Origin of the sequence: Terriglobus albidus (assembly GCF_008000815.1) — a bacterium.
GTDB lineage: Bacteria > Acidobacteriota > Terriglobia > Terriglobales > Acidobacteriaceae > Terriglobus > Terriglobus albidus_A.
Map to the genome: position 1 here is coordinate 1,035,756 of NZ_CP042806.1, position 57,671 is coordinate 1,093,426.

The 57,671-nt window shown below is 56.9% G+C and carries 45 protein-coding genes and 1 tRNA gene (2 of these 46 cut by a window edge); 28 read left to right on the forward strand and 18 right to left on the reverse strand.

Annotation, left to right across the window (positions count from 1 at the left end; genetic code table 11):
* Window positions 1-1,237, forward strand: the 3' portion of a protein-coding gene (locus FTW19_RS04270; protein ID WP_147646488.1) for an LVIVD repeat-containing protein. 782 nt of this gene lie to the left of the window's left edge; only the last 1,237 of its 2,019 coding nucleotides appear in the window; its start codon lies beyond the left edge, outside the window; the stop codon is at window positions 1,235-1,237.
* Window positions 1,238-1,598: 361 nt separating this feature from the next.
* Here the strand turns inward: FTW19_RS04270 and FTW19_RS04275 are convergent, their stop codons facing one another.
* Window positions 1,599-2,699 (reverse strand): glycosyltransferase, encoded by a 1,101-nt coding sequence (locus FTW19_RS04275; RefSeq protein WP_187143272.1) that lies wholly within the window; start codon window positions 2,697-2,699, stop codon window positions 1,599-1,601.
* A 106-nt stretch (window positions 2,700-2,805) separates the two neighbouring features.
* Here FTW19_RS04275 and FTW19_RS04280 point away from each other — a divergent pair, with 106 nt between their 5' ends.
* The 3 genes from FTW19_RS04280 (at window position 2,806) to FTW19_RS04290 (ending at window position 10,806) form a co-directional block, all read left to right on the forward strand.
* On the forward strand, window positions 2,806-3,780 hold the full coding sequence (locus tag FTW19_RS04280; RefSeq protein ID WP_147646490.1) for a glycosyltransferase: 975 nt from the start codon (window positions 2,806-2,808) through the stop codon (window positions 3,778-3,780).
* A gap of 831 nt (window positions 3,781-4,611) precedes the next feature.
* The gene (locus FTW19_RS04285; RefSeq protein WP_147646491.1) at window positions 4,612-9,012 is read left to right on the forward strand and encodes an RHS repeat domain-containing protein; all 4,401 of its coding nucleotides are present in this window, start codon (window positions 4,612-4,614) and stop codon (window positions 9,010-9,012) included.
* Window positions 9,013-9,702: 690 nt separating this feature from the next.
* Window positions 9,703-10,806, forward strand: a complete 1,104-nt coding sequence (locus tag FTW19_RS04290; protein WP_281292451.1) for a glycosyltransferase family 4 protein — start codon at window positions 9,703-9,705, stop codon at window positions 10,804-10,806.
* A gap of 764 nt (window positions 10,807-11,570) precedes the next feature.
* On the opposite strand, the gene FTW19_RS04295 is transcribed toward FTW19_RS04290, so the two are convergent.
* The 3 genes from FTW19_RS04295 to FTW19_RS04305 form a co-directional block, all read right to left on the reverse strand.
* On the reverse strand, window positions 11,571-12,161 hold the full coding sequence (locus FTW19_RS04295) for a class I SAM-dependent methyltransferase (protein ID WP_147646493.1): 591 nt from the start codon (window positions 12,159-12,161) through the stop codon (window positions 11,571-11,573).
* Between the two features lie 375 nt (window positions 12,162-12,536).
* A complete protein-coding gene (locus tag FTW19_RS04300; RefSeq protein WP_147646494.1) occupies window positions 12,537-13,340 on the reverse strand; it encodes a family 1 encapsulin nanocompartment shell protein in 804 nt (267 codons plus the stop codon).
* A complete protein-coding gene (locus tag FTW19_RS04305; RefSeq protein ID WP_147646495.1) occupies window positions 13,333-14,418 on the reverse strand; it encodes a Dyp-type peroxidase in 1,086 nt (361 codons plus the stop codon). Before FTW19_RS04305 ends, FTW19_RS04300 begins: the two co-directional genes overlap by 8 nt.
* Before the next feature lie 494 nt (window positions 14,419-14,912).
* Here FTW19_RS04305 and FTW19_RS04310 point away from each other — a divergent pair, with 494 nt between their 5' ends.
* Both FTW19_RS04310 and FTW19_RS04315 read left to right on the forward strand, forming a co-directional pair.
* Window positions 14,913-16,172, forward strand: a complete 1,260-nt coding sequence (locus FTW19_RS04310) for a dipeptidase (RefSeq protein ID WP_246153561.1) — start codon at window positions 14,913-14,915, stop codon at window positions 16,170-16,172.
* 222 nt (window positions 16,173-16,394) lie between these two features.
* A complete protein-coding gene (locus tag FTW19_RS04315) occupies window positions 16,395-17,066 on the forward strand; it encodes a class I SAM-dependent methyltransferase (RefSeq protein WP_147646496.1) in 672 nt (223 codons plus the stop codon).
* 111 nt (window positions 17,067-17,177) lie between these two features.
* Here FTW19_RS04315 and FTW19_RS04320 read toward each other — a convergent pair whose 3' ends face one another.
* Window positions 17,178-17,627 carry an ester cyclase gene (locus tag FTW19_RS04320; RefSeq protein ID WP_147646497.1) on the reverse strand — a complete coding sequence of 150 codons (450 nt, stop codon included), beginning with the start codon at window positions 17,625-17,627 and terminating at the stop codon, window positions 17,178-17,180.
* Window positions 17,628-17,805: 178 nt separating this feature from the next.
* On the opposite strand from FTW19_RS04320, the gene FTW19_RS04325 reads away from it, so the two are divergent.
* Entirely contained in the window at window positions 17,806-18,579 is a 774-nt protein-coding gene (locus tag FTW19_RS04325; RefSeq protein ID WP_147646498.1) for a 2OG-Fe(II) oxygenase, read from the forward strand.
* 250 nt (window positions 18,580-18,829) lie between these two features.
* Window positions 18,830-19,483 carry a DNA oxidative demethylase AlkB gene (gene alkB, locus FTW19_RS04330; protein ID WP_147646499.1) on the forward strand — a complete coding sequence of 218 codons (654 nt, stop codon included), beginning with the start codon at window positions 18,830-18,832 and terminating at the stop codon, window positions 19,481-19,483.
* Between the two features lie 652 nt (window positions 19,484-20,135).
* On the opposite strand, the gene FTW19_RS04335 is transcribed toward alkB, so the two are convergent.
* Window positions 20,136-21,224, reverse strand: a complete 1,089-nt coding sequence (locus FTW19_RS04335) for an IS110 family transposase (RefSeq protein ID WP_246153518.1) — start codon at window positions 21,222-21,224, stop codon at window positions 20,136-20,138.
* 405 nt (window positions 21,225-21,629) lie between these two features.
* Here FTW19_RS04335 and FTW19_RS04340 point away from each other — a divergent pair, with 405 nt between their 5' ends.
* The 10 genes from FTW19_RS04340 to FTW19_RS04385 all read left to right on the forward strand — a co-directional run bounded on the left by FTW19_RS04340 (window position 21,630) and on the right by FTW19_RS04385 (window position 32,119).
* Window positions 21,630-22,685: a S1C family serine protease gene (locus tag FTW19_RS04340; protein WP_147646500.1), complete on the forward strand. Its 1,056-nt coding sequence runs from the start codon at window positions 21,630-21,632 to the stop codon at window positions 22,683-22,685.
* Between the two features lie 26 nt (window positions 22,686-22,711).
* Entirely contained in the window at window positions 22,712-22,981 is a 270-nt protein-coding gene (locus tag FTW19_RS04345; RefSeq protein ID WP_147646501.1) for an EsaB/YukD family protein, read from the forward strand.
* Between the two features lie 5 nt (window positions 22,982-22,986).
* Window positions 22,987-24,207, forward strand: coding sequence for a HesA/MoeB/ThiF family protein (locus tag FTW19_RS04350; protein ID WP_147646502.1), 1,221 nt, complete (start codon window positions 22,987-22,989; stop codon window positions 24,205-24,207).
* The gene (locus tag FTW19_RS04355) at window positions 24,204-25,094 is read left to right on the forward strand and encodes a Mov34/MPN/PAD-1 family protein (RefSeq protein WP_147646503.1); all 891 of its coding nucleotides are present in this window, start codon (window positions 24,204-24,206) and stop codon (window positions 25,092-25,094) included. Before FTW19_RS04350 ends, FTW19_RS04355 begins: the two co-directional genes overlap by 4 nt.
* Window positions 25,091-26,143, forward strand: coding sequence for an FHA domain-containing protein (locus FTW19_RS04360; protein ID WP_147646504.1), 1,053 nt, complete (start codon window positions 25,091-25,093; stop codon window positions 26,141-26,143). The genes FTW19_RS04355 and FTW19_RS04360 overlap by 4 nt, the downstream gene beginning before the upstream one ends.
* The gene (locus tag FTW19_RS04365; protein ID WP_147646505.1) at window positions 26,140-26,724 is read left to right on the forward strand and encodes an NINE protein; all 585 of its coding nucleotides are present in this window, start codon (window positions 26,140-26,142) and stop codon (window positions 26,722-26,724) included. The genes FTW19_RS04360 and FTW19_RS04365 overlap by 4 nt, the downstream gene beginning before the upstream one ends.
* Window positions 26,725-26,759: 35 nt before the next feature.
* Window positions 26,760-27,401: a DUF4339 domain-containing protein gene (locus FTW19_RS04370; protein ID WP_147646506.1), complete on the forward strand. Its 642-nt coding sequence runs from the start codon at window positions 26,760-26,762 to the stop codon at window positions 27,399-27,401.
* Between the two features lie 171 nt (window positions 27,402-27,572).
* Complete coding sequence (locus FTW19_RS04375; protein ID WP_147646507.1) at window positions 27,573-28,136, forward strand: ubiquitin-conjugating enzyme E2; 564 nt, start codon at window positions 27,573-27,575, stop codon at window positions 28,134-28,136.
* 358 nt (window positions 28,137-28,494) lie between these two features.
* Window positions 28,495-29,565, forward strand: coding sequence for an AAA family ATPase (locus FTW19_RS04380; protein WP_222705530.1), 1,071 nt, complete (start codon window positions 28,495-28,497; stop codon window positions 29,563-29,565).
* Entirely contained in the window at window positions 29,522-32,119 is a 2,598-nt protein-coding gene (locus FTW19_RS04385; RefSeq protein ID WP_147646508.1) for a S8 family peptidase, read from the forward strand. The genes FTW19_RS04380 and FTW19_RS04385 overlap by 44 nt, the downstream gene beginning before the upstream one ends.
* 53 nt (window positions 32,120-32,172) lie before the next feature.
* On the opposite strand, the gene FTW19_RS04390 is transcribed toward FTW19_RS04385, so the two are convergent.
* A complete protein-coding gene (locus FTW19_RS04390) occupies window positions 32,173-33,084 on the reverse strand; it encodes a hypothetical protein (protein ID WP_147646509.1) in 912 nt (303 codons plus the stop codon).
* A 46-nt stretch (window positions 33,085-33,130) separates the two neighbouring features.
* Window positions 33,131-34,393, reverse strand: a complete 1,263-nt coding sequence (locus FTW19_RS04395; protein WP_187143275.1) for a M20/M25/M40 family metallo-hydrolase — start codon at window positions 34,391-34,393, stop codon at window positions 33,131-33,133.
* A gap of 478 nt (window positions 34,394-34,871) precedes the next feature.
* On the opposite strand from FTW19_RS04395, the gene FTW19_RS04400 reads away from it, so the two are divergent.
* Window positions 34,872-35,339 (forward strand): ester cyclase, encoded by a 468-nt coding sequence (locus FTW19_RS04400; protein WP_147646511.1) that lies wholly within the window; start codon window positions 34,872-34,874, stop codon window positions 35,337-35,339.
* Window positions 35,340-35,471: 132 nt separating this feature from the next.
* On the opposite strand, the gene FTW19_RS04405 is transcribed toward FTW19_RS04400, so the two are convergent.
* The 7 genes from FTW19_RS04405 to FTW19_RS04435 all read right to left on the reverse strand — a co-directional run bounded on the left by FTW19_RS04405 (window position 35,472) and on the right by FTW19_RS04435 (window position 40,445).
* Window positions 35,472-35,548 (reverse strand) — tRNA-Pro (locus tag FTW19_RS04405).
* Window positions 35,549-36,230: 682 nt separating this feature from the next.
* On the reverse strand, window positions 36,231-36,764 hold the full coding sequence (locus tag FTW19_RS04410; RefSeq protein WP_147646512.1) for a DUF4112 domain-containing protein: 534 nt from the start codon (window positions 36,762-36,764) through the stop codon (window positions 36,231-36,233).
* Complete coding sequence (locus tag FTW19_RS04415) at window positions 36,761-37,642, reverse strand: outer membrane lipoprotein-sorting protein (RefSeq protein ID WP_147646513.1); 882 nt, start codon at window positions 37,640-37,642, stop codon at window positions 36,761-36,763. Before FTW19_RS04415 ends, FTW19_RS04410 begins: the two co-directional genes overlap by 4 nt.
* Before the next feature lie 183 nt (window positions 37,643-37,825).
* Window positions 37,826-39,262, reverse strand: coding sequence for an Asp-tRNA(Asn)/Glu-tRNA(Gln) amidotransferase subunit GatA (gene gatA / locus FTW19_RS04420; RefSeq protein WP_147646514.1), 1,437 nt, complete (start codon window positions 39,260-39,262; stop codon window positions 37,826-37,828).
* Window positions 39,263-39,583 (reverse strand): Asp-tRNA(Asn)/Glu-tRNA(Gln) amidotransferase subunit GatC, encoded by a 321-nt coding sequence (gene gatC / locus FTW19_RS04425; protein WP_147646515.1) that lies wholly within the window; start codon window positions 39,581-39,583, stop codon window positions 39,263-39,265. It abuts the gene before it with no gap.
* Window positions 39,583-39,885, reverse strand: a complete 303-nt coding sequence (locus FTW19_RS04430) for a DUF721 domain-containing protein (RefSeq protein ID WP_147646516.1) — start codon at window positions 39,883-39,885, stop codon at window positions 39,583-39,585. The genes gatC and FTW19_RS04430 overlap by 1 nt, the downstream gene beginning before the upstream one ends.
* A gap of 2 nt (window positions 39,886-39,887) precedes the next feature.
* Complete coding sequence (locus FTW19_RS04435) at window positions 39,888-40,445, reverse strand: D-glycero-alpha-D-manno-heptose-1,7-bisphosphate 7-phosphatase (protein WP_147646517.1); 558 nt, start codon at window positions 40,443-40,445, stop codon at window positions 39,888-39,890.
* A gap of 34 nt (window positions 40,446-40,479) precedes the next feature.
* Here FTW19_RS04435 and FTW19_RS04440 point away from each other — a divergent pair, with 34 nt between their 5' ends.
* Window positions 40,480-40,689: a hypothetical protein gene (locus FTW19_RS04440; protein WP_147646518.1), complete on the forward strand. Its 210-nt coding sequence runs from the start codon at window positions 40,480-40,482 to the stop codon at window positions 40,687-40,689.
* Between the two features lie 391 nt (window positions 40,690-41,080).
* On the opposite strand, the gene bamD is transcribed toward FTW19_RS04440, so the two are convergent.
* Together bamD and rpe are read right to left on the reverse strand one after the other, a co-directional pair.
* On the reverse strand, window positions 41,081-42,823 hold the full coding sequence (gene bamD / locus FTW19_RS04445) for an outer membrane protein assembly factor BamD (RefSeq protein WP_147646519.1): 1,743 nt from the start codon (window positions 42,821-42,823) through the stop codon (window positions 41,081-41,083).
* Between the two features lie 134 nt (window positions 42,824-42,957).
* Window positions 42,958-43,656, reverse strand: coding sequence for a ribulose-phosphate 3-epimerase (gene rpe, locus FTW19_RS04450; RefSeq protein ID WP_147646520.1), 699 nt, complete (start codon window positions 43,654-43,656; stop codon window positions 42,958-42,960).
* 227 nt (window positions 43,657-43,883) lie between these two features.
* Here rpe and FTW19_RS04455 point away from each other — a divergent pair, with 227 nt between their 5' ends.
* Together FTW19_RS04455 and FTW19_RS04460 are read left to right on the forward strand one after the other, a co-directional pair.
* Window positions 43,884-44,834, forward strand: a complete 951-nt coding sequence (locus FTW19_RS04455) for a catalase family peroxidase (protein WP_147646521.1) — start codon at window positions 43,884-43,886, stop codon at window positions 44,832-44,834.
* Between the two features lie 191 nt (window positions 44,835-45,025).
* Window positions 45,026-47,176 carry a putative bifunctional diguanylate cyclase/phosphodiesterase gene (locus FTW19_RS04460; RefSeq protein ID WP_147646522.1) on the forward strand — a complete coding sequence of 717 codons (2,151 nt, stop codon included), beginning with the start codon at window positions 45,026-45,028 and terminating at the stop codon, window positions 47,174-47,176.
* A gap of 537 nt (window positions 47,177-47,713) precedes the next feature.
* On the opposite strand, the gene FTW19_RS04465 is transcribed toward FTW19_RS04460, so the two are convergent.
* The gene (locus tag FTW19_RS04465) at window positions 47,714-48,955 is read right to left on the reverse strand and encodes an excinuclease ABC subunit C (protein ID WP_147646523.1); all 1,242 of its coding nucleotides are present in this window, start codon (window positions 48,953-48,955) and stop codon (window positions 47,714-47,716) included.
* A gap of 64 nt (window positions 48,956-49,019) precedes the next feature.
* On the opposite strand from FTW19_RS04465, the gene FTW19_RS04470 reads away from it, so the two are divergent.
* The 6 genes from FTW19_RS04470 to rpoC form a co-directional block, all read left to right on the forward strand.
* Window positions 49,020-49,613, forward strand: a complete 594-nt coding sequence (locus FTW19_RS04470; RefSeq protein ID WP_147646524.1) for a Uma2 family endonuclease — start codon at window positions 49,020-49,022, stop codon at window positions 49,611-49,613.
* 438 nt (window positions 49,614-50,051) lie between these two features.
* Window positions 50,052-50,762 (forward strand): 50S ribosomal protein L1, encoded by a 711-nt coding sequence (gene rplA, locus FTW19_RS04475; protein ID WP_147646525.1) that lies wholly within the window; start codon window positions 50,052-50,054, stop codon window positions 50,760-50,762.
* A 68-nt stretch (window positions 50,763-50,830) separates the two neighbouring features.
* Entirely contained in the window at window positions 50,831-51,442 is a 612-nt protein-coding gene (gene rplJ / locus FTW19_RS04480; RefSeq protein WP_147646526.1) for a 50S ribosomal protein L10, read from the forward strand.
* Between the two features lie 139 nt (window positions 51,443-51,581).
* On the forward strand, window positions 51,582-51,959 hold the full coding sequence (gene rplL, locus FTW19_RS04485) for a 50S ribosomal protein L7/L12 (RefSeq protein ID WP_147646527.1): 378 nt from the start codon (window positions 51,582-51,584) through the stop codon (window positions 51,957-51,959).
* Between the two features lie 727 nt (window positions 51,960-52,686).
* On the forward strand, window positions 52,687-57,153 hold the full coding sequence (rpoB, locus tag FTW19_RS04490; protein WP_147646528.1) for a DNA-directed RNA polymerase subunit beta: 4,467 nt from the start codon (window positions 52,687-52,689) through the stop codon (window positions 57,151-57,153).
* A 147-nt stretch (window positions 57,154-57,300) separates the two neighbouring features.
* Window positions 57,301-57,671, forward strand: the 5' end (the start) of a protein-coding gene (rpoC, locus tag FTW19_RS04495; protein WP_147646529.1) for a DNA-directed RNA polymerase subunit beta'. The gene runs 3,820 nt beyond the window's last position; only the first 371 of its 4,191 coding nucleotides appear in the window; it begins with the start codon at window positions 57,301-57,303; the stop codon falls past the right edge of the window.

Sequence of the window (57,671 nt, forward strand, 5' to 3'; positions counted from 1 at the left end):
CCGTGGATCGCACACGCATACGCTGGTGGTCGATCCGAAGGATAAGGACAACGTCTACGTCTATGTCTCCGGCTCCGCTGGCGTTCGTCCTTCGGAAGAGCTCTCCGGCTGCTCCGGTGGCGATCCAGATAAGGATCCGACGACAGCGGTCTTCACCATCGTCGTCATCAAGGTTCCGCTGGCGCATCCGGAGCTTGCGAAGATCATCAACAGCCCGCGCATCTTCTCTGATCCGCAGAGCGGTAAGGTCGATGCTCTGTGGCACGGCGGCAACCATGGCGACGGCACGCAGACCACCTCGGCGACGCGCGGCTGCCATGACATCACTGTCTATTCCTGGCTTGGCCTTGCGGGCGGCGCCTGCTCCGGCAACGGCATCCTGATCGATATCAAGGACCCCGCCAACCCCAAGCGCATCGATGCCGTTACCGATCCCAACTATGCCTTCTGGCACTCGGCCAACTTCTCGAACGATGGCAAGACAGTGCTCTTTACCGATGAGTGGGGTGGCGGGGGACAGCCACGCTGCCGCGCTACCGATCCGATGGCGTGGGGCGCCGATGCCATCTTCACTATTACTCCGGATAAGAAGCTGAAGCTTGCCTCGTACTACAAGATGCCCGCTGCGCAGACCGACAAGGAGAACTGCGTCGCCCACAACGGCTCTATGATTCCGGTTCCTGGACGCAACATCGAGGTCCAGTCCTGGTATCAGGGCGGCATCTCGATCGTGGACTACACCGATCCCACGCATCCGTTCGAGATCGGCTACTTCGATCGCGGTCCGGTCGACGACAGCCGTCCGGCGATGGGCGGCCAGTGGTCAACCTACTACTACAACGGCTATATCTACGGCTCTGAGATCGCTCGCGGCACCGATGTCCTTCAGCTGCTTCCAACCAAATACCTGACGCAGAATGAAATCGATGCAGCAGCGCAGATCAATCTGCCCGAACTGAATGTGCAGGACCAGCCCCACATCGACTACCCGATGACCTTTGTTACGGCGAAGGCCTACCTCGATCAGCTTGCACGCGGAACCAGCCTGCCTGCTGAAAAGATCAAGGCGATGGCCTCCGACATCGACGCGAAGAATGCGAAGAAGCTGGCAGCCGACGCCAAGGCAGCGGAGAAGGCTGCGGCGACTGCGAAGACATCGGCAGATGCTGACCGCCTGCATGGATTGGCAAAGATCCTCGCGGGTGGTGGGTCGGCGGCTGTCAAAGCGGGAATGTAGTTGTTTGGGAGATACAAGCGAAAGGGCGAGCCGAAAGGCTCGCCCTTTGTGTTACCTGGATGTACCCAAACCATAGTGGGATTCAAACCGTCTTTTGTTTGTCATCCCGTAGGTGTGAGAGCGATTTTCTATATCGCTGATTTAATTGCCACTAACAGTCACAATTTTGGCTGTGTAGGAACTGTGTAGGCAAATTGTGGGCCTTTTCAACTATAAGGCGCAGCTTCGGAAACGCTAACGCGTTCGGCCTGTGGCCTTGCGTGTTCCAAACGAAAGCCACTTGCAGTAATGAAATAGTTTGCCTGGCGGACGGAGGTAGAAGGCGGAAGCGAGAAGCCGGCATCTTCTTTCCTATTGCTAGCTAGTGCCTGTGTGCCAGCGCGATATTGTGTAATAAAACAGCGGCCTCGAGTGCGCCGCTGGGCGGAGTCGGACGACTGCGCGGAATCGAGCGAGCCAAAAGCGTTTCCATTTTGGCGGCCAATTCCGCAGCGCTCGCGCCTTCATATGTCTCGATATAGTCACAAGTCTTGGCATAGCTATTCGCGCGAGCGAATTGATCGTCGAAGCCACGGGAAGCCGGAATACAAATCGATGGCGTAGCAAGATAGAAGAGTTCTGCCAAAGTGTTGTACCCTGCCTGTGTGATCACAAGGTTCGCTGTTGCAAATATATCGAGTGAGTCGGATGAAAATGATCTGATGTAGACACCGGGAATATCTCGTAGGTGTCTCCATTGATCAAATAACGGACCAGCCATGAGAACACACGTCAAACTAGATTCCACTTCAGAGAGACGCCTAAAAGCGTCCAGTGCAAGATTATAGAATGCCAGGACGCTAGAATGTCCGCCCCCCCCACCGGTTATAACGACAATCTTCCCTGCGAGGGTACTCTCCGGAAGAGCCATGGGCTGTGGATCTATCGGAAGCTCACGAACAATAGGCCCAACGTAGGCGGTCTTCCGCTGAAAAGGCTCTGGAAGAGTGAATTCGTCTTCTGAGTGGGGAACAATAAGTATCTTGGATGCATGAAGAACCTGGGCCACGCGAGGGTCTTGGGCATAGCGATCAAAATCCTTCACTCTCCTTATACATATTGCCATCGGAATGTCCGCCTGCTGAGTTGCTTCAGCGAACTCCAGACTTGGGAATGAATCGAACACAACTAAGTCTGGCTTGTGTGTGGCCAATATAAGCTCCGACAAGGACAAGAGGAAAGAGCGAGCAGTGTCCTCAGAATTCCATAAGGAATTCTTCGATCTGGTCGAAAAGGCTGGAATCGCAATTGCGTCAAAACCGCGAGATTCAAGAAATGAATGGGTTAATCCTTGAACGATAAAAGGAGTGTAAACATGCTCGCCAAAACTATGTAGACGGTCCGCTATATTTGCGAGGCGATTCATGTGGCCAAGGCCTACCCGGTTAGGAGCTTGAAAGAGGATGGTTAATTTCTCTGGCATGGATCTACGGCTCACACTAGAACTAGATACGGCGATGTCGGTACCCATATTCACGATATGAATGTAGCATGACGTAGCGAGCATCCGATCATGGGGAAGAATGCTGATGTATAAACCTCGAATATTCTACTTTTCCTACCGGCATAATTCTCCGACTGGCGGACAGAAGCACACCTACCGCCATGTTGACATCCTCTCTCGAAATGGCTTTAGCGCATTCGTCTTTCATCCCGGGCCTGAATTCCGATTGACTTGGTTTCAAAACGAAACCCCAGTGATTACCGAAAGTGAATTCTACAGCCTTGTCGACCCCGATAGAGATGTAGTAGTGCTACCCGAAGACCTCGGGACGGCGATCACTTGTTACCCCGGGCGTAAAGTGATCTTCAATAAAAATCTATTTCTTGGCTTTCGCGCCCTAGGATTGCCCGACGTGCCTATGTATCCTTACAGCGCCCCAGACGTTGTTGCAGCTTTCGTGGTATCAGAGCACAACTTCTCTCACATCCAGTTTGCCTTTCCACGGCTCCACGTTGAACGAGTTTACTTGGAGGTTAACACTGACATCTTTCGCTTCAATCCTCTTTCCCAAAAAAAGCCGCGTATTGCTTTCGTGGCAAAAGATATCGACGGGCTCCTGACGTGCTATCACATGACCAAAGCCCGAACAATGGCTGGCTTGAACAGTGGAGCCGCCTTCGAATGGATAGAGATACGAGAAAAGACTGAAACAGAGACGGCCGCAATTCTTAAAGAGGCGCTCATATTCCTCTTTCTCAGTTGTTCAGAAGGGATGGGTCGAATGCCATTGGAAGCTATGGCCTCCGGTTGTTTATTAGCATCATACGGGTGCGGGCCACTACACGAGACCGTGCCACCTTATGCTGCGTTTTCACCCGGGGATATTGTTCCACTTGTCACCCACATCGAGAAGATAATGTCCAGCTATGGTACTTCCCTAGACGTATGGCAAAACGCAGTAATGCAAGGATTAAAAGTGGTCCAAGATTACCGTCCAGAACGACAAGAACGAGCCCTACTCCAGAGTTGGCATCGGATACTGAATACACTTGGGCGCTAACAGGAGACCTGCCGACCGGACGGGTGCACAACTCGAAGGAACGTCGCCCAATATTTCCGTTGGAATAGAATTGCCGCATGCGCTTATTCGAGTCAAGTACATCGCCATCTTCCTCATGGTTGACAATAGTGGAGTGCATCAGTCTCGCCTCATTGGTGCTACTGTCAGTCGCTCCATTTCTCGAGTCGATCGACAAATGGTTCGTTCGAAGGACCGGAACTCCAGGCGAGGCCGTAATTGAAGAGGCAAGGGTAGTCGAGAATCTACCTCGCAGAATATGGGAAGTTCGAATGACCATTTTCCCGGAAGACAGCGCATACGCAACGTTCAAAAGCGACATGCGCTGGTCAGAAGATATGTTTGCCCCACAGAAGCTGTTTCAGGGGGCTCGACTTTCTGTCCGCTTTCGTCGCGCGCCTCGTCCATTGGTTGTCCCTCGTCCGAGATGAGCAACTCAATCATTCGGATCGTTGCAGCCTGATAGCGCCAAGAGAGCCGACGTCCAGAATAAGATCGCCTGATCTGCTACATCTCATTCTCTTCTATCGACGGCTGAACCAGTCTCTACTCAATCTAAAAATATTTATTGCCCACTCTGGTGGTGTGATGTATCGTTCGCATTGAAATCTTGGATTGATTTCTTCATGCATGTGCGGCAAGACTTAATATGCTGCACAGCAGAAGCAGCTCCAACTCTGGCATTCCTATTCTCCCGAACACCTTATTGTCTAAGTGGCGTACTCTCTACGCCACTTTCGCATTGCTGTGCTTTCAAGAACCTAACTTTGGGTTTAACGGCATATCAACTCTGTACCGGGAGAGTAAGGAATCATGAATCGGAGAGAATTTGGGAAGCTCAGCATCGTTGGAACAGCATCACTCACCTCAATCGTATCGGCGGCGAGCTCTGCGGACGGGAAAAAGACGTCTCTACCGCATAGGGCTCAATCGTTTGGTCGCACTGGCGTGCATCCTAATGGACAATACTGGGGTCAAAACGAAGAAAAAATAGACCTACTCTCCGGGAATCTGTCGTTTTCCGTTCCACTAGTGCGTATCGAGAGTCGAGGAGCTAATGCGTTATTGCGGTGTTCTTACAACTCGCAAAACGATGGTCAATCTTTAGATACTGGATTTGGTGCGGGTTGGACGCTCCGAATCGGGTCTATTTCCCGAACGACTTCAGGTGATGGCGAGATAAGCTATGTTTACAAAGACGGAACTGGCGCGGATTTTCTTTTGATTCCCCATGGTGGGAAGTTTATTTCGACCAACGGTCATTACTTTACTTGGGATATGGCGAAGCAGACATTGCACTTCGCAGGCGGGGAATTTGCCGTCTTCGCCTCAATTTCGACTAGCAAAGAGCGAGACCCTGGTGTCATGTATCCGACACTCATCCAAGATAGCAATGGGAACCAGATCGAAGTCCGCTATGCCGCCGGGAACGGTGAGACTGCAACGAACACTAGTGGGCGGCCTATCGAGATTTTCGACGCTCGATCCGGTGACGGTGGTCCATCATACAATTTTGAATACGCGGATGGTGAAGCATACATAACATCAATCACATCAAACGTCGGTACTCACGAATCCTATACGTTCGTTTTCGATCACGTTGCCGTGACCTCCGCCCTTACAGGGGATGGATTTCTGAGTCGTCAGCTGAGCAGAATCACGTTGGCCTCTGGACAGCGTTACGCCTTTGCTTACAACTTACATGGTGAATTGGTTTCCGCGACCCTCCCGCACGGAGGAACGATTTCGTGGACATACACGACCTTTACCTATAGTGATGGAAGACAAGTTCGTGAAATTCAGAGCCGTAGCAGTAGCGATCCATATTCACCGTCGACCGCAAGTGAATTCAACTTCTCACGACTAGGAGATTCGGGTGCGGAGTTCGTTCATTCAACACTTACCCTCAGCGAGTCGAGAGGTGGGCTCGCAAAAAGGGTCTGGACGTTTGAAACGGACCCCCATAGCCACGCGTGTGGACTAGTCAACCTGCAACAAACCTTCGAACAGAACGGACGATTGGTTCAAGAAATATCACGTCGTTGGTCGGCCACGCCGCGCGGCACCCCATATATCAGTAGCACGGTGGTCGTTCGCGATCCTGAGAGCAATCAATCAGTTACGTCCCGCGTGGATTATGTCCGCGATGAATTTAGCAATATCACTAACGTCACACGCTATGGTTTTGACAGCAAATATAAGCCGGAAAAGACTGAGGTCTATACGTATCTCAAGGCATCCGAGTACCTGGAAAAACACATCCTGAATCGAAAGACATCCGTATGCCTGTCAAATGGGCGGGAAACAGTTCAAACGACCTATACATACGACTCAACGGAATTGATTGATGCCACCGGCGCAAGCAGCCACAATGCTTCTCACTCCGTAAGCAATATCTTGCGCGGCAACGTTACCGAAGTGAATCGTCACGGCAATATAAGCACCACAATCTTCGATACGACCGGAATGGCTCGCCAATGCAAAGATGGGCGCGGGAAGAGTATAACCCTCGTTTCCGACGGAAATACGAATTTTATTCATCATTCGAGCATGTACAACGAAGATTCCCCGGAATTGGCCACGGCCTTTACCTACAGCGGGGGAAAAATGGTAACACGCAGTTCACCAAACGGGAGAATAACCACATGGACACGAGATGGTCTTGGACGCGTCGTCACGGAAGAGTCCACAGATTGCCCACGGACCACGATTTCATATCAGTCATATCCGACCTCCGTCACCAGAACAGTGAACGGTCGATGGATAAAAAAGACTCTAGATGGGTTCGGTCGCCATATCTCAACGGAAAAGGGCGATGCAACGGGCAATTCGCTCATAACACGATTTGAGTTTGGCCCTTCATCTCTCGCACCAAACGGGAGGCTTAAGCGAAGCTCCCTACCTTGCGCTCCCGGTGAAACACCGATTTGGATTGATCACGAGTACGACATCTTAGGCCGCCGAATACTCAAGGGCTCTCGCTCTGGAGGTACCCACAAGATGACGCGGGAAGGCAGGCAGACGACAGTCACGGATGCGGCGGGAAATTGGAAGCGTATAGAGCATGACAGCTTGGGACGGGTCATAAAGGTTGTCTTGCTAAACCCGAACGGAGGAGCAGAACTTGAGACTAGTTATACCTACAATCTGTTTGGCAAGGTAACCTCAGTCACGATGCCCCGCCTTTCCGGAACGCAGCGCCGGGAGTTTGAATACGACTCCAAAGGACTGTTGGTCCGAAGAACCGAGCCGGAAAGTGGCACCGAGAAGCACTCCTATAATGCAGATGGAACGTTGGCGGAGGTCATTGATGCTAAAGGGCAGCGAAAACGGTTTGTCCGAGATTCACTCAAAAGGCTTATACAGGTAGACCGCTATAACGCAAAGGGCAAGTTAGAGCATACCGAAAGCGTGAAGTTCTTTTACGATAAGAATCCGATTGATCCGCAGTTCTCACAGAATGCCATTGGCCGATTAGCAGCCGTCCAATGGGGTGATGGTTCCGAATCTCCTGGACTTTTCACCGAAATGTACAGCTATTCTTCGGCAGGTAAGGAACTCTCAAAAAAGCTTATACTTACTCGTGGCGAGTTCAGCACGAGCCTTATCCTTTCCCGAAAATATAACGAGAAAGGCCAGATGATCTCGTTGGGTTACCCTCTGGGACCGACTGTTATCCACGAATACGACGAGCAGGGCAATCCGTGCGCGCTGCGCATCGACGAGCAAGCCGTCGTGAAGGACGCAATTTATACTCCGACCGGACAGCTATCAACCGCAAAGATCCTAGTGTCCTCGGACACGGGATACATGGTAGTAACAAAAGCTTACAACGAGAGAAGCCGCGTTCAACGAGTTACTTCATCGGCAGAGTCGCCCGGAGAAATTAGTGCCGCGATTCCACGGGTTGACTTGGAATATGCCTATTTTCCTGACACAGGCAAATTGCGTACGGAGAGGAACCACCTTGACGGCTCAAGTGTTACATACGAATATGGTGCGTATGGCAGGCTCATGGCTGCTGCCAAACAACCCGAGGATTGGGCATTACGATATCGCTACGATGATTTCGGGAACCGCGCCGATCAAATCGTAACTGCAGGAAGCGGCTTTGAGCAAACTTTCCGTCATTCCCCAGATACCAATCAAATCTTGAACCCCGAGATCGCCTATGACGAAACAGGAAATGTCGTTCGTATGCCTTTTCTGTCGCTAGGCTATGACACGCAGGGCAGAGTATCCCAAATAGCTAGCGACGAAGGAGATGTCACGCGCTACGGCTATGATCACCAAGGTCTACGAGTGTGGACAAAGTCGGATGCACACGAGACGGTTTCATTCTACAGTATGGGCAAAAGGCTAGCGACCTACAATCTTATCACTGGGAAAGATGGGACCATCTCATTCGGACTGCGCGACGCCAACGTTTTTCTCGGGCGAAAACTTGTACGTAGCGGTACGTCTGCACTGATGTTTGATCGTATCGGGGGACTACGAGCATGGGCAAACCCCAGTCCTGGTTCTAGTGGGACGGCGCAGTATTTTCCATTTGGCGAGAGAGTCGGTGGAGCACCAGGAGCAGATAGACAGTCATTTGGTCCCTATGAGCGGACGAACGGCCTGGACTACGCAGAACAGCGATATTACTCTGCAAAGCTCGGGCGATTTATCTCGCCCGATCCATACAGAGGGAGTGCCCATGTTAGCGACCCGCTCAGTTGGAACCGATATGCGTACGTGGGGAATGATCCTGTAAATCGCACCGATCGACATGGTCTCGACCCAAATAATGCAGTCTCGCAGTCTACTCAATTCTCCGACGGTTCTTCCCAGCAAACTTACGTCACACACGATCAAGATGATCCTAATCACGGAACGATGGTTACAGTTACAATCATCAGTCCGGATCAGGTTACAAACAGCGGCGACATCTTAATCTCCGGCTTTACGCCGACCCTACTAAACGAAGCCGCTGCGCTAGCCAGCTTAGCGGCTTCGGTTGGAAAGTCCCTTGACATCATCAGTTCCAACACAGTAGAAGCGGAAATTGACTACTCTCTGTCTGCGGAGATCGCTGGAGGTGCCGCCGTGGAGATCGCAACCGAAGCGAGCATGGCGGCATTAGCGACTGCTCTTGGCATCGGGCTAGGTGCCGCAGTCGCGATCTTCATTCTGGCTGCCGGCGCTTATTACTTGTATGAACATTCTAAGTGATTTGCGATTGTACGATGATGTGCGTTCATGTCTGGGGGGCGTTCTTGGTTTGCGCAAGACGACGGCATTGACAGTAGTAAACAGTCGCGCAAACTTCCGTTGGATGAGCCGTTGTTCATTAAATGAATAACGGCTCATCCACTACTGCCTGAATGCGAAGAAAGCGAGAAGCCAGTGCGGTGTGGCTCGGTCACTTTTTACACGAGAGATAAGTATCGTTCTGTCCCAAATGCGCTGATGGGCGCTAGTGTCGCCGAGATAGCATTGATAAATGCTTCGATACAACACGACCCGGAGCTGGCTTGGGATCTTTGGCAGACGTTGCCACATGCAGATGATGATCTGAGAAACGGATACAGCGACTACGCTTGGAGCGCCCCCACATCAGACAATAAACGGGTCGTCCGACGCGCTCTTAGCTCGATACCGCAGATCGCTTCATGTAGGGACTACGTTCTAGTGGGAAGCGCCCCAATCTTCAGCTATCTCGCTGCATGTAGACAAGCCGTGCCAGATAATAGAATTCCAGTTTGCGGGCTAGTTCATTCAGTGTGGACCTCCAACCTATTTGGAACTTATAACTGGATCAGGCAATGTTTTCAGCCACATGACGTGTTAGTAGCGACTAGCCAAGCTAGCTTAGCAGCTCTGCGCACAGTGCTTGATACTCTCGATGATAACGCTCCCAGGATGCGTTCGGGAGGCCCCCCATCTAGGCCGCGACTGGAACAAATCCCATTAGGTGTACACGTACCTTCCGCAAATGAGCTCGGGAGAGATGCTGCGCGATCAATACTAGAGATTCCCAATGACGCCTTTGTGATCTTGTACATGGGGCGTTTGTCCGAGAAGTATAAGGCTGACTTAGAGCCGCTTTTGAATGGAGTCGCCTATCTACTAGATCGCGGCAAGAAGGTCCGATTGCTGCTTGCTGGGCAGGCGAGCGATCTGGAATATAACGCCCAGCTTGAGCGTTATATTCACATTCTCGGTATTTCCCATGTCACTCTTCGCTTTGAGAACTTTGCAGAGTTCCTCAAGAGTGTGTTTCTATCGGCCTGCAATGTGGGGGTGTTTCCTGTCGATTCAATCCAGGAAAGTTTCGGCCTAGCGATTCTCGAAACTATGGCACATGCGCGGCCGGTAATTGCTTCCGATTGGAGTGGCTATCGCGACCTTATCCTACATGGTGCCACCGGCTTTCTGATTCCGAGCAGATGGTCTCCCAGCATTGCAAAGTCTGCAGGCATTTTCGCTGGTATCGACAGCACGGTCACAGTCGCCCACAATGCAGCACAAGGTTTAGCGCTCGATGTTGGCGATTTGGTTCGCTATCTTGAGTGGTTGATGGAAAATCCGGATGCAGCTTCTGATATGGGGTTGGCCGGACAACAACATGTCGCTGCACGCTACTCATGGAAAGTAGTGGCAGCCCAGTTTCGTATGCTCTGGGAGGAGCAGTTGGGAATCGCTTCCGCACAAAACTTTCCCCCGCAAAATCAATTGGCTGGACTTGATCTCATTTTTAATAGCTATCCGTCATCACTTCTATCTGAAACAGACTGGTTGATTCGCTCTCCGTTAGCAGCAAGCGACATCGTGGTCAATGCAGTGCTTAGCTACATTCGGAATGCGCAGACACTTATCTTAATAAGAGCCGTTCTTCGAGATCTGGAAGAACGCCCTATCAGCCTTGCGGAAGCAAAGGCAAGGGGCCTACGTGAAGCGAATATCATTTTCTTAGCCAAGAAGGGATTATGCCGATTGATTGATGAGATTGGGGCCAAGACCTGAATCGTATTTTCGGGCATCACGCCGAGATTGTTTCAGAACGCTTTGGTCCACGAGTATAAAAATGGCCCTCAGAGAAAAACGCATGAAGCGCTCCTACCCAGTCAAACGATTCTGAACCGTGTACCGTTATCCGATGACCAGAACAGAAAAGATCCTCTTACAGGCGACAACACCTTGAATTAAAGAATGTGGTGGTTCGTTTTCTGTGCGAAGTCGAGAACGTAGGATCTCCATTATCGCTGTTCAGGGTAATGCTGATGTTTTGGATTACGAGGGATGTCCAAATGCGTCTACTAGAGGTGATGGGTTCCGGCATACCTGTTGTGGCCACGATGATGGAGGGAACCAGGGACCAGAATCTAGATCATCGATGGTGTCACGGGCTATATCCTAATGTCACTTACTTTCGCAACCAAGAGTGGAACAACGGGCTTCTTGAAGCAAATGGAGAGAAATTAGGTTGCCAAACCCTACAGCAGGAACCAAGGCCGGTACCGCTTTCTCAGTGAAAACTAAACTCACATTCATTTCCAGCTCACCCCCTAAGAGTTCCGTAGTGCAATCGGAACGCATTGGAGGCCTCTACTCCTATGGAAACTGAAAAGTAAGTGACATTAGGCTATATCCTCCCAGTATTGAGCTCCAAAGAAGGCAGAGATGAAGCTCCGCTTTCTTTGGAGAACCGTCAAACAGCGATTGACATGGGCAGGCAACATACGAGTACGTCGCGGGAGGTAGGAAAGAAAAGCGTCACGGTATAGCGATTAAATATGGGTTCTCTGAGCAAAGCCCCATTTCCCTTTCTCGAAGGCATTCTCGAACCGGTTGTCCTTGCAGATTAGCAATTCGAATGTCTTACGTACTCCGGGCGTCGTTCTCTCATCTTCAGGAAATGCTTTAGTCGAAGGCTTTAACGATAGCGCTGGCGAGGTAGCCAAGGTCCAATCTAGATCATCCAAAACGACCCAACCACCTGGCCGTAGCAGATGAGCTACAAGAGACAGAGCAAATCCTGTAGTGTCCCAGGTATGCCCGCCATCGATGTAGCAGAAATCAAACTCACCATACATACCGGCCTCAAGGAAGCGCATAAGCCGCCATGTGTAAGATCGGGGCTCAATGAATACGGTTACGAGATCTTGGAGCTGAAGCTCTTTGAGAACCTCATTAATGTTGGGTGAAAGCGTTAGGGCCTGCGGGATATCGATCGTCGTAAGGTGACCAGTATCTATTTCCTGAAGTGCACCAGCGATATATGCAGATGACACCCCATGGTAGAACCCAAGTTCAAGGCAACGTCGTAGGCGGTGTTCCAGGATGAAGTCATGCATCATTCGCCCTTGAGCAAACGTCATGTATGGAAGATCCTTCAATTTGCTACTGATCTGATCAGGAGTCACTTTGCCCTCGATTTCATTTCAGCATTCCAATGACGGTAGAAAGATACACACGATCCACGCGTGAGTCATAGAGGCATTATGACATTGGTCTAGTGTATTCAAATCCTCATATTCTTCGGTACCCCTCATACATGTATCCGTATACATTCAGCATGCAGACACATAAATGCCCCGCATAGACTGCATTCCTGCGGGGCATTTCAAAAGGTGGTGCATGGGGAAATTCTGTGAAGGCGAGTACTAGAGCATTTTTCCTGTTGCTGGGTATCCCGGGTGAGGAAAACGCCCATAGATGCACAAGCCCCGCACTACACCTACAGGAAAAATGCTCTATCGCGACGGCGATAGTGCCACCGCTGCTTCCGTAGTGAGCACGCGGAAGACGAAGGTCTCCTGAAGGTACAGTTTGACTGTGGACTCGGTATGGCTGAGATAGCCGATCGAGACATCCTGTCCGATGGTGAGTTCGAAGTCGCCGCCGCGTGTCGTCATGACGAAAGCCCCTTCGATCGCCGGCGCCCAGATCAGGTTGCCGTCCACAATGCGCTTTACGTGTTCGAGGACGGGATATCCGTGATCGCGGGTCTCAGCCAGCGCGGTGTATTCGTTGGCTCCCAGCAGGACGGAGTAGGGCCCGTTGACACCGACCAGCCGCAACTGGCTCAGCGCGCGAGCCACTGCATCGGGATAGTCCCGGACATCCGCGGGCAGCGTATCAATGGGATTGCTCGTGGCTTCCCGAACGCCCTGGATGCTTGCATCTTGATAGCCGTTGAAGATGGCGCGGTCTTCGGCAAAGGCCAGCTTCTTCGCGGCGTCCTTCGCCGGCTGCCAGTCGGAATCGTTGGAGCCGCGCTCCACGTCGTCGATATCCTGACGCGACAGCTCGAATGGAACCCGCAGCTCGACCAGCGGCTTCACCTCGCGCTGGCTTGCGAGAATACCATCGGCGGGAGCAGAGATCTGCTTCAGGTGTCCGGTCCCTACGCCGGGGAACGCGATTCCTCCGGTGCCAGGAACATCGACAACCCGCCGGCCAGCCAGATAGCGCTTCAGCGTCCTTGTCGTCTCTTCTTCAATCTGGGCCCACGCTGCATCGGAGATGGGTGCAAGTTCGCGGTGAAGGTTATTCATGTCTCTCTCCCTTCAGGGATCCTATCCTGAGTGATGTGTCGGGTACGGCTACTGGAGTGGATGCAGGCGCAGACGAAGACGGTTCTGTATCTGGCGTCGCCGCGTTTTCTATCGCGGCTGGAGCGCCGGTGGTGACATCGTCGAGGAACGACATTGTCGGGACGAAGAACAGACTGCCGGTTGCGGGCTGGCTGAAGTCGAGCAGCCGGTCGTAATTTCCAGGTGGGCGGCCAATGAACATGTTCTCCAGCATCATTTCGGTGATGCGTGGCGTACGGCAGTAGCCGATAAAGTATGTCCCGAATTCGCCGTGCCCCGGACGTCCGAACGGCATGTTGTCTCGCAGAATCTGCAACTGGCGGCCGTTCTCTTCAATATTGGTAAGCGCGTTGTGCGCATAGGCGGGCTTATCAGTGTCGCTCAGCTCGATATCGGAGAGCTTGCGGCGACCGATGATGCGCTCCTGCATTTCGGTTGGAAGAGCATTCCATGCCTTCATGTCGTGAAGGTACTTCTGCACGATGACGTAGCTACCACCTGTAAATGCCGGGTCCTCGCTGCCGATGATGGCTGCTTCGCGCGCGGCATCGCCTCGCGGATTCTCTGTGCCGTCCACAAAGCCCATTACGTCGCGATCGTCGAAGTAGCGGAAGCCGTGTACCTCGTCGGCTACTGAGACCACGTCCCCGATGCTGTCCATGATCTGTGTCGCCAGTTCGAAGCACAGGTCCATGCGCCGGGCACGGATATGGAAGAAAAGGTCGCCCGGTGTGGAGACGGCATGGCGATTGCCCGAGCGGATCTCGCGAAAGGGATGCAGCTCGGCAGGCCGGGGCGTCCCGAAGAGTTTGTCCCAGGCATCGGAACCAAATCCGGCGACGCAGGTAAGACCGGCTTCGACGTCGCGAAACTCCACGGCGCGAACCAGTCCGGAGAGGCCGGCACAGAACTCGCGAAGACGTGTGTAAGCGTCGTCATCCTGGCGGATACACAACACCAGAAAGATCGCCGACCGCGTCAGCGGTCCAACTACATTTTGGGGAAGAACAACCTCATTCAGCTCGCTGGGGGTATTCATTGTCGATCTCGATCTGCTTTTCGAGTATCGCATTTTTGTAGTGAGCGTTCTGTGTGAAACGCCATTGAGCAGGTTCAATAGCGTATCGATGATGGAGCTCGTGCTCTGGGTCCCCATCCATTGCGGTCAGCAATGGGTAGGATATTCGAGCGAAGCTCGAATCGGTGGGAGCCGTGGCCTTCAGGCCACGGTCTTATAGGCTCAACATAGAAATGGGCTTTAGCCTCGGGCCTCTTCCTGTCAGACAAAGAAGGCCCAGGGCTAAAGCCCATTTACTTTAAGCCTTTACCAGCGGGCTGAAGCCCGCTGCTCCCACCCATTTAAGAAGCGCTTGAGTGTGTCAGCCCGATCAACCGATTGTTTTGATAGCGGACTCGAAACACGCCTGAGCGAGACGAGGTCCATCCCGGCCCAGCCTTATCCGTCAAGAAAGCGGTAGGAGCGTTGCTCAAGGTATGATTCCCCTTGTTTCAAGGCGCGCGCCGAGTGTAGCAATGCCTTCGCGGGTTGCATCTACGGCAATCGACCTAAGGAGAACTATCCTGCTTTCCCGACGCCAGTTTCTGAAGTCTGCCTCGCTTGCCTCTCTTGCCGGCAGTGCGATGACGTGGGCCGAACCGCTCACGGCGCGCGCGAGCGCGATGCATCAGCAGATGCTGATCTTCGATGGCCATGTCCACGCGCTCGACCGCGAGTTCTATCACGGCGGCAGTATGGGAGAGCGTTCGAATCAGGGGCAGTGGGATCTTGTCCGCGCCAAAGAAGGGGGAGAGAAGGCCTTCTTCCTCTCCATCTTCGTGCCGGAGGAGTACTATCCCGGCCGCTTCGAGACCAAGCAGACGCTGCGGCGCATCGATCACGCATACCGCCAACTGGCGCTCAATCGAGACAAGGTCGTGCTGGCGCGCAAGGCCTCTGAGGTTCAGGCCGCCGCGGCATCGGGCCGGCTGGCGGCGGTCCTCGATATCGAGGGTAGTTACGATCTCGACGGAGATCTCGGCGTCCTTCGCGAGCTGCATGCCAGGGGGCTGAGCTCGGCTCAGCTCTCCGCGCATAACTGGAACCAGCACTACGCGGATGCGTGCTGTTCTCCGGCAAAGGCGAATGGGCTTACAGAGAACGGACGAAAGCTCATCCGAGAGATGAACCGCCTGGGCATGGTCATCAATGTCTCGCACTCGGCGGACACAACCATGCAGCAGGCCATCGAGGTGAGCGATCATCCGGTGGTCGCGACGCATCACGGACTGCGCAGCGTGAATGACATCCCCAGAAATATCCCGGACAGCCTGCTGCAGAAGCTGGCGGCGAAGGGTGGCGTGCTCGGCATTCAGATCGGCAGTGAGTTCGCCTATCCGAAGGAGTATGCGTGGATCACGGAGCATCGCCGCAAGACCTTCTGGGATACCACGGATATCCCCACGCGCGTGAAGGGTAAGTCGATCTACGAGGTGGATGAACTTGTGGCTCCGGGGTATCCGATGCTGGGCGCTGAAGTCCCAGCTGCAGTGCAGATGGGCGTGGACAACTGGGTCGATGTAGTTGACCGTGTGATCCGGCTGGTGGGAGAAGACCACGTTGCGCTTGGCAGTGATTTCGATGGCGGGCCAACGCTGGCGCGCGGCATGCGCGACGTCCGCGATCTGCCGATGATTACGGAAAGTATGTTGCGGCGAGGCTATTCGGAAGAGCGCATCAGGAAGTTTTGGGGCGGGAATCTGTTGAGGGTCTTCGGTGAGATTGCCGGGGGCTGAGCTTGTGTTGTCATTTCGGAGCGAAGCGGAGAAATCTGCTTTTGACGAGTCGTTCTCGTCGGGGCACCCGGCAGTATTGAGAACGAAGAGCTAGCGCTATAGCGCAGAATCTCAAGCAACATAGAAAGAAATAGCAGATACGCACTAGAGATTCATGCCATCTTCAAAGATAGATTCTTGCCATAGTCGGGGTGATTTTCAGGTTGCTATGATCACCGCACTATGCTCCGTCAGGCGATCCGCAAAATCCCCGGCGTGCCGCAGCTGATCAAACTCAACACTGATTTTGAGGATTGGTGGTTTGACTGGCGCCATGGCACGGATACCTCGGCTGACCGCGCCGATCAGGCCCGCAAGGGTTGGGAAACCGATACCACCAACCACACCTATGTCCCGATCCGTCCCAAGTGCGCGCGGCGTGTGCTGCAGGCTCTACCTGTGACGAATCCGCAGGAGTACACCTTCATCGACGTAGGTTGCGGGAAGGGGCGCATGCTGCTCATGGCTCTGGAGGCGTATTCTTTCCGCACCGCCATCGGGATAGAGCTGCGCAAGGAGTTGAGTGATCTGGCGAAGTTGAATCTCCATAACGACGACCGCGCTCGCCTATGCTCTGCAACATGCATGAACGTGAATGCGATGGACTTCCAGTTTCCCGAGGAGAAGCTGGTGCTGTATCTCTTCAATCCTTTCGGTGAAGAGGTGATGCGCACCTTCCTGGAAAATCTGGACCGCTCGCTGGAGTCATCTTTCCGCGATGTCTGGGTGATTATGGATTTTCCCGTCTATGCGAGCATTGCGGACAGCATGCCGTATCTGTCGTTCGTAACGGAGGGCTACGACTATCGCATCTATCGTTCTAAGGATCCACAGGCTATGGCTGTTGCGGCGTAGTGTTCACTGAAGAGTACGGCAGCTGCGTTGCGGCTGCCGTACCCATAGAAAATAAAGGGCTGAAGGCCCGCTCTATAGGTTTCAGTGAAGGCGAATTTGTTGATACACCGCCTAGGCGGTCCGAATCAGGCCGAGCTGTGTAAGGGCGGTAACGCCATCGTCCAGGCCAATCTCCTCGGCGATCTTTCCATCCTTGATGCGGAGAACGGTGGTCCCGGTGAAGTGCATCTTGCGGCCGCTGTTAGCGGGCAATGACCCGGCGAGGAAATCGCTGAAGGCCGGCCCGGTGTGCGTACCGCCACCTTCCCAGCGTCCGACAACGTAGTCACCTTCTGCGATGAGGTCCGCCGCTCCCCAGAAGTTGAGGTTCGGGAAGGCCTGACGGAATCCCGTCATGAATGCCTTGATATCGTCGTGGCCGCGGCGTGGCTCGTGCAGCGAATACTGCAGCAACATGTCCGGGGCGGCAAGTTCGTTCACGACGTTGAGATTCACGGTCGGTCCCCAGAACTCTGTGAACCAGCGTCCCACGAGAGCTTTGTTCTGTGCTTCCTTTGACATACTTGTGTTCCTTTTGGGTTGAGATAGCAGAGACAGTATCTTGCTCTGCAGGTCAAAACTTAATCGGGGTAAGATGCGGACCACACTCCGGATCTTGCCGCCAAAATTTGAAGGCAAGAATCGGGGTGTTCTGCATCACGCATCTCGATAACGTTGGTGCTGAAAGAGAGGCACACGTATGAAGGCGGACTTCGAAATCGCAGGACTGACTTTGCCGGAGGCCAGTGTGCCACTTCCGGAAGCGGCACGCGCGGTATCGCGCATCACGTCGCTTGACTGGCAGCTCATTGCAGACGAGCTCAACGCCTCAGGCAATGCCTTGCTGAAGAACATCCTCACGGCGGAGGAGTGCGAAGTCCTGGCACGTCAGTACGGGAGCGATGAGTTGTTTCGCAGTCGCGTTGTTATGTCGCGGCATGGTTTCGGGCGTGGCGAGTATAAGTACTTTCGCTATCCGCTGCCTGCGTTGCTGCAGGAGCTACGCACATCGCTCTACGAGAGGCTGGCGCCGGTTGCAAATCGCTGGAACGAACAGATGGGCATCGACATCCGCTATCCGGGCCAACACGCTGCGTTCATCGAGCGCTGTCATCAGGCGGGACAGTTGAGACCTACACCGCTGCTGCTGCAGTATGGCGCTGGAGACTATAACTGCCTGCACCAGGATCTCTATGGCGAGCATGTCTTTCCCATTCAGGTAGCGTTTCTGCTGTCGGAGCCGGGGAGGGATTTTACCGGCGGCGAATTCGTCCTGACCGAGCAGCGCCCAAGGATGCAGAGCCGGGCTGAGGTCGTGCCCCTGCGACAGGGCGATGCGGTTGCTTTCGCTGTTCACCATCGTCCGGTACAGGGTACGCGCGGCAGCTATCGCGTGAATCTCCGGCATGGCGTCAGCCGCCTGCGATCGGGACAACGGTATACCCTCGGCGTTATCTTTCATGATGCCACATAGAGCATTTTCCCTGTTGCTGGGTATCCCGGAAGGGGCGTGCAGCGGCGTTTTCATTGCGGAAAACGCCCATAGATGCGGAAACCCTACACTACACCTACAGGGAAAATGCTCTAGCGTGGTGAGTCTAAACTTCGCGACATAAATCATGAACAGCTTTGCCATCCGAAGCGTTGAAAAGCAGGTCCTTCACTACGTTCAGGATGACAAAATTTACGACAAGAACTTCAGACTCAGGACTCTAGCGGAAACCATGACCCAGCCGCTCTTCCAAACCCAACCTCCGGCGCCGCTACCGAAGAACCTTCTCGGTCCAGGCACGGCAGTGCTTGCCGGCTTTGCGCTTGCTGTAGAGGACGAGTTACTCCCCGCGCTCCAGCGCGTCACCGAACAGTCACCATTTCGCAATATGGTGACGCCGAGCGGATTCCGCATGTCAGTCGCAATGTCGAACTGCGGCGAGCTGGGATGGGTGACAGATCGCACCGGCTATCGTTATGACCACTTCGATCCGGAGACGAATCGGCCCTGGCCTGAGATGCCTGCGGTGTTCAAAGAACTCGCAACGGGTGCTGCGAACGAGGCAGGCTTTCCAGGGTTCAATCCGGACGCATGTCTCATCAACCGATACGAGCCAGGTTCGAAATTATCGCTGCATCAGGACAAGGATGAGCGTGACTATACGCAACCGATTGTCTCGGTCTCGTTAGGCCTTTCTGCGACTTTCCTTTTCGGCGGGCTGAAGCGAACAGACCCGATCCAGCGCATCCAGGTGATTCATGGCGACGTGCTTGTGTGGGGAGGGCCTGCAAGGCTGCGTTATCACGGCATTGCTCCACTGCGGGATGGCACACATGTGCAGCTTGGCCCGGTTCGTTACAACCTCACCTTTCGGAAGGCCGGCTGAAGACCCCTAACTGCAGAGTTATGGAGGCCCGCGGTTTGTCTTGCTTAAGGGCACGGCTTCAGCTGTTAAGTCTCCAGACATCCTTTACAGTCGATTTGCTCGCAATTCCCTATAAAGAGCGGTCGTAGTGGCTAGGGAAAGTGGGAAAAGGCCTTTCTTTTTCCAAGGTTGCGCAGCAACCGCCTTTTCCTGGCCTCTGTTGACCTCACAGGACTTCCGGCACAAAAGTGTAAAGGATGTCATGGAACTGAACAGCTTCAGCCGTGCCGTAGAAAAACCCGCAAATACGCGGCTTTAGCCGCTGAGGTCAGGTTCAGCCCAAGTGCGATATCCCGTCTCGAATCTTTTGTTTGCTATTTGGTCTGCATGAAGATCTGGTGACCCGAGGCATCTCCCTCAGCGGCTTCTATGAGACGGCTGTATGGGTCAAGTTTTTTCCTTCATAGAGTTTTTGTATTTGCAGTTGCGGTTGTGTTTTGGATTCATCTCGGGGCTTCTATCCGCACTCGCAGTGAGCCGCTAAGGGACTCGGTGCCTGTTGGGACCCGATGGTGATGAATTGGGGCTGCTATCTGAAGCACGACCTGTATGGCCCAGCCGCTGAGCGCAGTCACCCGGACACGAGATTGTTCTGCTTTGGCCGATCCGCGGTTCAGGCTACGGTGGCCATTGCAGGTTGAGGGAAGTGTTGGAAGCTCTGTCCGCTGCGCCACATGCTGTGCAACAGGACCGCCAGTTTACGGGCCACCGCCACGATAGCTCGCTTTTTTGCTCTCTTGCCTCCACTGGATGCCAGCTTGAGGCCCCAGCGACGCAAGGCTGAGTCAGGACCGAAGCGACCCAGGATGTATTGCGCCGACTGCACCAGCAGACTTCGTAAATATCGGTTGCCGGTCTTGGAGATGCCTAACTCCGGATCCGAGTCCCCCGACTGACTTTGTCCGGGTCGCAGACCGAGCCACGCACCTGCGGAACGGTTGCTTGCTATATTGGGCCGGTCCAGCGTGAGTACATACGTGGCCGCCACCACAGGACCCACGCCTGGAACCGTACGCAGCACACCGATCTCCGGATACCTGGTACCCAGCTTTTCGATCTGTTCTTCCATACTGTCGATCTGACGGTTCAACGTCGCGATCTGCTCCAACAACGGAACCGCTACCGTCGTCAGCACAGACGGAATCGATGCCCGCACCCGCACAGGAAACGACTCGGTGGAACAGGCCGGCAGACGGCCACCGGCGCTTTTGACCAGGCCACGCAACGCGTTGACCAGCATCGTCCGCGCACGTACTAGCGTAGCCCGCGCCTGGATCAGGTTCAGGTCCTGCTGCCGCTCCATGCTGCGGTGAAGCAGCGGCGCCAGCAACTTAGGATCAGACGCCGCGAAGCGAGCCAGCTGCTCGGCATCGTTGCGATCGTTCTTCGATTCACTCGAGCTGATCGCCGCGATCTTGCGCGCATTGGCCACGATCACCTGATGACCTAAAGACTTGAGCAAACGGCTTACCCACGGAGAGTGCGTGCCGCACTCCAGTGCTATTCGCTGCCGCTCCTCGCCCTCGAAATGACGTCGGAACGCCGCCTCCGTACTCTGGATACGACCTTCCTCCATCACTTCCTTCCCTGCGTTCAACAGACAGTAGTGGCTGTAACGGTCCCCTAAATCAAGCCCTACCGTCAGCGCTGGCCTGTCACTCCCCATTTCCTCTAACCACTGCGCTTTGCTAACCTTCTTCATCGGCTGGTCTCCTTGAGCACCCCGAGTGCGTGCGAACAGCTTAGCTGCTTCGCGAGGCCAGCCGTCTCATCCCATCTGAAGCCGCTTGCTTTCCATGTTCGACTGCGGCACGGCTGAAGCCGTGCCTTTAAACAAGACATTCGCACCTGCGGTGCGAAATGGTTGCGCTACGCGCAACGGTTTGAGAGTTTCGCTGAAAGCGATACACCGGAACTAAACGCATCCAGCTGATCTTAACAGCGACACCCTAGCTGCTTTGGATCGCCACCCGGTACCGAAGTAATCGGTGATCTGCTAAATGGTCGAAGGCCGTTCGGAGGTAAGATTTTTCCGTTAATTAACCAGTTGTCGGGTTACACCAAATCGGATATAACTGGCTCACACTTGAGAACCTAGCGGGCGAGCATGTCTTCGGAGAAGATTACTGTCAGCGCTGAAGACATTGATTTGGCTGTGCATGTCTCGGCGCCTGCCGAAATTCCGGCCAAAAAGCAGCCTTCTCCTATTCCCGTCTGGGCCAAGGCGTGTCTGTGGCTTCTGGTTCCGGTTCTTCCTCTTCTGTGCGTGATCTCGGTCATTCTGCGGATTGCGTTTCGCACGCAGCCGCCGCGGACACGGTATGCCCTGGTCTCTCTGCTGGCAACGCTGCTGACGGTAAGCAGTCTGCTGGCGCTGGTCGCAGGGGTAGCGATCTATTCGCTTGTTCCTTTGCCGCCGATGGTGAACTCTGGTCTGCCCGATCTTGACCAGCGGACTGGCTTCCCCTCGCTGTCTTCGGCTGTAACTCTTTCCAGTGCCGAGGTATCCACTCAGTTGAAGCCGCTGGTGGTTGTGGTATCGCCGGCCGTTCGGTTCTGGGGACGGGAGGCAGCTTCTGTGGGACTGGGGGCGGGTATGCTGCTCGAGGCAGGACCCGATGGCTATCTTTTTGCCACGGCCAATCATGTCGTCAGCGGAACGGCCTCGCCCGCCGGTGGAAGCGCTCCGCATGTGATGGTTGCCATGGAAGGTGGGCTCTGGTCAAAGGCCGACGTGATCGCCACCTGTCCCTCGAACGATATGGCGCTGCTCTGGGTCGAGCGGCACTCCGGCGCTGCAGCTTTCGTGCAGCCTATCGGCAAGCCGCAGGACGGCGAGCCGATCTTCGTGATCGGTCACCCGGAGGGATTGAAGTACACGCTTAGCAGCGGCATCATCTCCGGCCTGCATCAGGACGTGCTGCAGATCTCGGCGGCCATCAGTCCGGGTAACAGTGGCGGGCCGGTCTATGACGCGCACGGTGCGCTGCTGGGAGTTGTCAGCTCAAAGTTTGACCGCAACAACGATGCCAATGCGGAGAATCTCGGTTTTGCCAACAGTGCCGAGCTGCTGCACAATCCGTCGCTTTGGTCGTTTTATGGAAATGGCCGTCAGAGGCTGGAACAGTATTTGAAGGATCTACAGACAAAACAACAGATGTAGTTGAAGAACCTTCCGGGAAGGATGCGATGCCTTACATCAACGTCACCGTCTACGATTCGACGGAAAACAAACGCGTTCCAGCTGAGTTACCTGATGATGCTCCGTGCAGCAAGATCGTGACGGTGCTGGTGCAGAAGCTCCAGCTTCCGACCAATGGGCCGGACGGCGCGCCGCTGAGTTACAAGTTTCATCACAAGAACAGTGGCCGCCAGATCCAGGACAGCCAGACATTGGCCCAGGCCGGTGTGAACGAAGGCGACATCCTGCGGCTGCAGCCGGAGATCACCGCAGGCTGAACGCCATGACCGAGACCCTCACCTTACGTACAGAGCTGGAGGAGGACCGGTTCAGCCGCTTCCGCCTTATCCCCTGGTGGGATCAGGCGAAGATCCAGTCCGCGCGTGTGCTGGTGATCGGTGCAGGCGCGCTCGGGAATGAGATCCTCAAGAACCTGGCCCTGCTCGGCTTCCTCAATATTGTCATCGTCGATCTCGACTCGATTGAGACCTCGAACCTGTCGCGGTCGGTGCTCTTCCGTGCGTCCGACGTCGGCAGCGCTAAGGCCGATGCGGCTGCGCGTGGTTATGGCAACCTGCTGCCTGAGGCGACCGTTCTCCCTCTGGCGGCGAATGTGATGCAGGATTGCGGCCTCGGCCTCTTCGCGTGGGCTGACCTGATCATTGCGGGGCTCGACAATCGCGAGGCCCGCCTCTGGATTAATCGCGCAGCATGGAAGGTCGGCCGACCCTGGATCGATGGCGCGATCGAGGGCATCAACGGTGTTGCCCGCGTCTTTCTGCCCAACCAGCCGCCTTGCTACGAGTGCACGCTTGGCGAGACCGATTGGGCGATCCTGAACCGTAGGATGTCCTGCAACCTCCTGCTCCACGAGGCTCAGCCGCAGGGACGTGTGCCGACGACACCGACTATCTCCTCTGTGATTGCGGGCATTCAGGTGCAGGAACTGGTCAAGGTGCTCCACGGTCTGCCGACGCTTGCCGGCAAGGGGTACGTCTTTGAAGGGCTGCAGCATACCTCTTACGTGACCCAGTACACCGAGAATCCGGACTGCATGAGTCATGCATCGCTGGAGAACATTGTGGAGCTGGGTGAGAGCTCCAGCGAGATCACCCTGGCGGAGTTGATGCGGCGCGGGCAGGAGCATCTCGGTGTCAGCGAAACGGTGATTGAGTTCAGCCGGGATATTATCTGGCGCCTGCGCTGTCCTCGTTGCGGCGCGATTGACGATCTCTTTGCTCCGGTGGGTTCGGTGGACTTCAACCGTGGCCGCTGTCTCGCTTGCAGCCCCGATAGTGCTGAGCCGCAGATGCGCATCGTGGATCTGCTTACCGGTTATCGCGGTGAACCGGAGCTCGCGGGCCGGACGCTCGATCAGCTTGGCCTTCCGCTCTTTGATGTGTTCACGGTGCGTTCGAACGACTCGGAAGTTAACTATCTGATAGCAGGCGATGCCGCGGAGGTTCTTGGTCCGCTGGTGCGGGAGAAGGAGTTTGCCGTATGAGCAAGAACACCGCTGCGGTTGAGCCAAAGATCGTGATCGATAGCGAGGTCACGCGCTGCATCCGTCAGCATGCCCGCGCGCATATGAAGACTGAGGTCTGCGGCGTGCTTATCGGCGAGAAGGTGGGAGACGCTGTCCAGATCCGCGCCTCCATCGAAGCCTCGCAGGCCAGCCAGGGAGGCACGCACGTCACCTTTACCCAGGAGGCCTGGGAGGAGATCTACCGCGTTAAGGACGTGCGTTATCCGGAGGAACGTATCGTCGGCTGGTATCACTCTCATCCGGGCTTCGGTGTCTTTCTCTCTGAGCACGATCTGTTTATCCAGCAGAACTTCTTCAACGCTCCCGATCAGGTGGCCTGGGTCTATGACCCTCACACGGACGAAGAGGGCTGCTTCGGCTGGGTGGGTGGTGCGGTTCATCGCATTCACTCGCTGACCATCTCTGACCAGAACGGCGACGGTGTGGAACGCACACCGAAGCCGACTGAAATGCAGGTGACGGAAGAAGAGAGTGTCTCGCAGCCGGTTATGCGTGCAGAGGTTCGGCAGAAGACGCCGGAGTGGATGCGATGGGCGGCCACGGGAATGCTGAGCCTGACCATGTTGGTGGCCGGCTTCGCGGTGTCGTATTTCCTCTTCCCGCAGATCATTCCCTTTGCGGTCTTTATCGATCCGACTTCAGGCAGGCCGCTGGGAATCCGTGAGGCTCCGGAGCTGTTGCCCTTCCTGCACAAAGCATTGCTTGCACCGGAATCGTCGGCAGTGCCGACGGGACAGAGTCCGGCTCTTACTGCACCTGCACCTGCGCCTGGTGCTTCGACGGCAGCTCCGCCGCAGGCGCCTGCCTCGTCCACACCTGCGCCAGCCACTGGGAGGAAGCCATGAGCGAACAGCCTGACGACGTGTTGCGTGTTTCGCTGGAAGACCTGGAGACAGTGCAGGCTGCGCCGCTCGCGGTGGCCTCAACCGAGACTACGGCGGGAGTGAAGAGCTACGGCAGCATCCATGAGCCGGCCGAGCCGGAGGCTCTGGCGAAAGAGGACGGAAACTTCTTTCTGAAGGCGTGGGTGTATCTGGGAATTGCCGGGTTGGTCGGAGCCCTGGCGGGCTGGGGCATTGCGGAACCCGGCTTTGTAGATGGTGCTGGCTATCGCTGGGGAAATATCTGGCTCATTCCCATCATCCTGACGCTGATGTGCGTCGGCTTCGGTGCAGCCGAGAGCATCGTAGAGCGCTCGTTGCGCAAAGCTGCCATCCGGATTGGAATCGCGCTGCCCCTGGGCGTGGTGATGAGCTTCATCTCCGACCGCATTGCCAACATGATTTATGCGATTGGGCTGGGCTTTTCCGCGGCTGCCGGTGTGCAGACCCACCATAACCCTGTTATCTGGATTGTGCGCGCGATCGCATGGGCATGCCTGGGCGCGGCCGGTGGCATCATCTACGGGATTATCGACCGGTCCGGTAAGAAGATCGGCTATGGAGCCCTTGGCGGCGCGATCGGTGCGGCGATTGGCGGCCTGATCTTTGATCCCATCTCGTTTGCAACCAAGGGAGGTGCGCCGAGCCGCGCCGTCGGCTTTGCGCTGCTGGGACTTGCCACCGGTGTTGCGATGGGGCTGGTGGAAAGCGCGCTGAAAGACCGCTGGCTCTATGTCACCTCCGGTCCGCTGGCCGGCAAGCAATTCATTCTCTATAAGCCGCAGACAGTGATTGGAAGCACGCAGACCTGCGATATCTATCTCTTCAAAGATCCCGAGATTTTGCCGCGGCATGCTGTGCTGATGCAGAAGGGGCCGCATATTCATCTCGCCGCCGAAGGAACGGTCTATGTCTCCGGTCAACCGGTGCGCGGCACGCGGGTACTGGAGAGTGGAGCCATCGTTCAGTTGGGCCGCTATAAGTTCAGGTATCAGGAAAGGACACGCGAATGACCTCCGCCTGTCCCTACTGTCGTTGTGGTTTTGAGCCGGAGGAAGAGGCGCTGACCTGCGAAGCCTGTGCTACGCCGCACCACGCTGACTGCTATGCGGAGAACGGTGGCTGCACCGTCTTCGGCTGCGCCAAGGCTCCCGCAGATGAGCCAAAGGTGAGCATCTCGTCGGCGGACTTGAGCCAGGCACGGCCGGCAGTGGCTGCGGCCCCGCCACCGCCGAATCCTGCGCTGACCACGTCCGTGGCTCCGCCTCCTCGGCCGCCCGGTGCGCCACCCAGGATTCAGGTCACCGAGCCTGCGCCGGAGCGAGGGTTGAGCTTTGGCGGTTATAGCGCAGTATCCCATGCGCCAATCGCGCCGTATACGCGCCGTCGCACCCGCACGAATTATGTGTTGCTGGGAGTCTTTCTCGGGGGCCTGGGAGTACATAACTTCTACGCGGGCTATACGAAGCGCGCTGTGGGACAAATGCTGCTGACGTTGCTGTCGTTTTTCTTTCTTGGCTGGGCCGCCTGGATCTGGGCCTTAGTGGAAGTTTGCATCGTCAAGCAGGACGGCGATGGAGTGCCACTTCTTTGATGTAAGACGATTTCTTTTCTGATTGGAGCTGCCTTGTGAACTACACCATCTTTCGTGACGGACAACAGTACGGTCCGTATACTCTCGCCGATCTACAACGCTATGTCGCCTCGGGCGATGTGCTGCTTACCGACCTGGCTTCCAGTGAAGGCATGGGGGAGCCGGTGCCGGTCTCGCAGATCGTCGGCACCATTCCAGTTCCGCTACAGGCCGCCGCTCCATCGGCTCCGGCGATCGAGTATCCCAACCCGCCGAATCTTCATTGGGGCCTGGTGCTTCTGTTCACTATCCTGACCTGGGGAATGTTCATGTCGGTCTGGGGCGTTGTGCTGTCCTTCTGGCTCAAGAAGGTGGCCCCGTCCAGTCGGGCACTCTACTTCTACATCGCGGAACTGGGCTGCCTGGCGCTGGTATTTGCGCTTGGCATGGCTTCTGTCGTCGCGCATGGCGCCACCACATTGATACCGATCGTCCAGTTGGCCAGCTTCGTGTTGACGTTGATTGCGCGCTACAGCTTCCGTTCCTCGATGGAAGAGCACTACAACAATGTTGAAGGCATTCCGCTGACGTTGAGCGGCGTGATGACCTTCTTCTTCAGCACCATCTACTTCCAGTACCACGTCAATGACATTGTCCGGCGCAAGCGGGTTGAGCAGCTTCAACTCGTCACCGGCTAGTGTCTAAAGCTCTTGTCAAAATGTTGTCATCCTGAACGAACGGGGTCCCGGCCAGCTTTGCTGGCTGGGGTGGTGAAGTGAAGGACCTGCTTTTCCAAAGCTTCGGATGGCACAAGCCCTTCATGATTTATGTTGCGAACTTTAGGTTCATCATTCTAAAGAGGAACTCCGATGGCATCGCCGCGCACCCGCAGACTGAAGCTCGATCATGAGACGCTGACCCGCCGCTTTGCCGGCTGGCCGGTGATCCAGATTACCGGCAGCGCCGGCCTGCCGCCGGAAATCTATCAGTTCCAGTTCAACCTGAAAGGCATCTACGTCAACGCCGCCGGCGAGATTCTGGAACGCGATACTCATGTTTTGGAAGTGCAGTTATCGCTCGAGTATCCCCGCCGCGCTCCACAATGCCGCATGCTGACGCCAGTCTTCCATCCAAACTTCGACGAGACCAGCGTCTGCATCGGCGACTTCTGGGCGGCGTCAGAGGGCCTGGATGACTTAGTGGTGCGCATCGGACGCATGATCGCCTATCAGGAGTACAACACCCGCAGCCCATTGAACGGCCTCGCCGCTAAATGGGCTGCGGAGCATCTTTCACTGCTGCCTATTGATAGCCGCACGGTAGCGCCGCCTTTGGAAGAAACTGTTGTGGGGAAGAACGATATAGAAGCGGCTGCTCCAGCCGCGCTAGAAACTCCGGGTGATCCATGGAGTGAAAAGCTACATGTGACATAGGATGTTCGTTCGTCCGTTGCTGCATCTGGATAGCGGCGGAACGCTTTAAAGCCTATAGCTCGTCTTGTTGGAACTGTCGAACGGTGTCTTTTTGACAGTTTGAGTGAGAAGAAAACTAGTACTATTTCCACTCTACTATGGGTTTGAGTTTCACTTTGATGTCATTATGATTGCAAAATGATGCATAAACCTAAACGCATGACCGCGAACAAAAGAAAGGGTTTATTGCGGGTTGCCGTTACACTTCGACTTCCTGAGGATGTCGTCCGGCGTATTGATCAAGAACTGAATGGGCGGGACATTCCTGTATCAAGAAATAATTGGTTTCTCGAGGCCGTGATCGAGAAGCTCCGCCGAAATGGATCTGGAGAACAACATGGCGCGTAGCGACCTTCTTGTTTCTCTCGTGAAGGCGGGTACCTGCGGTGACAGCCGCGGTTTCAGGTCGGCGGCAGAAGCGATCATTGCTGAGGAACGTGCAAAGCAACACGGCGTTTTGGCAGATCGACTAACAAAAGCCATTCAAGTCAATGGCACCGGAAATATTGTGCGAGCTAATTTCCAAACAATCAGTTCATCGGATCCGCACTATCGTGGTAAGGACTTCATATCCGAGGTTGTTCCAAGGCGTCGTCTTGATGATCTAATTCTTCCGTTACTGGCTAGGCAAAACGTGCTGGAGCTGATCGAAGAACAGCAAAGAGCAGATCTATTGCGAGCACATGGCCTTGAACCGAGAAATCGAATCCTATTGGTGGGGCCTCCGGGAACAGGTAAGACGACTCTTGCTGAAGCAATTGCAGAAGCTGTCTCCGTGCCTCTATTCGTGGTCCGTTATGAAGCAATGATTGGAAGCTATTTGGGAGAAACGGCTTCACGTCTAAAAAGGGTTGTTGACTATGCGAAGACAACTCCTTGCGTACTCTTTTTCGACGAATTTGACGCAATCGGAAAGGAAAGAGGAGATATCCACGAAACCGGAGAGATTAAGCGGGTTGTTAGCACATTGCTTATGCAGATTGATGACCTACCAAGTTATGCAATGGTTGCCGCAGCAACCAACCATCCTGAATTGCTTGATCGAGCGGCATGGAGACGTTTTCAGGTTCGTGTGCAATTGGAGCTGCCAACCCGAAATGATTTGGCAAAATATCTCGAGAATTTTCTTATTCAGTTTCGTGAGTCAGCCGGCATTTCTGCAGCGACTTTAGCAAAAGCGTTAGGACACATAAGCTATGCTGACGCAGAACAATTCTGTCTCGATGTGAGACGCAGGCAAGTTCTGGCAGCAGGCGAACGTAGCCTGAAACAGATAGTGGCAGATCAGTTGAGGATCTGGACCGCGAAGTCACGAGCTCAGCAGCCAAAGCCAAAGGAGAAAGAGGATGCCGACGCGACCTCTGCTTCCACTTCCCACACCGAACCATGAACCTCCTCCGCCTGGACATTCAGGGTATACACCTCTACGGCTTCCCTCAAGGGATCGTCAGAGAGAGTACTTCGGCCCAACATTCGAGCGGCTGAGGCGGGCAATTACAGATAACACAGGAGAGGCCGCGCAGATTTTTGATGATGCGAATAATCTCGCTCCTGAGAGGGTTCTCGTATTCGAGACAGCGGGACCGGTACAAAATTTTCTTAAAGCCATAGCTAAGGTCCCCGGGTTCCAATTCATGGGCGACTTTGAATCAGAATTTGAAGCGGACGAGAACTTTGCCGTAATAGATCAGAGAAAAGGTCGCGGCGGTGCGGATCGGACCGATGAGCCAATTGCAAGCCGCTATTACCTAACAATGCCGAATCTGGCGGCGTTATCTCAACTCTTGAGTCTTTGGGACCGCTGGAGAAGGCAGGAGCAAATGGCAGAGGGCTTTGCCCCTTTCGCCGATCTCTTCAACCGACTTCACGATCTCCGACCCTGGGGGCCAACGGATCGTGTCTCTCCTGAAGCTATATCTATTTGGCGAGAAGAGATCGTTTCAAATCCACGGCGTCCAGTTCGAATCGAGATTGAACTGTGGTTTAAGGAGGCCCGAGGAGACCGCGAGGCGGCTTCGAGTGACGTCACTGCTTTAATTACGCAAGCAGAAGGTCGCATCCTTCAGGAGATTATCGTAGAGGAGATCGCTTATCACGGGATGCTAGTCGAGCTTCCTGTGGGGGAAATTGAGAACCTCATTGCACACCGAAACGTTGCTCTCGCAATCGACGATGACGTAATGTTTCTCCGCCCTCAAAGTGTTTTACAGGGGCCCTTTGAGATGGAAGCATCGACCTTTGAAGAGGAGGGCGAACGTATCGTTGATACCCGCATTGGGAATCCGGTTGCTGCCCTATTCGATGGAGTGCCGATGCAGGCACACAGACTGCTTGCTAATCGTCTGGTCATTGACGACCCGTACGATTTAGAAGGTCGGGCTGTAGTCGCCCATCGCAGACATGGTACCGCCATGGCGTCTCTGGTGTTGCACGGGGACCTCAATGCAGGCGATGAATCGCTGTCCCGTCGACTCTATGTGCTCCCATTACTTTCTTCGTCGAATGGAGAATCTGAGCACTCTGACCCTGACCGGCTTCTAATTGATCTGATCCATTCGGCCGTTGTTCGAATGAAAGGGCAAAATGGGACAGAGGGGAGTGCCCCAAATGTATTTCTGGTTAACCTTTCTCTCGGCGATCCCAAACGGCCTTTTTCGCGGTTGATGAGTCCTTTGGCTAGGCTTCTCGACTATCTATCGTACAGATACAATCTGTTATTTTTTGTAAGCGGTGGAAATGTGACGGCCCCGCTTGCTATCGCAGATTTCGACACCTGGACTGATCTAGAAACCGCATCTCCCGAGGAGCGAGAAAAAAGTTTCATTCGAGCGCTCAACACCGCGAAGCGTGAAAGAACAATTTTGTCTCCAGCAGAAGCGCTCAATGCCATTACTGTCGGTGCCCAACATCATGACGATGTTCCGAACAGACCACGCACTATCAATACGGTTGATCCATTCCGATCGAACACACTGCCAAATGTGAGCTCGGGACTTGGTCTCGGCCACCGCCGAATGATAAAGCCGGAAATCTATTTACCCGGAGGCAGGGAGTACGTCCGGATGAGAAGCTCGGGAGGGGGAGTAACTATTTCAATAGGCCCTCCAGGACGATTGTATGGATTGAGCGCCGCAGTGCCTGACGATGCGGGACAAGGACGCTTGAATCAGGTAGCCCTAAGTGATGGAACTAGTTCTGCCACAGCACTTGCCACCAGGGCAGGACATCAAATATTCGACGGATTGATGGATGCCGAAGGGGGATCTTTACTGTCGGACATCCCTCCACGATATTATGCCGTGGTTACCAAGGCTCTACTAATCCATAGTGCGGAATGGCACGAGAGCGCGTCTCTAATCAAAGAGATCTGCGGCCCTGCGGGTCAATATCAGCATGCTGAAAGAACGGAAAATTCGTGCAGATTCGTCGGCTTCGGAATACCAGACATAATAAAAGTCCTGGATTGCGAGCCGAATCAGGCGACACTTGCAGGCTATGGCGAAATTAGAACTGAGCAGTCGGTTGTGTATCGAATCCCGTTACCGGAGAGTCTGGAACGAGTCACAGCACCTAGAAGCCTCTCCATCACTGTCGCATGGCTTTCACCAGTTAAGCCGAAACATCAAGCCTATCGCTGCGTTCGGCTAGAAGCCGAGCCCGTTACTAAGTCAATCGAATCTTTTGGGGTAAGAAGAAAAAAAACACAACCCACTGATGGTTCTGTCCGCAAGGGGAGCGTCTTTCACGAGCACTATGAAGGTGCTGCGGCAATCCCTTTCATTGATGATGGCCACTTGCTTTTGAGAGTGTGGTGTAAAGATGACGCCGGTATTTCAGCCGAGGTGGCGATTCAGTATGGAATAGCAATCACGATTCAGGCTGAAGGCGCATTACCGATATATCAGGAGGTCCAGCAACGCCTCAGGGTACAGCCAATTCCATAGGATACAAATGCTAGGGGATTTACAGGATGTCCTTGCAGATAAACAGGACGATACTAGAATTCCTCCGATAGCGGTTCCTTAGGAGGGAGCTTGGCAATGAGATCGTTCAGTTCGCAGGAGTATTCGGCAACGATCTTTTTGAGTGCCAAAATTTTAGCTAAGTTCCAAGACCCTTCAGCTCCATCGCTCGTTCTCCCATTGCGATGAACGATGTCGTGACGGTCCCGGATCGCGGTCTTCAATCCCTCTGGAGTGACTGGAAATACCACTCCGAAGGCGCGTTTGTACATCATCGAGGATTCATCGAGACGATGCCAATTATGGGCAAGTACAAAATTGCGCACCTCGGCATCAATCTTTTTGAATCGCTCGAAAATGTCGCTGAGCTTGATTGGAGTGTTCTGGAAATGGGCGGTCTTTCGAACGAAATTCTCCGTGTATTCGTCGCTTTTCGAAAGTGTCTTTATGAATAGGTCACCGAGAAATGTTTCCAGAGCTGCAATGATATTGGCGTACAAAAGCTTGTGCAGGATTCTTCGGTCCTTCTCAAAAACCTCTATCCTTGCCGCATCCTCGATTTCAACAAGGCTGGATATCAAATTAATGTAAGGATCAGGTCCGCTCTCTAGCAGGTCTAGAAAGTAATCGTCATCTGGCGGCTCTGGCTTCCCCGACCATTCCAAACTTATGTCATTGAGATCGGATGCCAACTCTTCTATAACCTCATCCGCAACTATCCCACCAAACTCAGTCTGCAGTTGCTCTTCTGCGTCATAAGGACCGCCCCAAATCCATTGGTAACCTCCCTCGGCAGAGTCGTACGGAAGCTCATCAGGAGATTCGAAATTATCCTCGAACCAATCGCGCATCGCCTCGATTTGCAATTCCTGCCTTTTTCGTTTGAGTTGGGCTCTTGTGATGTTTTTACCCGTGCTGGGAATGAGATACCGCAGTGGACGCAACATGATTCAATGCCTTTCAAATGCAAGATGAAGTGCCAGAGACTTATTGCTAGTTGGGAAAAATACTCACAACTAACAACAGGCGCTGCACGCCCTTCCAGGCGTCGGTGATGTCGATGGTCTCATTTACCGTGTGTGCGTCTTTGCCGGTGCCACCGGCACCGAGGGTTATGGATGGAATGCCGAGGCTCATGGGGAAATTGGAGTCGGTGGATTGCCGGCTGGTGGTCAATGCTGATAGGCCCATCGCCTGGTTTACTCCGCGCACCGTATCAATCAGCGTTGAGTCTGCAGGTGTTGAGCCTGTAGGGCGATAGCCGAGCAGGTCGATCTTCATCGTGAGCTTGCCGTGATCGTGCCAGCGGGCGTTCTCTTCGTCCAGGGCAGTCTGTGCCGCCCGCTCCACGGCCGCTTTTGTCGCCTCGAGCGGGCCTGAATCTTCGGAGCGCATATCGATCTCTGCGAAGGCGCTCGAAGAGATGGTGTTCACCGAGGTGCCGCCGCCGATGCGGCCTACGTTGAAGGTTGTCCGTGGCGTCTCGGGTGTCTGGATCTCGTCGATCTTTGCGATGGCGCGGCCGAGCGCATGGATGGGATTGGCGATGCCGAAGGCGTTGAAGCTGTGTCCGCCTGGACCTGAGTACGTGAGCCGCAGACGATAGCTGCCGACTCCTCCCGTTATGGCGTCGGTGATGGGTTCCGGTCCATCGATGGAGATGAAGGCGTCGATGTCGGAATTGCTCTTATTACGGAAGAACTCCTTCATGCCGCGAAGATCTCCGAGACCTTCTTCGCCGGTATCTGCAACGAAGGTGATGGTTCCTGCAGTCTGTACCTTCCCTGCGTCTAATGCCTGCGCAACACCAACCAGAGCCGCGAGACCGCGGCAATCGTCGTAGATCCCTGGCCCCTTCAACACATTTCCATTGCGTGTGACGTGAACATCCGTGCCTTCCGGAAAGACGGTGTCCAGATGCGCAGCGATCACGATATGAGGACGCGGGTTGTTACCAGGTCTATCGCCGATGAGGTTTCCTGCGGCGTCGGTATGTACGTTTTGCAGGTGCGCTGCTTTGAAGAGCTCTTCGACTGCGGCGGCACGCTTCTCCTCGTGAAACTCAGGCGCAGCGATCTCGCAGAGGTGTATCTGCGTTTCGATATTGGCTTCGGCGTTGGATTGTACGAAGCGCAATGCCTCGGCGACGGCGGGTTGTTGCATGGTGGCTTTGGGATCGGACTTCTCCGCAGCGTGGGTGAGACATGGAAAGAGGAACAACGCGATTGCCGCACATCGCAACGTCGATCGGTTCATGGGATTCACTCTAGAGCATTTTCCCTGTTGCTTGGTATCCCGGACGAGGAGTGCCGCGGCGTTTTCATTGCGGAAAACGCCCATAGATGTGGAAGCCCTACACTACACCTACAGAGAAAATGCTCTATCGAATGCATTCGAATCGTTCCAAAGATTCAGGCGATATATTCGCTTGCATTGAGAACTATGGAGCGGGCCTTCAGCTCTTTGTTTTCTATGGCCAGCACACCTGGGGCGTTGCCCCAGGCTGATATAGAACGCGCCTTCAGCGCTTAGAGCCCGACATCCTTGTTTTGTCATTTCGGCGCGCCCGGTGTCCGCAGCTTTCAGCGCTTATCTCGCCCAGCCCTTGGATTTCTCCGGCGTGCGTGGTGCTTTCGAAAATTTGCGTATTAGGCCGTAAACTCTCGGTGCCGGTGGCCCGATTTCAGATTCCTCGCAAGAGGGGTCTATAATCCCGGCGCAGAAAGGGACTGTGATGACAACAGATACCAAGCAAATCGCACGTAGGTTCATAGACGAGTGTTGGAACCAGGGAAAGCTGGAATCGATCGGTGAACTGGTTTCGGCTAACTGTCGTATCCATGATCCTGTCTTTCCCGCCCTCACCTCGGGAGCGGACAATCTCAAACGTCATATAGGCATGTGCAAGAACGGCTTTCCTGACCTCAAGTTTTCGATCGACGACACCATCGCCGAAGGCAAGGAAGTCGTGCACCACTGGACAGCCCGGGGCACTCACAAGGCCGAATTCCTCGGCATGCAACCCACCAATCGCAACGCCACGGTCTCAGGCACATCGATCTACCGCATTGAAGGCGACAAGATCGTTGAACAATGGGCCGATTGGAACCTTATGTCGCTGATGGAACAACTCGGAGTCGGTAAGGCTCCCTCGATGGAAGCACAGGCACGCGACTCAAGCGTCAAGCAAGCACGCGCCTGACGAGCACCCCACGCCCGTGTTTTAGTTCCTACTGAAAACCGAGAACACAATCGCGCTGCCTTCAGCGATGGGGGCAGCGCTTCTAGAGTCGTCTTCTGACTTGGTAGGGTTCTGGGAAATGATTGATTCGAATGGTCGGGGCGGAGGGATTCGAACCCCCGACCCTCTGCTCCCAAAGCAGATGCGCTACCAGACTGCGCTACGCCCCGACGTGATAATTTCTGCGAGCCAGCCGAAGAGGTCTCCGACGCGCCGCGCTGTTTGATTTTACCTTAGCTGGCCGGGGTAGGGTCTGGAGGTATCGACAATTCGGTTGGTCTGAACTGGTGGGAGCAGCGGGCTTCAGCCTAATGTCACTTACTTTTCAGTTTCCATAGGAGTTGAGGCGTCCAATGCGTTCCGATTGCACTACGGAACTCTTAGGGGGTGAGCTGGAAATGAATGTGAGTTTAGTTTTCACTGAGAAAACGGTACCGGCCTTGGTTCCTGCTGTAGGGTTTGGCAACCTAATTTCTCTCCATTTGCTTCAAGAAGCCCGCTGTTCCACTCTTGGTTGCGAAAGTAAGTGACATTAGGCTTCAGCCCGCTGATAAAGGCGTAAAAGTAAATGGGCTGAACAGGCTGCGGAAAAACTCGATTTTCGAGAAGCGCAAAAAAACGATCGCGTCAGAAAGACCTATAAGCGATCCGGGGACATTGGGTGATGATTTTCTATCCCCAAATTTGACCCGATTATCCCCTCATATAGAGTTTTTCCGCAGCCTGTTAAAGCCCATTTTTCTGGATGCTGATTGACCGTGGCCTGAAGGCCACGGCGCCCACCTGGTTCGAGCTTTGCTCGAATAGTTAACCTCGGCAGAGTGTGGGTTTCTCGAATTTATCGGTACCCCTCTAACGCTGCCAGATCGGGTGCATGGGGATACCGAGGAGCCATCCCAGCAGCCAGATGGTGACTACCACCGGAACCGCGAGCAGCGCCAGGAACATGGCTCCCAGGACAAAGAGGAAAACCCAGTCCTTCCAGGTGTGCCGGCGAGGCTGGGCGATGTGGCGGGTCAGCAGCTCGTAGTTGCGGCGATTGGCCTTCCAGGCGATATCGAAGGCGTCGCCTATGAATGGAATTGCGCCCACCACCACATCGATGCCGATATTGGCCATCATGCGCAGCAGGCCCGCCGTAGGCACTCCGCGGGCCCAGGCGGCGATGACGATGACGGCGCTGGCAAGGCCGCTCAGCAGGTCGCCGATACCTGGAACCAGGCCGATGATGCCGTCGATGCCGAAGCGGATCGAAGTGCCGGGAATGCGGAACCAGTCATCGAGCACGCGGGCGAGGAACTCCAGGTTCTCATCCGAGAACGCACCCGAGCGGCCGATGCCGCGCGGGCGAAGCACTTCTCCGTAGGTTGCGGAACGCGAGTTCATTGCTTCGGAGGATTGGATGCCGGCGGAGCAGTTTGCGGAGGCGTTTTCTGCTGCTCCTCCTGCTTGCGTTTGTCGGCGCCCTCGGTCACGTCCTGACCTTCATAGATCAGGCGGATCGTCGAACGGAAGCGCTTGTAGTTGGTGTAGCGCACATACGAGCGGACATGCACATCCTCACCGATAGAACCGTCCTGCGCGGCAAAGTGCAGAATGCCCTCGCCCTTGGTGTAGGTGGGGAACCAGTACTTGCCGTCGATCTGCTCGTAGTACGTGGTGTAGGGAATGTGCAGGTCTTCGTGTCCGCGACGCAGGTCGTCGGGAACGGTCTTGCCGTTCACCAGCACGATCTGAAAGTCCTGCTGATCGACGTAGACCTTGCCCTGGAAGTAGCGCTGGTTCTTCTCGAGAGTCTTTGGCTCGGCGGAGAGCACGTAGGTGTCGAGCTCGTCGATCTTCTGCTTGCCGATGTACTTGATGTTGTACTGCGGCAGATCCTCGGCGGTGAGCACGAAGGGCAGCTTGCGCTCGATGTCCTGCACGTCCGAGGGCGACATGATGATGCGCTCCAGCGTGTTCTGCGGAGCGAAGACGACATTCTCCACCTGCCGGCCTTCTTTGCTGAAGGTGATGTCGGCCACCATCTGATACTCACCGTCGATCTTGTTCACATCGTTCAGGGTCTGGATCTTGACCGTGCGGCGGAAGCCGTAGTCCTCGCGCACCTTGGCGAACTCACTCTCGCGTGCGCCCATCTTCTTGACGATGTCGTCCGGGGTCAGGCCGGCGGGAGCTGTCGTGTCGAGCGGGCCAAAGCCTGAGTTCTGCGCAAAGACGGCCGAAGCGCAGAGAAGAACGAGGGCAGGGAGAAGGCGTTTCATAGGGACTATAAGGATAGACGCGAAAGGCAGTTCCTAGTTGCCAGCAAAGCAGTTTCCAGTTGCCAGTTAACAGTTGCCAGTTGAAAGATCAGGGCGTGGGTGAGGCACTATCTTGTGTCTCACCCACGCTTTAGGTTCTTACTGGTAACTGGAAACTGTTAACTGGCAACTCAAAGAGGCAACTTACTTCTGGGCGTTCTCCACTGCCTGAGCGACCCTGAGAGCCATGCCTTCGTCGAAGTGTCTGCCTAGAATCTGGACGCCGATCGGCAGGCCTTCTTTCGTGTTTCCGCAAGGGACGGAGACGCCGCAGATGCCGGCCAGCGATGCGGCAACGGTGTAGACGTCGGCCAGGTACATGGCGACCGGGTCGTCTGTCTTCTCGCCCAGTTTGAAGGCCGGGGTCGGCGTCATCGGAGTGACGATGGCGTCTACGTCGGCGAAGGCTGACAGGAAGTCGCGGGTAAGCAGGGTGCGAACCTGTTGGGCTTTCTTGTAGTAGGCGTCGTAGTATCCGGCTGACAGAGCGTAGGTTCCAAGCAGGATACGGCGCTTTACCTCGGCGCCAAAGCCGGCGTCGCGGGTCTGGCGATACATCCCGGTCAGCGTGGATGCGGACTTGTCGCGCAGGCCGAAGCGTACTCCGTCGAAGCGCGAGAGATTGCTTGAAGCCTCTGCCGTAGCGATGACGTAGTAGGTCGGAATCGCGTAGCGGGTGTGCGGCAGGCTGATCTTCTTGATCTCGCAGCCTGCGGCCTTGAGGTCGGCGATGGACTTCTCGACCGCCGCGCGGATCTCGAGATCAAGACCCTCGCCGAAGTACTCCTCGGGGACACCGATCTTCAGGCCGGCGACGGGCTTCTGGCTCTCAGCCACGTAGTCGTTGACCGGAGTGTGCGATGCGGTCGCGTCCATGATGTCGGAACCGGCCATGACGCCCAGCAGGGTGGCGGCGTCCTTCACGTTCCTGGTGAACGGTCCGATGCGATCGAGCGACGAGGCAAAGGCGATCAGGCCGAAGCGCGAGACACGGCCCCAGGTGGGAAGCAGGCCAGTCACACCGCAGAAGGCCGCGGGTTGGCGAATGGATCCACCGGTGTCGGTGCCCAGGCTGGCGACGCAAAAACCTGCAGCAACCGCCGCAGCTGAGCCACCCGAGCTTCCGCCGGGAACGCGATCCAGGGCACGCGGATTATGCACCGGGCCGTACGCGGAGTTCTCGTTCGAGCTCCCCATGGCGAACTCGTCGCAGTTCAGCTTACCCAGCAGGACAGCGCCCGCGGCTTCCAGCTTGGCGACGGCGGTGCAGTCATACGGCGGATGGTAGCCTTCGAGGATCTTCGATCCGGCAGTCGCGGGCGACCCAACCATGGTCAGCACGTCCTTGATGCCGAGGGGAACGCCTGCGAGTGGAGGCAGAGGGTCACCGGCCTTGGCCAGCGCGTCAATCTTTGCAGCCTGCGCCAGGGCACGGTCCTTCGCCAGCGAGAGATAGCTGTTGATCTCGCCGTCCTTTTGCGCGATGCGCGCGTAGTGAACTTCGGCGAGTGCGGTGGCGGTGGTCTCACCGCTGGTCAGCGCGGCGCGCGTCTGGTCGATGCTCAGGGTTTCAAGATTCATTTAGCGCTCAATCACCTTCGGGACCTTGAAGAAGCGGTGGTCGGCTTCGGGTGCTTCCCGCAGCACCGCGGTCCGGTCAATCGAGGGGCGCACGAGGTCTTCCCGCAGCGCATCGGCGGAGGCTTCGACCTGTCCGCCGAGGATCTCGCTGACCTGCGCCATCGGCGGAACTCCGGCCGTATCCAGCTCATTCAACTGGTCGATGTGGCCAAGAATGGCGTTCAGGTCTTTCTGCATGCGGACGACTTCGTCGTCTTTCAGCTCGAGCAGAGCCAGCTCGGCCACGCGGCGTACGACGTCAAGGGTTACCGTCTCACTCATCACTTCTGAGTATAGCGAGGCCGCTCCTGGCCCGACACAAAGCGCAGGCCAGTCACGGAGACACCGGCGACTTTCTTCAGGTCGCCTACCAGGCGTCCGCACATGGCTTCAAGCTGAGGCCGCCATGCGGGGTCGTCCACCTGCAGGATGACGGTGCCTTCTTCGTATGCGGTGACCTGGCTGTGCGAGGCAATGGCGGAGCCGGCGACGACCGGCCATGCGGCCGCCAGCCGGTCGGTCTCGCTGAGTGTTCGCAGCGACTTCCCCAGGGTATTGCGCAGCACATCCCGCATCCGTTCCATGACTACACCTTCTGATATCTCTCTGCGATCCAGCGCTCGACCTCGGCCAGGGATTCGATGGCCGTATGCGGCTCGCCGCAGCCGGCCTCTTCCGTTCCCCGAATGAGGAAGACCTTTTCTATTCCTGCAGCATGACCGGCGGCAAGATCGGAGCAGCGGTCGCCCACCAAAATACTTGTGGCAAGGTCGATGCCCAGCTCGCGCTCGCCCTTCAGCAGCATTCCCGGGCCGGGTTTGCGTTCGTCGCATTCACGCTTGTATTCACCGACACCGTGCACCGGGTGATGGGCGCAATAGTAGACCGCATCGACGTCGGCCTGCTCGCGGTCGAGCTCGGCACGCATCCAGACCATCAGTTCGTGGAACTGATCCTCGGTGTACATGCCGCGGGCGATGCCGGCCTGGTTGGTGACGATAGCCACCTTCATACCGTGCGCACGGGCTGTGCGGATGAGCGACGTAATGCCGGGCATCCACTGAACCTCAGGAATCTTATGCAGGTAGCCAATTTCGACGTTTACAACGCCGTCACGATCAAGAAATAAACAGGGAGGAGCCACACCTAAGGATATACAGGCATCCGGGATAACACGTGTGCACTCCTACCCACGCATGGCGACGACACAACAACAGGAACGCGATGCGAAGGTAACTCCCTCGGGCCCGAAGGGTGATAATCCGGCGACTGCCGGGCCGGGGCAGACGAAGGTGAACTCCAGTACGCCGGAGAATAAGGCCGGAGAGATCGATCCGGCGGCGCCGGGTGAGACCGGTACGACGCCGGGATCGACGAAGGCGCCGTAGGCACGGGGAATCCAAAGGGAGACAACAGGTACTCCATGGCTTTATTGCTACATCTTTCTAACGAAAGAGAAAGCCTGGAGCGCATGCCGCCCTATCTTTTGGAACCTACTGGGTGGGAGCAGCGGGCTTCAGCCCGCTGACAAAAGAGTCCTCAAAAGGAATGGGCTTTAGCCCTGGGCCTTCTGTTTCCTTCAGAGAAAAGGCCAGGGCTTCAAGCCCGTTCCATATTGCGCCAATAGACCGTGGGCTGAAGCCCACGGCTCCCACCCAGTTTCGCCGGAACCCGATATCCCACCCATCGCGTTGCGATGGATGGGGCACCCGGTGCATGGGTTACCCAAAAGCAAAAGCCCCGGCGGACCGGGGCTTTTGCGTGAGTCGTAGAAAGTGCTTAGAAGGGGTTGATCTTGCCCAGACCCTTCTTCTTCTTGTTCTTGGAGGAGCTCTCCTCGCTCTTATCGATCGAAGGCTTTGCAGCCTTCTTGCCGTTGGCGGGCGCCTGCTGGGCTGCAGGTGTCTTCTGGCCAGGGGCGATATCGTTCACGGTGTCTTCCGCCGCTGCAGGCTTTTCTACCGGGGGCACTGCCTGGTTGTTCTCGGCGCCACCGACGGCCTTCAGACCGTAGGTCCGCGGCGTCTCGCCGGCCTTGGGTGTCACAATCTCCAGGCCAACTCCGGTTCCGGTCGCTCCTGCTGCCGGGGCGGCCGCCGGAGTCGTCATGTTGACCGCTCCTGAGTTCGGAGCTGAGCCATCAGCCGGGTTGTTGATGTCGTTGAAGCCGAGCGGAGTCGCGGGCGCTGCCGGAGCGCCAGGCTGTGCTGCCGCCGGCGTTTCAGAGGCTGCGGCTTCGGGAGCCGCCTTGACTGCCTTGGGAGCGGCTGCTGCCGATGCTCCGGGGTTGAGCGCTTCGCGGAAGGAGTCTTCGACAAACTTTGCCACTTCGGGCGCCAGGGTGGGACGCGGATCGGCCATGGTGGGCTCACCAACCGTCGCGGTCTGGACGACGTCTGGGCGGCGCAGGAACATGATCTTGGCGATATCGAGCAGCTTGTACTGCGAGCGGCTGTTCTCCAGTGCCTGGCTGGCTGCTGTCTGTTCCTGGGTGGCCTCGGGCTGCGGACGGTTCAGGGCGGCGATACGGTCGCGGGCATCCTCAACGTGATTCGAAGCGGAGTGCTCGGTCACGGCCTTGGTGTAGGCGGCCATCGCGCGGTCATCGAACTCCTGCTCCAGCTTGGCCTTCGGTCCCTCGGGAAGATTGGCTCCCCGGACGAAACGCGCCTGCGCGGCATAGCCGTCGCCGATGCCGATCAGCACCTGATCCATTCCGCTGTAGAGCGGATAGGTGTCGGCCACTGTCTGGTAGCGTGCGATCGCAGCGGCCCAGTTCTCGTGGGAGGCGTAGAACAAGGCGACCTCGGATTCACGGGTAGCCAGTACTTCCTGTACCTCACGCAGACGCTGCTTGGCCTGCGGCACCAGCGTGGACTGCGGGAACTGCTGAATCATGTTCCGGTACTCTTCCTGCGCGTGCATGGCCTTGGTGTAGTCGCGGTCAGGCTTATCCATCTGGCGGAAGTAGATGTCGCCGACGCGCATCTGGGCCTCGGCGGCCTCGGGCACGTTGGGGAAGAAGGTGATGAAGTCCTTGTACTCGGCCTCGGCCTGGGCCAGGGCGGCGGAGCCGCCTTCCTTGTACCAGCTATCGGCGACGGCCAGCTTGGCGCGCATCTGGTACTGCGAGTCCGGATAGGTATTGAGCATGGTCTGCAGGTCCAGGCGGGCGACGTCGAAGTGGCCCTTGTTCAGGGCTTCGAGCGCCTTGTCGTAGAGCTGCTTGTCGGGCAGGTTCTTGTCCACGTCGGCCAGCGGGTTCCGCTTCAGGCGCTTCTTCTCGGCTGCTTTGGTGTCTTTGGACTGCTGAACCTTCTGGTCCTTCTTGGACTCCTTTGGTTCGTCGCCTTTGCGCTTCTTTGCCTGCTTGCCCGTGGAGAGCGTGACGCTCTCAGACTGTGAACCGTCAGGATTCGTGCCGGCCGCCTGCGCGTGCAGGCTCAGTGAACCGGCCAGAAGGGCCGCAGCCACGGCGGCGGAAAGCGGTGCGAAACGGGTCGAGAAAACAAAACGGCGCATGCAACCTCACTGCTCTCTGGATGAGAAAGCGCAACCTTCCCCGGCTTAGCGGGCACGGTAGGAAGGTGTGTTTATTTTAGACGGTCAGATGGCGAGATGGGATATGGTCCGGATGCTTTTGCAGTCACCCGGAATTATCTGCCTGACGTGGCCAATTCAGTCTTTCGCGCCAGCTCGGCCTTCCTTGCCAGATCCAGCAGGCTACGGGCGTCCTCGACGGCCTGTCCGCGGCCAAAGACCGAGGTGCCGGCGACCAGCAGCTCGGCTCCGGCCTTAACCACGCTTTCTACCGTCGTGTGGTCGATGCCGCCGTCGACCTGAATGCGGAAGTCCAGGTCGCGCTCCTGCCGCATCTGGGCCAGGCGCTCGATCTTTTTCAGTGTGCCGGGGATGAACGCCTGCCCTCCGAAGCCGGGGTTTACGGTCATCACCAGGACGTGATCCACAATGTCCAGCACATCGGTGAGAAACTCCACCGGAGTCGCCGGATTGATCACAACACCGGGCTTCATGCCGTGGCTCCGGATCAGCTCCAGCGTGCGGTTCAGGTGCCGGCACGCCTCCCACTGCACGCTCACCCAGTCGGCGCCGTTGTCGGCAAAGGCTGGGATGTAGGCATCGGCATTGGCGATCATCAGGTGGCAGTCGATGGGCAGCGCCGTCGCCTTGCGCAGGCTATTCAGCACCGGCGGCCCGATGCTGATGTTGGGAACAAAGACGCCATCCATCACATCGAAATGGACCACCGTGCCACCGCCTTCTGTGGCTTTAGCGACGTCATCAGCGAGGTGGGCAAAGTCGGCCGCGAGGATGGAAAAGCAGAGCTCGGTCACAGGTTCGAGTGTACCAAGCGTCCGCCCTATCTCTGTGCACGTTTTACGCCGCCTGTGCACGTTTACGTCTGTGCGCGGGCAGATGGAGTAAGCTGCCTCTACCCACTTCAAATAGAACGGCTTCGGCCGGAACCAAGCGGCTTCGGCCCAAACCAAATGGCTTCAGCCAGAACCAAGTGGCTTCGGCCAAAAACCAAGTGGCTTCGGCCAAGGAGATCGATCCCCCTATGCCTCTTCCGAACGATGAACGCGTCGTCGACCTCGCCAACCGTATTCTTGCCCAGTTTGATACGCTCTTCGGTCTTCATCCCGGTTTCCGTGCTGCTCACGCCAAGGGGCTGATGCTGACCGGCTCCTTTACAGCGGCGCCTGAGGCTTTGTCCCTGACCAACGCGCCTCATGTCTCCCGTCCGTCGACGCCGGTAACGGCACGTTTCTCGAACTCCACCGGTCTGCCGATGCTGCCGGATAGCGTGGCGGACGCTAATCCGCGGGGCCTGGCGATCCGTTTCAACCTGGCGGAGCACGTCCACACCGACATCGTCAGCCATTCCATCGATGCCTTCCCCACGCGTACGGGCGACGAGTTCATCGAGCTGCTGAAGGCCATCGGCGCCAGCGGACCCGATGTTCCCTCACCCAAGCCGGTTGAGGTCTTTCTTGGCTCGCATCCGGCGGCGCTGGCGTTTGTCCAGGCTCCCAAGCCCTTCCCGGTCAGCCTGGCGACCGAAAGCTACTTCGGTGTGACCGCGTTTGCCTTTACCAACGCGCAGGGCGAGACGAAGTATGGCCGCTATCGCATCGTTCCGGAGGCGGGCGAACACTTCTTCAGCGATGAGGAAGGAGCAAAGCTTGCTCAGGACTATCACTATGACGAGATCGCCGAGCGCGTCTCCAAGGCGCCGATCAGGTTCCGGATTCTGGTGCAGGTTGCCGGCCCGGAGGACACGGTCGACGATGCAACGGCGCACTGGCCGGAGTCGCGTCCGCTGGTGGAACTGGGTGTGGTGGAGTTGAATGCTGTCCTGCCGGACTCCCTGGCACAGCAGAAGCACATCATCTTCGATCCCATTCCGCGCTGTGAAGGCATTGAGGCGTCTGCAGATCCGTTGCTGGAGCTGCGGGCAGCCATCTATCTGCTGAGCGGCCGCCGCCGTCGTGCGGCGCAGCCGGCGTAGACAAAGGCTTTGCGCTTGCCTGGGGCTTACTAAAGATACGCTTGCAACCCGTCCGGAAGCTGGTTATGGTGTTTGTCGCTGCTTGTACAACGGAATTACTTGCACGACTCTCAAACTGAGTTTGGGTTTTGAAACGAAGCAGCGGGAGACTCTCCCGCTGCTTCAGGACAAGACGGCCGGGAGGTCTTTTGATGCGCTGCCCCTCCACCCTGGTCGACGAGTCTGGACGACTGCGGGCGCTGGAGGAGTACGCTCTGAGCGAGCGGCTCGGTCTTCCTGCGCTGGCGCCGGTTGTCCGTCTCGCGGCTGAGATGTTCCAGATGCCGATGTCGGCGGTCAATTTGATCGGCGAACAGCACGTCTTCTTCGCTGCCAGTTACGGTATTGATGGTTTCGACATGTCGCGCGACGTGTCGTTCTGCGCGCATGCCATCCTGCAGGACGATGTCATGGTCGTGCCTGACGCTACTCATGACGTCCGCTTCCACGACAATCCATTGGTGACTGGTGAGCCGGGAATCCGGTTTTACGCCGGGATGCCTCTGCGTTCGCCCTCCGGACATGCCATCGGCGCGCTCTGTGTCATTGACCGGGCGCCGCATGCGACCTTCGCGGAACGTGACCAGGAACGGCTTCGTGAATTCGCAGCACTGGTCAGCGACAAGCTGGAGCTGCGCAGGCTGGAAGTAGCACACCAGACGAGCCGGTTTCAAGAGATTGCGGCTACATCTCCGGGGCCTTTGCTTGGCTTCAACCGGAAACTTGAGCTGACCTTCTGTAATAGCGCTGCGGCAGCCGTTCTGGGAGCTGCGCGTGAGACGTTACTCGCGAGACGGATTGGTGAGATTCTGCCGCGTCTGGATGAAAGGCGGATTCTGGAGTTTATCGGCAATGTAATCGCCACCGGAGTCTCGCAGCATGTCTCCATCGAAACCCTTGCGTTGCGTCCCGAAGGCTCAATGCTGCCGGTCGAGGTTGTGTTCTTCACCTGGAAGGAAGAGGGAGAAGAACGTTACGGCCTGATGCTGACCGACATCACCGAGCGGCGGAATCATGAGCAGGAGCTATTCCGGCTGGAAAACTTCGACAAGCTCACCGGCCTGGCCAATCGCAAGGTGCTGCGGCATGAGGTTGCCGGCGCATTGGAAGAGCACGTTGCCCTCGCACTGGTGGCGATCGATCTGGACAGCTTCAAAGACATGAACGACACCCTCGGATACAAGGCGGGCGATGAGGTGCTGCATGCATTGTCAGAACGGATGACCCGCCTGCTGAAACCGGGTGACATGCTGGCCCGCATGGGCGGCGATGAGTTCGCCGTGCTTCTTCGCGGACGCGAGCTTCCGGCAGTCCGCGCATTTGCGAACACGCTGTTGACCACCGTCGGCAAGCAGCTTGAGGTCGCCGGCCATCGCATCCGTGTCACGGCGAGCTGTGGCATCGCGCTCGCCGCCGAGCAGCGGGACGACGCGGAGGAGCTCCTGGGAAATGCGGACCTGGCCCTGTACCAGGCGAAGACGCTCGGCCGTGGTCACGTCTCGGTCTATCTGCCGGCGCTGCGGCAGGAGGCGATCGAGCGGCGGCAGTTCGACGCCGAGCTCCATCATGCCGTCGAGAACGAGGAGTTCGAGCTCTTCTATCAGCCGCAGATTCATCTACAGACCGGCACCCTGGTGGGAGCTGAGGCGCTGATTCGCTGGAGACATCCTCAGAAGGGATATCTGGCGCCGGCGGCGTTTCTTCCGCTGCTGGAAGCCAGCTCTCTGGCTGGAACCGTCGGGACGTGGGTGTTACGGAGAGCCTGTGAACAGGCGTCTCTCTGGCGCCAGAGAGACGAAGGCAGATTCCGCATGGGAGTCAATCTCTTCGCCGCCCAATTCCTTACCGGTGACCTGGTGGAACAGGTGCAGCAGAGTATCGACCAGTATCATCTGCTGCCACGGAACGTGGAGCTGGAGATCACCGAGAACATCATCCTGAATCAGGACGGGACGATTCTGGACACATTGAGGCAGTTGCGGGAGGCCGGGGTCTGCATCGCATTCGACGATTTCGGTACTGGCTTTGCTTCGTTGAGCCTGCTGCGCGATTATCCGGTCACGCAGATCAAGATCGATCGCAGCTTTACCAGCAACATGTGCTGCTCCACGCGCGATGAGGCAACGGTGGCCGCGACGATCGGTCTGGCACGGAACTACGACCTGGATGTGATTGCCGAGGGCATCGAGACCGAAGAGCAACTACAGAAGCTCAAGCGGATCGGGTGTGATGAGGGGCAGGGATATCTGTTCGGGAAACCAATGCCTGCGGTGGAGTTTGAGAAGAAGTTTCTGGCGTCGTAGAGCCCATGAACCGGGTGCCCCATCCATCGCAACGCGATGGGTGGGAGATTTGTGGGACGGCGAACTTTGGTCCGCTAGGGTGAAGTATTCGAGCGAAGCTCGAACCGGGTGGGAGCCGTGGGCTTCAGCCCACGGTCTATCGGCTCAGTATAGAAATGGGCTTTAGCCCTGGGCCTTTGCTGATCGACAGAGAAGGCCCAGGGCTAAAGCCCGTTTACTTTTATGCCTTAATCAGCGGGCTGAAGCCTAATGTCACTTACTTTTCAGTTTCCATAGGAGTTGAGGCCCCCAATGCGTTCCGATTGCACTACGGAACTCTTAGGGGGTGAGCTGGAAATGAATGTGAGTTTAGTTTTCACTGAGAAAACGGTACCGGCCTTGGTTCCTGCTGTAGGGTTTGGCAACCTAATTTCTCTCCATTTGCTTCAAGAAGCCCGTTGTTCCACTCTTGGTTGCGAAAGTAAGTGACATTAGGCTGAAGCCCGCTGCCCCCACCCGGTTCTAGCCATCCCTAGAGCTATTTTAGGCCTAAATGGATTAAGCGATAGTCTCCGGTGCCGTCACTACCCGATTCCCCAGCGCGGCTGCGCCGTTCAGCATGCGGCGCCATGGCCAGTCCTTGTCGGCGAAGAAGATGCGTCCGGTGCGGGACTTCTCGGGCCGGTAGTACCAGCGCTTCAACAGGGCGAGATGATCACCCAGCAGCGCCATATCGGCGGGTGTTTTAGCGCGCTTCTGAAGCCGCTGCAGCAGATCGCGTAGACGGTCTTCCGGCCCAGCGGCCTCGGACTCACCTTCCAGGGCGACAGGTTGCAACGTCAATGGCTGGGCGAAGAGGGAGCTTCCTGTCTCTTCCTGGGCACGGGCGGCGCGGATATCGCGTGTCGCGAAGATCTCCGGACCGGTGAGGCAGCCGCCGTGGACCAGAAAGACGGTAACCTCGCCTTCTCCGCAGGGCTGCAGCAGCACAGCGCGCAATCGAGGCAAGGCCGTGACCAGTTCGGGAGCGAGGTCGGCGGCGGACTTCACCTTTTGCCAGCGGGCATGAAGCTCGGCGGCGCGCTCGAACTCCATCGCGGCCGAGGCATCGTCGCGCTCCTGGGCCACGGTGGATAGGAGGGATTGGCCGTCGGTCTCCAGAAAGGCGCGGACACGCGTGGACTCGTCGGCGTACTCCTCCGGTGTGCACCGCTGCTGGCATGGGGCCAGGCACTTCTTCATCTCGCCGTAGACGCAGCCCGGGTGCTCCGGATAGGGTTCAAGCTCCTCCCAGCAGCGGCGCAGCTTGAAGAGATCGAGCATGGCATCGGCGTAGCGTTCGGCGGCGGCGCGTGAGGGGAAGGGGCCGTAGGTCTCATTGAGGGCATTCTTCGCGAGCCGGTTGGTGACATAGACCCGGGGAAAGGCGTTTTCGGCGACGAAGCGGACGGTATAGGGAACGAAGAGCTTGAGCCGCTTGCGGGCCTCCGGAAGGGAGAAGAAGGCGGCGGTGGCCTGATAGAGGCAGAGCAGGCTTTCGAAGTCGCTGCCGGCGGTGGTCCACTCGACGAAGGCGACACGGTCGCGCAGGTTCAGACGGCGGGTCTGTCCTTCGGCTGGGGCGAGCAGGCGGGCGGCGCGGCGGCGCAGGTTGGCAGCCTTGGTCAGGTAGGGCTGCGTGGTCTCGTCGGCTCCGCGCAGGGCCAGGACACCGGCTGATTCCGGCAACTGGCGCAGGGTCTCCTGGGCCGTATCGGCCGAGAAGGAGACGCGGTGCCTGAGGTGGAACGCATCCGGCATAAGCGCGATTGTACGGTGCGGAGATATCGGTCCGGAGGGCGCGGGGCGGGGTTAGACTCAACGCATGCAACTCTCGCTCGACAAAGTCGCGATGCCCGCACGGCTTACTCCCTCAAAGCCGATGACGGATGCGGAACTCCTGGAGTTCTGCGCGACGAATGACTTCTATCAGATTGAGCGTGAGCCGAACGGGGACCTGAGTATCATGACTCCTTCTGGGGGAAGCACTAGCCATCGGAATGTCTACATTGCACGCATGCTGGATGAATGGGCGGAGAAGTTCGGTGGCGTCGCCTTCGATTCGAACGCTGGATTTGTTTTGCCGGATGGCTCGATGCGCAGTCCGGATGCGGCATGGATCGAGGGAGAACGCTGGTGGGCGCTCTCTGAACGCGAGCAGGAGGTATTTGCTCCGATCACTCCGTACTTTGTGATCGAGTTGCGGTCGCCGTCGGATAAGCTTCCTGAGCTCGAAGCCAAGATGGAGATGTGGCTCGCTAACGGGGTGCAACTGGCGTGGCTGATTGATCCTCTGCGGAAGACGGTTGTGATCTACCGTCCCGGTCGAGAGCCTGAGGAGCAGGAAGGGCATACTTCTGCTTTCGGTGAAGGGCTGTTGGCGAGTTTTGAGTTGCCCCTAGGCCGGATTTGGAGATAGTTCGTTCCGATGTACCCACATCTGCTTCGCAGATATGGGGCACCCCCTTTCTAAGGGGACGAGAGCCTTCCCGCTGGCCTAGATGCTGTATTTCATGTCACATCCGGCTTCGGCTGCCTCAAAACTAGTGCAATGGCGCGGGTTTTCGTCACATTTGCTCTTCTGCGAAGGGTTGACACCCCAGAAATTTTCCACCATACTCGTAAGAGTGCCCGGGCCATAGGTCCGTGGCACATGTACCACGGCCGAACGACCGACCCCATCCAGCAGTTGTCGTACCAGCAATTCCGGGGGCGGTTCCGCGAGAAAAAAGGTCGCGGCGGGTGAACCTAAGTCAGGTGAGCAACAAATCTCTGGCTTCCAGCGGGCAGAAGCAACATATCAGCCCGGTTCACCCAAGGGTTCGTGCGGTGGGAGACTCAAGAAGGATTACAGTCGATGGCTAAGAAGCTTTCCAAGAATGTCGCGAAGGCGCGTGCGGCCGTAGAGCCCCGCCCCTACACTCTCGCAGACGCCGTTTCCCTGTTGCAGAAGGTCAAGTTTGCCAAGTTCGACGAGACCGTCGATCTGACCATGCGCCTGGGCGTTGATACCCGCCACGCCGACCAGATGGTCCGCAGCACCGTGGTTCTGCCGCATGGTCTGGGTAAGACCAAGCGCGTTGCCGTCATCACGACCGGCGACCGTCTGCGCGACGCAGAGGCAGCGGGTGCCGACTTCTTCGGCGGCGAAGAGCTGGTGGAGAAGATTCAGAAGGAAAACTGGACCGATTTCGACGCCCTGATCGCGACGCCCGACATGATGAAGTCGGTCGGCCGCCTCGGTAAGGTGCTCGGTCCTAAGGGCTTGATGCCCAACCCGAAGACCGGAACGGTCACCACTGACGTGGCTGCCGCGATCAAGGAGATCAAGGCCGGTAAGGTTGAGTTCCGCGCCGACAAGACGGCTCTTGTGCACGTCCCGGTGGGCAAGCTCTCCTTCGATCAGCAAAAGCTGGTTGAGAATGCCATGACCGTGATCACCGCCGTCGTGAAGGCGAAGCCTTCCGCTGCCAAGGGCAAGTATGTGAAGGCTGCCTATGTCAGCTCCACGATGGGTCCCGGGGTTCAGCTGGATTCGTCGGTAATCGACGCCGCCGGCAAGGCATAAGGTTTCCGCCGCTGAACAGCGGCTTATGAATTCTCGCCGGGATTGAGCCGGCACAAAGGATTTTCACCATGGCAGTGTCCAAGGCAAAGAAGCACGCAACGGTCGAGTTCCTCGCGAAGGATCTGGCCAACTCCACCTCGGCGATCGTCGGCACCTTCTCGGGTCTGACGGCGGGCAAGGATTTCTCGCTCCGCAAGACCATCCGCGAGGCGGGCGGCAAGTATCACGTCATTAAGAACAAGCTGGCGCCGAAGGCGGCCGCCGGCACCAAGATTGAGGCTGCACTGCACGGTCTGAAGGGCGTCAGCTCGGTTGCTTATACCGAGGGCGATCCGGTCGCTCTGGCCAAGGCGCTCTCGACCTGGGTCAAGGACAACGCTGAGTTCACCTTTAAGCTGGGCATTATCGACGGCAAGGTGATCACGGTTGCCGAGATCGGCGATCTGGCTGCCCTGCCCGGCAAGGAAGAGATCTTCTCGAAGCTGCTCTTCCTCATCAATGCTCCGGCACAGCGTCTGGCGACGGTCATCAATGCGACCGGCCGCGACCTGGCGGTTGTGATCAACCAGGGCGTCGAGAAGGGCAAGTTCGGCGGCGCGGCCCCGGCTGCTGCCGCAGTGGCAGAGCCCGAGACGCAGGCCGAAGCGGCTGCAACCGAGGCTCCGGCCGAGGGCGCGTAAATCAAGTTTCGCTGTCGCGACGGGGCGCTTGTCTGGGCGCATCGGAGCCTGTCGAGGATGGCAACCGGAGTGGAAGTGGGCTCCGGAAAGTAGTAAGCAGTAAACAAAATTTCAAGTTCAGAAGTACTGGAGAAACAACATGGCGGACATTCAGCAGTTGGAAGATCAGATCGTTAGCCTGAGCCTGCTCGACGCGGCGGCTCTCGTCAAGAAGCTCGAGGAGCGCCTCGGCGTCTCCGCGGCAGCCGCGGCCCCTGTGGTCGTCGCTGGCGCCGGTGCGGGTGCTGCTGCTCCCGCGGCCGAAGAGAAGACCGAGTTCACCGTCATCCTGAAGGAAGCCGGCGCGAACAAGATCAACACCATCAAGGCTGTGCGCGAAGTCACCAGCCTGGGCCTCAAGGAAGCCAAGGACCTGGTCGACGGCGCTCCGAAGCCCTTGAAGGAGAACGTCTCGAAGGACGAAGCGGCTGCCGTTGCGAAGAAGTTCGAAGGCATCGCGGCTGTCGAGATCAAGTAACTTCTCGCCTTCGGGCGAAGGGTTCTGGCGGACTCCGGGCTGCGGCCCGGAGATTCGTCTGTGAGACGGATTTCGGCTCGCACCCAGCACTTGCACTTCCAAAGCGGAAGCGGTATCCTCTATGGATGAGGAGACCCGCTCCTGCCTGGGTGTGCGTAACGGGGCAGATGGGCTCGCGACGACTTTCCGGTCTCACCGATACTCGACAAGATCAGGATTTACTCCCGGCCCACCAAGGGCCGGTCATGCAGAATGCGTGAGCGGCGAGCGCACCGGCATGGTACCCCGAGCAGTAATCATTCGCGGCAATAGCTTTCGGAAGGGCGAACCGAAAGCAGGCGGCAGATATTTACATCGAAAAGATTCAGCTAGTGCACAAGCCGGTCGTTGCGCTCTTGGGACTCGTCGTCTCTAAGGGCGTTTTGCCGTCTTTGCATCCGGGCAGCAGATAGCGTCTCTCTGCGCTGCTCGCGCTTGTTATAGCAGAATTCACTGCCGGGCAGCCAACAAAATTCAGGTTTCAAGGTCGAAGTTTCGCCACTTCGGCGCAGCATCCTGCGCATGGACCAGTCCGGCAACCGAGGACGGGCGGGTCTGAACAGCGCAAACATCCGGGCGGAATCTCAGAAGCTTGAGTCCGCCGCCCCTTCGGAAGGCATTGCGGGTTAGATGCGACGCAAAGCCAACCGGAGGCCTCGGAAGGCACGAAGTCAGGAGCAAACACACGATGTCCAGCGAATTGCGCGCGGTCCGTAGCCGTCTCGACTTTTCCAAAATCCCTACCGCTATCCAGATCCCGAACCTCATCGAGGTCCAGCGCCGCAGCTATGAGCGTTTCCTGCAGATGGATAAGCTGCCGCAGGAGCGTGAAGATAACGGCCTGCAGTCGGTCTTTACCTCTGTCTTTCCGATCACCGATTTCCGGAACGTCTCGGAACTCGAGTTTGTCGACTACTCCATCGGCAACTGGGAGTGCAAGTGCGGTTACCTCAAGGGTCTGAATCACCTGCGTACGGCCTGCGTCAACTGCGGCCACATGGTGATCACTGACCCATTCCACCCGGGCGATGTTCTTTGTACCTTCTGCGGAACCTACAACAAGAACACCCCCGACTTCTGCACCAAGTGCGGTGACCCTGTCGGTCTGCAGCTGAAGTATGACCAGGCTGAGTGCGAAGAGCGCGGCATGACCTTCTCCGCTCCGTTGAAGGTGACCATCCGCCTGAAGATCTACGACAAGGATCCGGATACCGGCGCCAAGACCCTGCGTGACATGAAGGAGCAGGAAGTCTTCTTCGGCGATATCCCGCTAATGACGCCGAACGGTACCTTCATCGTGAACGGTACTGAGCGCGTTATCGTCTCGCAGCTGCACCGCTCGCCCGGTGTCTTCTTCGAGACTGCGAACAACCGTACCTACTTCCTGGGCAAGATCATTCCCTACCGCGGAAGCTGGGTCGAGTTCGAGTACGACCAGAAGAACATTCTGTATGTCCGTATCGACCGTAAGCGTAAGTTCCTGGGCACCATCTTCCTGCGTGCTCTCGGCCTGCGCACCGACGAAGAGATCCTGAAGACCTTCTACACCGTGGACACCATCAACGTCCGCGACCAGAAGCTGTTCTGGAAGGTAAAGGAAGAGGGCGCCACCAATCTGCTGGGTTCGAAGCCGGCGGCTGTGGTGAAGGTGGATGGCAACGATGTCGCTCATCCGAACCGCAAGGTTTCCCCCTCGATCCTGAAGCAGATCCGCGCCGGCAAGGTTGCTGACGTTGAGGTTGAGACCGCCGAGTTCGACGCGTCGATCTTCGCCGCTGACGTTGTCGACCTGACGACGGGCGAGCTGCTGTATGAGGCCAACCAGGAGGTCACCACCGACAAGCTGCACAAGATCGCGCAGTCGGGTGTGACCAGCATCGAGGTCTTCTTCCCGGAGCGCGATGATGTGGGCAACATCATCACCAACACGCTGAAGCGTGACTCTGTCCGCAAGCCGGAAGAGGCGCTGATCGAGATCTACCGTAAGCTGCGTCCGGGCGACCCGCCGACGCTGGACACTGCCACGGCTCTGTTCGAGGGCATGTTCTTCGATCCGCGCAAGTACGACTTCTCGCGCGTAGGCCGTCTGAAGTTCAACATCAAGCTGTATGAGAACGCCGACGCCACCGAGCTCGACAAGCGCACTCTTACGCCCGAGGACTTCTACGGCACCATCCGCTACCTGCTGAAGCTGCGCAAGAACATCGGCGTGGTGGACGACATCGATCACCTGGGCAACCGCCGCGTCCGCGCTGTAGGCGAGCTGATGGAGAATCAGTTCCGCATCGGCCTGGTCCGTATGGAGCGCGCCATCAAGGAAAAGATGTCGGTCTACCAGGAGATGTCGACCGCGATGCCGCACGACCTGATCAACGCGAAGCCGGTTATGGCCGCCATTCGCGAGTTCTTCGGATCGTCGCAGCTCTCGCAGTTCATGGATCAGACCAATCCGCTGTCAGAAATCACGCACAAGCGCCGTCTGTCGGCCCTTGGGCCGGGCGGTCTGTCGCGTGAGCGCGCGGGCTTCGAAGTCCGTGACGTGCACCCGACGCACTACGGCCGTATCTGCCCGATTGAGACGCCGGAAGGTCCGAACATCGGTCTGATCAGCTCGCTGAGCTGCTTTGCCCGCATCAATGAGTACGGCTTCATCGAGTCGCCTTACCGCAAGGTGAAGGACTCGCAGGTACTGGACTACGTTGCTGTGACCAACAGCGGCGAGTCGGGTCTGCGCGTGGGCGATGTGCTCGAGGTCAACGATGCCCACAAGCTCGCTGACCAGCTCAAGAAGGACAAGAAGCGCGTGCTTGAGGTTGAGCCCTACAGCTTCTACCTCTCGGCCTGGGAAGAAGACCGTCACACCATCGCGCAGGCGAACATTGACCTGGATGGACAAGGCGTCATCACGGAAGACCTGGTGAATGCCCGCCGTCAGGGCAACTTCGTCCTGGTTCCGAAGGCTGAGGTCGACTACATCGACGTTTCGCCGAAGCAGCTGGTCTCCGTGGCCGCATCGCTGGTGCCGTTCCTTGAGCACGACGACGCGAACCGCGCTCTGATGGGAGCGAACATGCAGCGCCAGTCCGTGCCGCTGCTGGTCGCCGAGGCTCCGCTGGTCGGTACCGGTATGGAGGGCGTCACCGCCCGCGACTCCGGCGCCGTCATCCTGGCCAAGCGTAACGGTATCGTCGACTCGGTCGACTCCGAGCGCATCATCATCCGCGTTGAGGGTGAGCATCATCCGACACAGCTCTCGCGTGAGGTTGGTTCGGATATCTACCAGCTCATCAAGTTCAAGCGTTCGAACCAGAACACCTGCATCAACCAGAAGCCGGTGGTTCGTAAGGGCGACCGTGTTCTCAAGGGCCAGGTCATCGCTGACGGTCCTTGCACGGAGCAGGGCGAGCTTGGTCTTGGACGTAACGTGCTGGTGGCCTTCATGCCGTGGCGCGGTTACAACTTCGAGGACGCGATCCTGATCTCGGAAAAGCTGGTCCGCGAGGACTACTACACCTCGGTGCACATCGAGGAGTTCGAGATCGAAGCCCGCGACACGAAGCTTGGACCGGAAGAGATCACGCGTGATATTCCGAACGTCAGCGAGCACGCTCTGCGTGATCTCGACGAGTCGGGCATCATCCGCATCGGCGCCAAGGTTGGCCACAACGACATCCTGGTCGGCAAGGTAACGCCGAAGGGCGAGACTCAGCTCACTCCGGAAGAGAAGCTGCTGCGCGCCATCTTCGGTGAGAAGGCCGGTGATGTTCGTGATGCTTCGCTCACCTGCCCTCCGGGCATTGAAGGTACGGTCGTTGACGTCCGCATCTTCTCCCGTAAGGGCCAGGAGAAGGACGAGCGCGCCAAGGCAATCGAGCAGGAGCAGATTGAGAAGCTGGAGAAGAACCTCGGCGACGAAATCCGCATTCTGACCGACGAGCGTCTGAAGCGCCTTGAGAACATCCTGGGCGGCAAGGAAGTCCAGGCTGATCTGCACGACGAGCGTACCAACAAGAAGCTGCTCTCGAAGGGCGACATCCTGAACCGCGAGACCATCGAGCTGATCTCGACGCGTAACCTGAAGCGTATCCGTTACAACGACAAGGATCCGCGCGTCAACGAGCAGATCGATGAGATCGAGGAGATGACCTCCCGTCAGATCGACGTTCTGCGCAAGATCACGAACGAGAAGATCGGCAAGCTGCAGAAGGGCGATGAGCTGCCTCCGGGCGTCATCAAGCTGGTCAAGGTCTACATCGCCATGAAGCGTAAGCTTTCGGTCGGTGACAAGATGGCAGGCCGCCACGGCAACAAGGGTGTTATCGCCCGTATCCTCCCCGAAGAGGATATGCCGTACCTGCCCGACGGCACCCCGATGGAGATCGTGCTCAACCCGCTCGGCGTACCGTCCCGTATGAACGTGGGACAGATCCTCGAGACGCACCTCGGCTGGGCCGCGCATACGCTCGGCGAGCAGGTGGCGGAGCTGGCCAAGAAGGCCCAGGACGCCGCTGAGGTTCGCGAGATCTTCAAGGCACGCTTTGAGGGCACGGCTGCTCTGAACCAGCTTCTGGAGCTCGACGACGAGCAGACTATGCGCGTCGCCGCCGGCATGAAGCGTGGTATCTGGTTCGGCACCGCGGTCTTCGACGGCGCTCGCGAAAGTGAGATCAAGGCTCTGCTCAAGTCAGCCGGCCTGCCCAGCTCGGGCAAGTCGCAGCTGCTGGACGGCATGACCGGTGATGCGTTCGAACAGCCGGCGACTGTGGGCTATATCTACATGCTCAAGCTGTCGCACCTGGTCGACGACAAGATCCACGCCCGCTCGATCGGACCGTACTCGCTCATCACCCAGCAGCCGCTCGGTGGTAAGGCGCAGTTCGGCGGACAGCGCTTCGGCGAAATGGAAGTGTGGGCGCTGGAAGCATACGGCGCTGCTTACATCCTGCAGGAGCTGCTCACCGCCAAGTCCGACGACGTCTATGGCCGTACGAAGATCTACGAGGCCATCGTCAAGGGTGAAGCTGCGATCGAGCCTGGCGTGCCCGAATCGTTCAACGTGCTTATCCGCGAATTGCAGTCGCTCTGCCTTGATGTTGAACTCATCAAGCTCGACGGCAAGAAGGCTCCGGTGCCCGCAATCGCGGCGGCCGACTAACGAAGGTGGCGGTCACCGAAAGGTGATCGCCCACCCGCTCAAGATCTGGTAAGTACCGGCAACGCGGTCCGCCAAAAGTGACCGCAGTGAAGTGAAACCAAAGACAGTGAGAGGAAGTTGAGCTCACTGCCACGGAGACTGAAGATTATGTTCCGCTCCAGCCCTTTTGAACTGACTGGTCCCATCACGGACTTCGACGCTATCCGCATCTCGCTCGCCAGCCCGGAGAAGATCCGCAGCTGGTCGCACGGCGAAGTGACCAAGCCCGAGACCATCAACTACCGTACCTTCAAGCCTGAGCGCGACGGCCTGTTCTGCGCCCGCATCTTCGGTCCGATCACGGACTGGGAGTGCCTGTGCGGCAAGTACAAGCGCATGAAGCACCGCGGTGTGATCTGCGACAAGTGCGGCGTTGAGGTCACACTGTCCAAGGTCCGCCGTGAGCGCCTGGGCCACATCGAGCTGGCTTCGCCCTGCTCGCACGTGTGGTTCTTCAAGGGCCTGCCCTCGCGTATCGG

Excerpts from the sequence above, each read along its gene's own strand:
- FTW19_RS04400 (WP_147646511.1), top strand. The coding sequence starts at position 34,872 with ATGACAACAGATACCAAGCAAATCGCACGTAGGTTCATAGACGAGTGT.
- FTW19_RS04430 (WP_147646516.1), bottom strand. The coding sequence starts at position 39,885 with ATGGAACGGATGCGGGATGTGCTGCGCAATACCCTGGGGAAGTCGCTG.
- rplA (WP_147646525.1), top strand. The coding sequence starts at position 50,052 with ATGGCTAAGAAGCTTTCCAAGAATGTCGCGAAGGCGCGTGCGGCCGTA.
- FTW19_RS04305 (WP_147646495.1), bottom strand. The coding sequence starts at position 14,418 with ATGAATACCCCCAGCGAGCTGAATGAGGTTGTTCTTCCCCAAAATGTA.
- FTW19_RS04455 (WP_147646521.1), top strand. The coding sequence starts at position 43,884 with ATGCCTCTTCCGAACGATGAACGCGTCGTCGACCTCGCCAACCGTATT.
- FTW19_RS04395 (WP_187143275.1), bottom strand. The coding sequence starts at position 34,393 with ATGAACCGATCGACGTTGCGATGTGCGGCAATCGCGTTGTTCCTCTTT.
- FTW19_RS04335 (WP_246153518.1), bottom strand. The coding sequence starts at position 21,224 with ATGAAGAAGGTTAGCAAAGCGCAGTGGTTAGAGGAAATGGGGAGTGAC.
- FTW19_RS04315 (WP_147646496.1), top strand. The coding sequence starts at position 16,395 with ATGCTCCGTCAGGCGATCCGCAAAATCCCCGGCGTGCCGCAGCTGATC.
- FTW19_RS04340 (WP_147646500.1), top strand. The coding sequence starts at position 21,630 with ATGTCTTCGGAGAAGATTACTGTCAGCGCTGAAGACATTGATTTGGCT.
- rpoB (WP_147646528.1), top strand. The coding sequence starts at position 52,687 with ATGTCCAGCGAATTGCGCGCGGTCCGTAGCCGTCTCGACTTTTCCAAA.
- FTW19_RS04285 (WP_147646491.1), top strand. The coding sequence starts at position 4,612 with ATGAATCGGAGAGAATTTGGGAAGCTCAGCATCGTTGGAACAGCATCA.
- FTW19_RS04290 (WP_281292451.1), top strand. The coding sequence starts at position 9,703 with ATGCGTTCGGGAGGCCCCCCATCTAGGCCGCGACTGGAACAAATCCCA.
- FTW19_RS04360 (WP_147646504.1), top strand. The coding sequence starts at position 25,091 with ATGAGCGAACAGCCTGACGACGTGTTGCGTGTTTCGCTGGAAGACCTG.
- gatC (WP_147646515.1), bottom strand. The coding sequence starts at position 39,583 with ATGAGTGAGACGGTAACCCTTGACGTCGTACGCCGCGTGGCCGAGCTG.
- FTW19_RS04465 (WP_147646523.1), bottom strand. The coding sequence starts at position 48,955 with ATGCCGGATGCGTTCCACCTCAGGCACCGCGTCTCCTTCTCGGCCGAT.
- FTW19_RS04320 (WP_147646497.1), bottom strand. The coding sequence starts at position 17,627 with ATGTCAAAGGAAGCACAGAACAAAGCTCTCGTGGGACGCTGGTTCACA.
- FTW19_RS04365 (WP_147646505.1), top strand. The coding sequence starts at position 26,140 with ATGACCTCCGCCTGTCCCTACTGTCGTTGTGGTTTTGAGCCGGAGGAA.
- FTW19_RS04375 (WP_147646507.1), top strand. The coding sequence starts at position 27,573 with ATGGCATCGCCGCGCACCCGCAGACTGAAGCTCGATCATGAGACGCTG.
- FTW19_RS04310 (WP_246153561.1), top strand. The coding sequence starts at position 14,913 with ATGCCTTCGCGGGTTGCATCTACGGCAATCGACCTAAGGAGAACTATC.
- bamD (WP_147646519.1), bottom strand. The coding sequence starts at position 42,823 with ATGCGCCGTTTTGTTTTCTCGACCCGTTTCGCACCGCTTTCCGCCGCC.
- FTW19_RS04410 (WP_147646512.1), bottom strand. The coding sequence starts at position 36,764 with ATGAACTCGCGTTCCGCAACCTACGGAGAAGTGCTTCGCCCGCGCGGC.
- gatA (WP_147646514.1), bottom strand. The coding sequence starts at position 39,262 with ATGAATCTTGAAACCCTGAGCATCGACCAGACGCGCGCCGCGCTGACC.
- FTW19_RS04300 (WP_147646494.1), bottom strand. The coding sequence starts at position 13,340 with ATGAATAACCTTCACCGCGAACTTGCACCCATCTCCGATGCAGCGTGG.
- FTW19_RS04470 (WP_147646524.1), top strand. The coding sequence starts at position 49,020 with ATGCAACTCTCGCTCGACAAAGTCGCGATGCCCGCACGGCTTACTCCC.
- FTW19_RS04345 (WP_147646501.1), top strand. The coding sequence starts at position 22,712 with ATGCCTTACATCAACGTCACCGTCTACGATTCGACGGAAAACAAACGC.
- rplL (WP_147646527.1), top strand. The coding sequence starts at position 51,582 with ATGGCGGACATTCAGCAGTTGGAAGATCAGATCGTTAGCCTGAGCCTG.
- FTW19_RS04350 (WP_147646502.1), top strand. The coding sequence starts at position 22,987 with ATGACCGAGACCCTCACCTTACGTACAGAGCTGGAGGAGGACCGGTTC.
- FTW19_RS04380 (WP_222705530.1), top strand. The coding sequence starts at position 28,495 with ATGGATCTGGAGAACAACATGGCGCGTAGCGACCTTCTTGTTTCTCTC.
- FTW19_RS04295 (WP_147646493.1), bottom strand. The coding sequence starts at position 12,161 with ATGACGTTTGCTCAAGGGCGAATGATGCATGACTTCATCCTGGAACAC.
- FTW19_RS04385 (WP_147646508.1), top strand. The coding sequence starts at position 29,522 with ATGCCGACGCGACCTCTGCTTCCACTTCCCACACCGAACCATGAACCT.
- FTW19_RS04415 (WP_147646513.1), bottom strand. The coding sequence starts at position 37,642 with ATGAAACGCCTTCTCCCTGCCCTCGTTCTTCTCTGCGCTTCGGCCGTC.
- FTW19_RS04275 (WP_187143272.1), bottom strand. The coding sequence starts at position 2,699 with ATGCCAGAGAAATTAACCATCCTCTTTCAAGCTCCTAACCGGGTAGGC.
- FTW19_RS04460 (WP_147646522.1), top strand. The coding sequence starts at position 45,026 with ATGCGCTGCCCCTCCACCCTGGTCGACGAGTCTGGACGACTGCGGGCG.
- rplJ (WP_147646526.1), top strand. The coding sequence starts at position 50,831 with ATGGCAGTGTCCAAGGCAAAGAAGCACGCAACGGTCGAGTTCCTCGCG.
- FTW19_RS04325 (WP_147646498.1), top strand. The coding sequence starts at position 17,806 with ATGAAGGCGGACTTCGAAATCGCAGGACTGACTTTGCCGGAGGCCAGT.
- FTW19_RS04390 (WP_147646509.1), bottom strand. The coding sequence starts at position 33,084 with ATGTTGCGTCCACTGCGGTATCTCATTCCCAGCACGGGTAAAAACATC.
- FTW19_RS04280 (WP_147646490.1), top strand. The coding sequence starts at position 2,806 with ATGTATAAACCTCGAATATTCTACTTTTCCTACCGGCATAATTCTCCG.
- alkB (WP_147646499.1), top strand. The coding sequence starts at position 18,830 with ATGACCCAGCCGCTCTTCCAAACCCAACCTCCGGCGCCGCTACCGAAG.
- FTW19_RS04355 (WP_147646503.1), top strand. The coding sequence starts at position 24,204 with ATGAGCAAGAACACCGCTGCGGTTGAGCCAAAGATCGTGATCGATAGC.